Source organism: Gudongella sp. QWL-04 (genome assembly GCF_058683975.1).
Genome location: NZ_CM178754.1, coordinates 1384118 through 1441788, shown reverse-complemented (window position 1 = coordinate 1441788; position 57671 = coordinate 1384118). Strand labels below are relative to the sequence as shown.

General features: G+C 35.6%; 58 protein-coding genes (2 of these 58 running past the window's edge). 50 read left to right on the top strand and 8 right to left on the bottom strand.

The window, feature by feature from the left end:
• The 16 genes from AC4PHB_RS07265 to galE all read left to right on the top strand — a co-directional run.
• Nucleotides 1-422: the 3' portion of a sugar transferase gene (locus tag AC4PHB_RS07265; RefSeq protein ID WP_492135786.1), read on the top strand. The gene continues 202 nt to the left of window position 1, outside the view; the window shows 422 of its 624 coding nt (coding positions 203-624); the start codon falls outside the window, past its left edge; its stop codon occupies nucleotides 420-422.
• Between the two features lie 10 nt (nucleotides 423-432).
• Nucleotides 433-1326, top strand: coding sequence for an NAD-dependent epimerase/dehydratase family protein (locus AC4PHB_RS07260; protein ID WP_492135785.1), 894 nt, complete (start codon nucleotides 433-435; stop codon nucleotides 1324-1326).
• A gap of 22 nt (nucleotides 1327-1348) precedes the next feature.
• Nucleotides 1349-2554: a glycosyltransferase family 4 protein gene (locus AC4PHB_RS07255; RefSeq protein WP_492135784.1), complete on the top strand. Its 1206-nt coding sequence runs from the start codon at nucleotides 1349-1351 to the stop codon at nucleotides 2552-2554.
• Nucleotides 2555-3574, top strand: coding sequence for a polysaccharide biosynthesis protein (locus AC4PHB_RS07250; protein WP_492135783.1), 1020 nt, complete (start codon nucleotides 2555-2557; stop codon nucleotides 3572-3574).
• Entirely contained in the window at nucleotides 3574-4683 is a 1110-nt protein-coding gene (locus tag AC4PHB_RS07245) for a capsular polysaccharide biosynthesis protein CapF (RefSeq protein ID WP_492135782.1), read from the top strand. Before AC4PHB_RS07250 ends, AC4PHB_RS07245 begins: the two co-directional genes overlap by 1 nt.
• 3 nt (nucleotides 4684-4686) lie before the next feature.
• Complete coding sequence (gene wecB / locus AC4PHB_RS07240) at nucleotides 4687-5811, top strand: non-hydrolyzing UDP-N-acetylglucosamine 2-epimerase (RefSeq protein WP_492135781.1); 1125 nt, start codon at nucleotides 4687-4689, stop codon at nucleotides 5809-5811.
• A 3-nt stretch (nucleotides 5812-5814) separates the two neighbouring features.
• Nucleotides 5815-6954 carry an N-acetyl sugar amidotransferase gene (locus tag AC4PHB_RS07235; RefSeq protein ID WP_492135780.1) on the top strand — a complete coding sequence of 380 codons (1140 nt, stop codon included), beginning with the start codon at nucleotides 5815-5817 and terminating at the stop codon, nucleotides 6952-6954.
• Between the two features lie 14 nt (nucleotides 6955-6968).
• The gene (hisH, locus tag AC4PHB_RS07230; RefSeq protein WP_492135779.1) at nucleotides 6969-7586 is read left to right on the top strand and encodes an imidazole glycerol phosphate synthase subunit HisH; all 618 of its coding nucleotides are present in this window, start codon (nucleotides 6969-6971) and stop codon (nucleotides 7584-7586) included.
• Nucleotide 7587: 1 nt separating this feature from the next.
• Nucleotides 7588-8358, top strand: coding sequence for an AglZ/HisF2 family acetamidino modification protein (locus AC4PHB_RS07225; RefSeq protein WP_492135778.1), 771 nt, complete (start codon nucleotides 7588-7590; stop codon nucleotides 8356-8358).
• Nucleotides 8359-8385: 27 nt separating this feature from the next.
• Complete coding sequence (locus AC4PHB_RS07220) at nucleotides 8386-9591, top strand: glycosyltransferase (protein WP_492135777.1); 1206 nt, start codon at nucleotides 8386-8388, stop codon at nucleotides 9589-9591.
• Nucleotides 9592-9600: 9 nt separating this feature from the next.
• Nucleotides 9601-10764 carry a glycosyltransferase family 4 protein gene (locus AC4PHB_RS07215; RefSeq protein ID WP_492135776.1) on the top strand — a complete coding sequence of 388 codons (1164 nt, stop codon included), beginning with the start codon at nucleotides 9601-9603 and terminating at the stop codon, nucleotides 10762-10764.
• 15 nt (nucleotides 10765-10779) lie between these two features.
• Nucleotides 10780-12099 (top strand): nucleotide sugar dehydrogenase, encoded by a 1320-nt coding sequence (locus AC4PHB_RS07210; RefSeq protein WP_492135775.1) that lies wholly within the window; start codon nucleotides 10780-10782, stop codon nucleotides 12097-12099.
• A gap of 84 nt (nucleotides 12100-12183) precedes the next feature.
• Entirely contained in the window at nucleotides 12184-13401 is a 1218-nt protein-coding gene (locus tag AC4PHB_RS07205) for an O-antigen ligase family protein (protein ID WP_492135774.1), read from the top strand.
• Nucleotides 13402-13446: 45 nt separating this feature from the next.
• On the top strand, nucleotides 13447-14346 hold the full coding sequence (locus AC4PHB_RS07200; RefSeq protein ID WP_492135773.1) for an ATP-grasp fold amidoligase family protein: 900 nt from the start codon (nucleotides 13447-13449) through the stop codon (nucleotides 14344-14346).
• 408 nt (nucleotides 14347-14754) lie between these two features.
• A complete protein-coding gene (gene murJ / locus AC4PHB_RS07195) occupies nucleotides 14755-16314 on the top strand; it encodes a murein biosynthesis integral membrane protein MurJ (RefSeq protein WP_492135772.1) in 1560 nt (519 codons plus the stop codon).
• An 85-nt stretch (nucleotides 16315-16399) separates the two neighbouring features.
• Nucleotides 16400-17389 (top strand): UDP-glucose 4-epimerase GalE, encoded by a 990-nt coding sequence (gene galE, locus AC4PHB_RS07190; protein WP_492135771.1) that lies wholly within the window; start codon nucleotides 16400-16402, stop codon nucleotides 17387-17389.
• A gap of 133 nt (nucleotides 17390-17522) precedes the next feature.
• On the opposite strand, the gene AC4PHB_RS07185 is transcribed toward galE, so the two are convergent.
• Entirely contained in the window at nucleotides 17523-18449 is a 927-nt protein-coding gene (locus AC4PHB_RS07185) for an IS3 family transposase (protein WP_492135770.1), read from the bottom strand.
• A gap of 236 nt (nucleotides 18450-18685) precedes the next feature.
• Here AC4PHB_RS07185 and AC4PHB_RS07180 point away from each other — a divergent pair, with 236 nt between their 5' ends.
• The 7 genes from AC4PHB_RS07180 to AC4PHB_RS07150 all read left to right on the top strand — a co-directional run bounded on the left by AC4PHB_RS07180 (nucleotide 18686) and on the right by AC4PHB_RS07150 (nucleotide 22804).
• The gene (locus tag AC4PHB_RS07180) at nucleotides 18686-19372 is read left to right on the top strand and encodes a nuclease-related domain-containing protein (protein ID WP_492135769.1); all 687 of its coding nucleotides are present in this window, start codon (nucleotides 18686-18688) and stop codon (nucleotides 19370-19372) included.
• Nucleotides 19373-19577: 205 nt separating this feature from the next.
• Nucleotides 19578-19787 carry a VanZ family protein gene (locus AC4PHB_RS07175; protein WP_492135768.1) on the top strand — a complete coding sequence of 70 codons (210 nt, stop codon included), beginning with the start codon at nucleotides 19578-19580 and terminating at the stop codon, nucleotides 19785-19787.
• A gap of 35 nt (nucleotides 19788-19822) precedes the next feature.
• The gene (locus AC4PHB_RS07170; RefSeq protein WP_492135767.1) at nucleotides 19823-19996 is read left to right on the top strand and encodes a VanZ family protein; all 174 of its coding nucleotides are present in this window, start codon (nucleotides 19823-19825) and stop codon (nucleotides 19994-19996) included.
• Complete coding sequence (locus tag AC4PHB_RS07165; RefSeq protein WP_492135766.1) at nucleotides 19993-20103, top strand: IS1096 element passenger TnpR family protein; 111 nt, start codon at nucleotides 19993-19995, stop codon at nucleotides 20101-20103. Before AC4PHB_RS07170 ends, AC4PHB_RS07165 begins: the two co-directional genes overlap by 4 nt.
• A 116-nt stretch (nucleotides 20104-20219) precedes the next feature.
• Complete coding sequence (locus AC4PHB_RS07160; protein WP_492135765.1) at nucleotides 20220-20945, top strand: DUF4230 domain-containing protein; 726 nt, start codon at nucleotides 20220-20222, stop codon at nucleotides 20943-20945.
• A 518-nt stretch (nucleotides 20946-21463) separates the two neighbouring features.
• Complete coding sequence (locus tag AC4PHB_RS07155; protein WP_492135764.1) at nucleotides 21464-21973, top strand: nitroreductase family protein; 510 nt, start codon at nucleotides 21464-21466, stop codon at nucleotides 21971-21973.
• A gap of 99 nt (nucleotides 21974-22072) precedes the next feature.
• Nucleotides 22073-22804, top strand: a complete 732-nt coding sequence (locus AC4PHB_RS07150; RefSeq protein WP_492135763.1) for a plasmid pRiA4b ORF-3 family protein — start codon at nucleotides 22073-22075, stop codon at nucleotides 22802-22804.
• Nucleotides 22805-22858: 54 nt separating this feature from the next.
• Here the strand turns inward: AC4PHB_RS07150 and AC4PHB_RS07145 are convergent, their stop codons facing one another.
• Nucleotides 22859-23041 carry a hypothetical protein gene (locus AC4PHB_RS07145; protein WP_492135762.1) on the bottom strand — a complete coding sequence of 61 codons (183 nt, stop codon included), beginning with the start codon at nucleotides 23039-23041 and terminating at the stop codon, nucleotides 22859-22861.
• 196 nt (nucleotides 23042-23237) lie between these two features.
• On the opposite strand from AC4PHB_RS07145, the gene AC4PHB_RS07140 reads away from it, so the two are divergent.
• From AC4PHB_RS07140 to iadA, 5 genes are all read left to right on the top strand, one after another.
• Complete coding sequence (locus tag AC4PHB_RS07140; protein WP_492135761.1) at nucleotides 23238-24095, top strand: creatininase family protein; 858 nt, start codon at nucleotides 23238-23240, stop codon at nucleotides 24093-24095.
• A 32-nt stretch (nucleotides 24096-24127) separates the two neighbouring features.
• On the top strand, nucleotides 24128-25750 hold the full coding sequence (locus AC4PHB_RS07135) for an amidohydrolase (RefSeq protein ID WP_492135760.1): 1623 nt from the start codon (nucleotides 24128-24130) through the stop codon (nucleotides 25748-25750).
• Nucleotides 25751-25777: 27 nt separating this feature from the next.
• On the top strand, nucleotides 25778-27772 hold the full coding sequence (locus AC4PHB_RS07130; RefSeq protein ID WP_492135759.1) for a sigma-54 interaction domain-containing protein: 1995 nt from the start codon (nucleotides 25778-25780) through the stop codon (nucleotides 27770-27772).
• Nucleotides 27773-27913: 141 nt separating this feature from the next.
• Nucleotides 27914-29356, top strand: a complete 1443-nt coding sequence (gene nhaC, locus AC4PHB_RS07125; RefSeq protein ID WP_492135758.1) for a Na+/H+ antiporter NhaC — start codon at nucleotides 27914-27916, stop codon at nucleotides 29354-29356.
• Nucleotides 29356-30498 carry a beta-aspartyl-peptidase gene (gene iadA / locus AC4PHB_RS07120; protein WP_492135757.1) on the top strand — a complete coding sequence of 381 codons (1143 nt, stop codon included), beginning with the start codon at nucleotides 29356-29358 and terminating at the stop codon, nucleotides 30496-30498. Before nhaC ends, iadA begins: the two co-directional genes overlap by 1 nt.
• A gap of 74 nt (nucleotides 30499-30572) precedes the next feature.
• On the opposite strand, the gene AC4PHB_RS07115 is transcribed toward iadA, so the two are convergent.
• A complete protein-coding gene (locus AC4PHB_RS07115; RefSeq protein WP_492135756.1) occupies nucleotides 30573-31328 on the bottom strand; it encodes a response regulator transcription factor in 756 nt (251 codons plus the stop codon).
• On the bottom strand, nucleotides 31316-33016 hold the full coding sequence (locus tag AC4PHB_RS07110) for a sensor histidine kinase (RefSeq protein ID WP_492135755.1): 1701 nt from the start codon (nucleotides 33014-33016) through the stop codon (nucleotides 31316-31318). Before AC4PHB_RS07110 ends, AC4PHB_RS07115 begins: the two co-directional genes overlap by 13 nt.
• Before the next feature lie 206 nt (nucleotides 33017-33222).
• Here AC4PHB_RS07110 and AC4PHB_RS07105 point away from each other — a divergent pair, with 206 nt between their 5' ends.
• The 3 genes from AC4PHB_RS07105 (at nucleotide 33223) to AC4PHB_RS07095 (ending at nucleotide 37024) form a co-directional block, all read left to right on the top strand.
• Nucleotides 33223-35007 carry a flavocytochrome c gene (locus AC4PHB_RS07105; protein WP_492135754.1) on the top strand — a complete coding sequence of 595 codons (1785 nt, stop codon included), beginning with the start codon at nucleotides 33223-33225 and terminating at the stop codon, nucleotides 35005-35007.
• 209 nt (nucleotides 35008-35216) lie between these two features.
• Complete coding sequence (locus tag AC4PHB_RS07100; RefSeq protein WP_320406019.1) at nucleotides 35217-35486, top strand: NAD(P)H-dependent oxidoreductase subunit E; 270 nt, start codon at nucleotides 35217-35219, stop codon at nucleotides 35484-35486.
• Nucleotides 35487-35512: 26 nt separating this feature from the next.
• Nucleotides 35513-37024, top strand: a complete 1512-nt coding sequence (locus tag AC4PHB_RS07095) for a 4Fe-4S dicluster domain-containing protein (RefSeq protein WP_492135753.1) — start codon at nucleotides 35513-35515, stop codon at nucleotides 37022-37024.
• Between the two features lie 67 nt (nucleotides 37025-37091).
• Here AC4PHB_RS07095 and AC4PHB_RS07090 read toward each other — a convergent pair whose 3' ends face one another.
• Both AC4PHB_RS07090 and AC4PHB_RS07085 read right to left on the bottom strand, forming a co-directional pair.
• Complete coding sequence (locus tag AC4PHB_RS07090; RefSeq protein ID WP_492137753.1) at nucleotides 37092-37904, bottom strand: IS3 family transposase; 813 nt, start codon at nucleotides 37902-37904, stop codon at nucleotides 37092-37094.
• Nucleotides 37905-37930: 26 nt separating this feature from the next.
• A complete protein-coding gene (locus AC4PHB_RS07085) occupies nucleotides 37931-38287 on the bottom strand; it encodes a transposase (protein WP_492135739.1) in 357 nt (118 codons plus the stop codon).
• 103 nt (nucleotides 38288-38390) lie between these two features.
• On the opposite strand from AC4PHB_RS07085, the gene AC4PHB_RS07080 reads away from it, so the two are divergent.
• From AC4PHB_RS07080 to AC4PHB_RS07015, 14 genes are all read left to right on the top strand, one after another.
• Nucleotides 38391-38519, top strand: coding sequence for a hypothetical protein (locus tag AC4PHB_RS07080; RefSeq protein WP_492135752.1), 129 nt, complete (start codon nucleotides 38391-38393; stop codon nucleotides 38517-38519).
• Between the two features lie 3 nt (nucleotides 38520-38522).
• The gene (locus AC4PHB_RS07075; RefSeq protein WP_492137754.1) at nucleotides 38523-38783 is read left to right on the top strand and encodes an arginase family protein; all 261 of its coding nucleotides are present in this window, start codon (nucleotides 38523-38525) and stop codon (nucleotides 38781-38783) included.
• A gap of 178 nt (nucleotides 38784-38961) precedes the next feature.
• The gene (locus AC4PHB_RS07070; protein WP_492135751.1) at nucleotides 38962-40992 is read left to right on the top strand and encodes a sigma 54-interacting transcriptional regulator; all 2031 of its coding nucleotides are present in this window, start codon (nucleotides 38962-38964) and stop codon (nucleotides 40990-40992) included.
• Between the two features lie 190 nt (nucleotides 40993-41182).
• Complete coding sequence (locus AC4PHB_RS07065; protein ID WP_492135750.1) at nucleotides 41183-42079, top strand: L-2-amino-thiazoline-4-carboxylic acid hydrolase; 897 nt, start codon at nucleotides 41183-41185, stop codon at nucleotides 42077-42079.
• A gap of 21 nt (nucleotides 42080-42100) precedes the next feature.
• On the top strand, nucleotides 42101-43021 hold the full coding sequence (locus AC4PHB_RS07060) for an L-2-amino-thiazoline-4-carboxylic acid hydrolase (protein ID WP_492135749.1): 921 nt from the start codon (nucleotides 42101-42103) through the stop codon (nucleotides 43019-43021).
• Complete coding sequence (locus tag AC4PHB_RS07055; RefSeq protein ID WP_492135748.1) at nucleotides 42984-44642, top strand: N-acyl-D-amino-acid deacylase family protein; 1659 nt, start codon at nucleotides 42984-42986, stop codon at nucleotides 44640-44642. The genes AC4PHB_RS07060 and AC4PHB_RS07055 overlap by 38 nt, the downstream gene beginning before the upstream one ends.
• A gap of 22 nt (nucleotides 44643-44664) precedes the next feature.
• Entirely contained in the window at nucleotides 44665-46197 is a 1533-nt protein-coding gene (locus AC4PHB_RS07050; RefSeq protein ID WP_492135747.1) for an ABC transporter substrate-binding protein, read from the top strand.
• 160 nt (nucleotides 46198-46357) lie between these two features.
• Nucleotides 46358-47284 carry an ABC transporter permease gene (locus AC4PHB_RS07045; RefSeq protein ID WP_492135746.1) on the top strand — a complete coding sequence of 309 codons (927 nt, stop codon included), beginning with the start codon at nucleotides 46358-46360 and terminating at the stop codon, nucleotides 47282-47284.
• A gap of 13 nt (nucleotides 47285-47297) precedes the next feature.
• Nucleotides 47298-48200 (top strand): ABC transporter permease, encoded by a 903-nt coding sequence (locus AC4PHB_RS07040; RefSeq protein WP_492135745.1) that lies wholly within the window; start codon nucleotides 47298-47300, stop codon nucleotides 48198-48200.
• Between the two features lie 51 nt (nucleotides 48201-48251).
• Nucleotides 48252-49283, top strand: a complete 1032-nt coding sequence (locus tag AC4PHB_RS07035; protein ID WP_492135744.1) for an ABC transporter ATP-binding protein — start codon at nucleotides 48252-48254, stop codon at nucleotides 49281-49283.
• Nucleotides 49270-50226, top strand: coding sequence for an ABC transporter ATP-binding protein (locus tag AC4PHB_RS07030; protein WP_492135743.1), 957 nt, complete (start codon nucleotides 49270-49272; stop codon nucleotides 50224-50226). The genes AC4PHB_RS07035 and AC4PHB_RS07030 overlap by 14 nt, the downstream gene beginning before the upstream one ends.
• A gap of 47 nt (nucleotides 50227-50273) precedes the next feature.
• Complete coding sequence (cuyA, locus tag AC4PHB_RS07025) at nucleotides 50274-51296, top strand: D-cysteate sulfo-lyase (protein WP_492135742.1); 1023 nt, start codon at nucleotides 50274-50276, stop codon at nucleotides 51294-51296.
• Between the two features lie 17 nt (nucleotides 51297-51313).
• Nucleotides 51314-52066 carry a gamma-glutamyl-gamma-aminobutyrate hydrolase family protein gene (locus AC4PHB_RS07020; protein ID WP_492135741.1) on the top strand — a complete coding sequence of 251 codons (753 nt, stop codon included), beginning with the start codon at nucleotides 51314-51316 and terminating at the stop codon, nucleotides 52064-52066.
• 50 nt (nucleotides 52067-52116) lie between these two features.
• On the top strand, nucleotides 52117-53106 hold the full coding sequence (locus AC4PHB_RS07015; protein WP_492135740.1) for a YeiH family protein: 990 nt from the start codon (nucleotides 52117-52119) through the stop codon (nucleotides 53104-53106).
• Between the two features lie 84 nt (nucleotides 53107-53190).
• Here AC4PHB_RS07015 and AC4PHB_RS07010 read toward each other — a convergent pair whose 3' ends face one another.
• Both AC4PHB_RS07010 and AC4PHB_RS07005 read right to left on the bottom strand, forming a co-directional pair.
• The gene (locus tag AC4PHB_RS07010; protein WP_492137753.1) at nucleotides 53191-54003 is read right to left on the bottom strand and encodes an IS3 family transposase; all 813 of its coding nucleotides are present in this window, start codon (nucleotides 54001-54003) and stop codon (nucleotides 53191-53193) included.
• A gap of 26 nt (nucleotides 54004-54029) precedes the next feature.
• Nucleotides 54030-54386, bottom strand: a complete 357-nt coding sequence (locus AC4PHB_RS07005) for a transposase (protein WP_492135739.1) — start codon at nucleotides 54384-54386, stop codon at nucleotides 54030-54032.
• Between the two features lie 296 nt (nucleotides 54387-54682).
• Between AC4PHB_RS07005 and AC4PHB_RS07000 the strand changes: the two genes are divergently transcribed.
• The 5 genes from AC4PHB_RS07000 to AC4PHB_RS06980 all read left to right on the top strand — a co-directional run.
• Nucleotides 54683-55333 (top strand): DUF2238 domain-containing protein, encoded by a 651-nt coding sequence (locus tag AC4PHB_RS07000; RefSeq protein WP_492135738.1) that lies wholly within the window; start codon nucleotides 54683-54685, stop codon nucleotides 55331-55333.
• A 320-nt stretch (nucleotides 55334-55653) separates the two neighbouring features.
• Nucleotides 55654-56397, top strand: coding sequence for an SDR family NAD(P)-dependent oxidoreductase (locus AC4PHB_RS06995; protein WP_492135737.1), 744 nt, complete (start codon nucleotides 55654-55656; stop codon nucleotides 56395-56397).
• Between the two features lie 158 nt (nucleotides 56398-56555).
• On the top strand, nucleotides 56556-57107 hold the full coding sequence (locus AC4PHB_RS06990; RefSeq protein ID WP_492135736.1) for a hypothetical protein: 552 nt from the start codon (nucleotides 56556-56558) through the stop codon (nucleotides 57105-57107).
• On the top strand, nucleotides 57094-57471 hold the full coding sequence (locus AC4PHB_RS06985; RefSeq protein ID WP_333687023.1) for a hypothetical protein: 378 nt from the start codon (nucleotides 57094-57096) through the stop codon (nucleotides 57469-57471). Before AC4PHB_RS06990 ends, AC4PHB_RS06985 begins: the two co-directional genes overlap by 14 nt.
• Nucleotides 57472-57530: 59 nt before the next feature.
• On the top strand, nucleotides 57531-57671 hold the 5' portion of the coding sequence (locus AC4PHB_RS06980) for a GNAT family N-acetyltransferase (protein WP_492135735.1). It continues 348 nt past the right edge of the window; only the first 141 of its 489 coding nucleotides appear in the window; the start codon lies at nucleotides 57531-57533; the stop codon falls past the right edge of the window.

Sequence of the window (57671 nt, the reverse complement as noted above, 5' to 3'; positions counted from 1 at the left end):
CGAAGGACACGCCAACACATCTTCTTGAAAATCCTGATCAATGGATTACGAAGGTTGGTAAGTTCTTACGTAGAACATCTCTTGATGAACTGCCGCAGATCATTAATATCTTTAAGGGCGAGATGAGCATCATCGGTCCACGGCCTGCTCTGTGGAATCAGTATGATCTGATTGAAGAAAGAGACAAGTATGGTGCAAATGACGTACCTGTTGGTCTTACAGGCTGGGCGCAGATTAATGGTAGAGATGAGCTTGAGATTGATGTAAAGGCGAGACTTGATGGAGAGTACGCCGAGAAGATAGGGTTCTTGATGGATGTCAGATGCTTCTTTGGGACGATATTTAGTGTTCTTAGGAGTGATGGTGTTGTTGAAGGTGGGACTGGGACGAAAAAAGCTGATAAAGAGTCAGTGAAACACTAGGGGTGAGTAGATGTTATTAGTGACAGGGATTACAGGTCATTCTGGAAGATATTTCTTGCAAGAACTTATTAAAAATAAATATGAAGGTCCAATCCGCTGCATCGTTAGGGAATCTTCTGATACTAGATTGCTGGATAACAGCGGGTTAAATATTGAGAAGGTTTATGGAGAATTAACTGACCAAGAATTTCTTGATAGGGCAATGATTGGTGTAGAAGAGGTCGTTCATATTGCTTCGATTTTTTATTCTGCCATTGTGATTAAATCTGCAGTTAAGAACAATGTTAAAAGAGCAATATTTGTCCACACAACCGGTATATATTCAAAATATAAAAGTGCTTCAGAAGAGTATCAAGATATTGAAAGAACTGTAAAGCAAACTATAGAAGTTAATAAGTCCGAGATACAGTTGATATATTTAAGACCTACTATGATTTATGGTTATTTGAATGACAGAAATATGATTATTTTTATCAAAATGGTTGATAAGCTTAGAATTTTTCCGGTTATATCAAAAGGAAAAAACTTTCTACAACCCGTTAATGGAAGAGATCTAGGAAAAGCTTACTATCAGATATTACTGAAAAAAGAAATTATTTCTGGAGATTACATCTTATCTGGTGATAAGCCAATATCAATGCTAGAAATGTTTGAGCTGATAAGTTATTACTTAAATAAAAAAACCTTCTTTGTTAATATTCCATTAGGTATGGGAGTCTTTATGGGGAGAATACTGAAGTTTATTACATTAAATAGAATTGATTATATAGAAAAAATACAAAGAATGGGTGAAGATAGAAATTTTCACCATGATGCTGCAAAAGCAGATTTCAATTATTCCCCAATGTCATTTAGAGATGGATTAAAAATTGAAGTTGAGGAATATTTAAAAAGCAAAAAATGATTAGAATAGGAGTCTGTTCGAAATGAAGATCTTGGTTGTTTGTCAATATTATTATCCTGAACCTTTTAGAATTGCAGATATTTGTGAAAGCTTAGTTAATAGAGGTCATGAGGTAACTGTATTGACTGGACTTCCAAATTACCCAGAAGGAGAGATTCTTAAGGAATATCGTCATGGAAGGAAACGAGAAGAAAAACTTAATGGCGTTAACGTAATTAGGTGTTTTGAAATCGGTAGAGGTAAGAGCAAATTAAAACTATTTTTAAATTATTTTAGTTATGCGACTTCCGCTTCATTTAAATCATTATTCATGAAAGATCAGTATGATGTAATTTTGGTTAATCAGCTTTCCCCAGTAATGATGGGGATTCCAGCAATGGTGTACAAAAAGAGATTTAAAAAGAAAATTTTATTTTATTGCCTAGATTTATGGCCAGATAGTTTAGCAGCGGGTGGAGTTAAGCAGAATTCAGTAGTTTATAAATTGTTTTATAAAATATCCAGATGGATATATAGTTGGGCAGATCTTATATTGGTTACATCTAGTATGTTTGAGGATTACTTTAGACATGTACTAAAAATAAATGAGATAAGTTTAAAACATTTGCCTCAATATGCTGAGGACTTATTCACCATAAATTTGGAACATATCTCTGCTAGTGATGATAAAAATAAAACTTATAATTTTGTTTTCGCAGGAAATATTGGAGATATGCAAAGCGTAGAAACAATCATTAGAGCTGCTAATGAGTTGAAAGACATAAAGCATATTTCATTCCATATAATTGGAGATGGATCTAGGCTAGAAGATTGTAAAAAGCTGTCGGATGAGTTGGAAATTAATAGCATTAGATTTTATGGAAGAAAACCAATCGAAGAAATGCCAAAGTATTACACTATGGCCGATGCGATGCTTATAACGTTAAAAGCTAATAAAACATTATCTTTAACGTTGCCAGGCAAAGTACAATCGTATATGGCTGCAGGTAAACCGATTATTGGAGCCATTGATGGAGAAACGAGACATGTAATTGAGAAAGCTGCCTGTGGTTTTACCTGTGAAGCTGAAAATTACAATGCTTTAGCAAAAATAATAAAAGAATTTTGCATTAGCAATGAGAAAGAACAAATGGGGAAAAATGCTCAGAATTTCTACATAGAGAACTATAGCAAAGAAAAATTCATGACAGTATTAGAAAATGCACTATTTGATTTGGAGGATAAATAGATGTTTAAAAATAAAACATTATTAATTACAGGTGGTACAGGATCTTTTGGGAATGCAGTCATGAAAAGATTCCTTGATACAGATATCAATGAAATCCGAATTTTTTCTCGTGATGAGAAGAAACAAGATGATATGAGAAAACTTTATAAGAATGATAAGTTGAAGTTTTATATAGGAGATGTTAGAGACCTTGCAAGTGTTAAAAATGCTATGCATGGAGTCGACTACATCTTCCATGCGGCTGCTCTTAAACAAGTCCCCTCTTGTGAGTTTTTTCCACTTGAAGCAGTTAAAACGAATGTGCTTGGTACGGATAATGTACTTACAGGTGCAATCGAGATGGGGGTTAAAAAGGTAATATGTCTCTCTACAGATAAAGCTGCTTATCCAATCAATGCTATGGGCATCTCAAAAGCTATGATGGAGAAAGTTTTTGTGGCAAAAGCTAAGACTGTTGATTCTGAAAGAACACTTATCTGTGGGACAAGATATGGGAATGTAATGGCATCTAGAGGTTCAGTAATTCCGTTGTTTATTGATCAGATTAAGAGTGGACAACCACTGACAGTAACTGATCCACATATGACAAGATTCTTAATGAGTCTTGAAGAAGCAGTAGAGCTAGTTGTATTTGCTTTTCAAAACGCTGAAGCCGGCGATATTATGGTTCAGAAATCCCCAGCATCAACTATCGGAGATTTAGCAAAAGCAGTTAAAGAACTCTTTAAAGCAGACAATGAAATCAAAGTAATCGGTACTCGTCATGGAGAGAAACTTTATGAGACGCTTCTAACAAAAGAAGAGCATGTTGTAGCTAAGGACATGGGTGGTTTCTATAGAGTACCTGCTGATAAAAGGGATCTAAACTATGACAAGTACTTTGTTGAAGGAGATCAAAAGCTTTCATCGGAAGATGAGTACAACTCTCATAATACAGAAAGACTTAACATAGAACAGATTAAACAAAAGTTACTTCAGCTTGATTATGTAAGAGAACAATTGGAAAGTTGGGATAGATAATGAAGATTTTAGTCACTGGGGCAAAGGGCTTCATAGGAAAAAACTTAATTACAGAGCTGAGAAATAGAAAGTATGATGATATTTTTGAGTATGATAGAGATACAGATTCTTCTCTACTTGATGAGTATTGTAAAGAGGCTGACTTTGTGTTTCATCTAGCGGGAGTTAACCGTCCAAAAGAACAGTTTGAATTTATGGAGGGTAATTTTGGTTTCACCTCAGATCTATTAGATTCTCTTAAGAAATATAATAACACCTGCCCGGTGATGATTTCGTCTTCCATTCAAGCTGAGTTAGATAATCCTTATGGTGAAAGTAAGAAGGCGGGAGAAGACCTCTTATTTGCTTATGGCAAAGAAACTGGATCTAAAGTGCTTATTTACAGATTTCCTAATGTGTTTGGTAAATGGTGTAGGCCTAATTATAATAGTGCGGTTGCTACATTCTGTCATAATATTGCGCATGATCTACCTATTCAAGTGAATGATCCAAGTGTTGTAATGAACCTTGTATATATAGATGATGTGATTAGCGAACTCATCAATGCACTAGAAGGAAATGAGAATAATTTAGATATGTTTTGTGAAGTTCCTATCGTACATACTATAACACTTGGTGAAATAGTAGATTTGATTTACTCGTTTAAGAGTAGTAGAGAAGATCTATCAGTGCCAAATATGTCTGATGAATTTGTCAAGAAACTCTACAGTGCATACTTAAGCTATTTGCCTGAAGACAAGTTTAGTTATAACTTAAAAATGAATGTGGATCAGAGAGGATCGTTTACAGAGTTCATAAAAACACCTGATCGTGGCCAGGTTTCAGTTAATATCTCAAAACCTGGAATAACAAAAGGTAATCACTGGCACCACACTAAAAACGAAAAATTCCTAGTGGTAAGTGGCAAAGGGATTATTCGATTTAGAAGAATAGATTCAGATGATGTCATAGAGTATTACGTAAGTGGTGACAAAATGGAAGTTGTTGATATACCAACGGGTTATACACATAACATAGAGAACCTTGGTGATACAGATATGGTTACCATAATGTGGGCTAATGAGTCCTTTGATCCTGAAAAACCTGATACTTATTATTTGGAGGTATAACTGATGAAGAAATTAAAAGTCATGACAGTCGTTGGGACTAGACCAGAAATAATCAGACTGTCAGCTGTTATTAATAAATTAGAAGAATCTGAAGCGATTGAACACATTCTAGTTCATACAGGACAGAACTATGATTATGAACTTAATGAAGTGTTTTTTAATGACTTCAATTTGAAGAAACCGGATTATTTTCTCAATGCTGCGACAGGAACAGCAGTAGAAACAATAGGAAATATTCTGGTGAAGATTGATCCTATCCTTGAAGAGGTTAAGCCTGATGCATTTCTAGTGCTTGGAGATACAAATAGCTGTCTATGTGCAATAGCAGCAAAGAGAAGACATATTCCAATCTTTCATATGGAAGCCGGGAATAGATGCTTCGATCAGAGAGTCCCAGAAGAAACAAATAGAAAAATTGTGGATCATACAGCAGATATAAACCTAACTTATAGTGATATTGCTAGAGAATATCTTTTAAGAGAAGGTCTTCCTGCAGACAGAGTCATTAAAACGGGTAGTCCAATGTTTGAAGTTCTTAATTCTAGAAAAGAAGATATTGAAAAGTCAGATGTACTTGAGCGCTTAGGACTTGAAACAGAGAAATACTTTGTTGTTTCTGCTCATCGAGAAGAGAATATCAGCTCAGAGCAAAACTTCAGAGATTTAGTAGATAGTTTAAATACGATAGCCGAAAAGTATCAGATGCCACTTATAGTAAGTACACATCCTAGAACAAGAAAAATGATTGAATCAAGAGGAATTGAGTTTAATCCATTAGTTAAGACCATGAAACCACTTGGATTCAATGATTATGTGAAACTTCAAAAGTATGCAAAGGCTGTTTTAAGTGATAGTGGGACAATAAGTGAAGAGTCATCAATTCTTGGGTTTAGGGCACTTAATATTAGACAAGCTCATGAGAGACCTGAAGCTATGGAAGAAGCATCAGTCATGATGGTAGGACTTAAGAAAGATAGAATTCTTCAGGGGTTAGAAGTGTTAGAAACTCAAAAGAAAGATACATTGAGATTAGTAGCTGATTATAGTATGCCTAATGTGTCGGATAAAGTGTTAAGAATTATTTTATCTTATACAGATTTTGTGAATAGGGTAGTTTGGGGGAGATAAGAAATGAATAATAACAGAGAATATCAAATCTGTACTAACTGCGTAATGGATACAACAGATAGCAAAATAGTTTTTGACGAACATGGCGTATGTGATTATTGCAACAGCTATAAAAATGAAATCTTACCAAATTGGAATCCAAATGAATTAAATGAGATTGAATTAAAAAAGATTGCAGAACAAATTAGGAAAGAAGGTCAAGGAAAAGAATATGATTGTATTCTTGGACTAAGTGGTGGAACGGATAGTTCATATTTAGCATATATCGCTAAAGAAAAGATGGGATTAAGGCCGTTGATTTATACGGTGGATACGGGATGGAATCTAAATGTTGCTGTTGAGAATATTGAAAGACTAGTTAAAGCTTTAGATTTGGACATGTATACTGAAGTTATTAACTGGGATGAGATGAAAGACCTGCAACTAGCTTTCTTTAAAGCACAAGTAGCATACCAGGATTTACCGCAAGACCATGTGATTTTTGCTGGACTATATAATTATGCTGTTAAAAATGGGATCAAATATGTTTTAACAGGTTCAAATATTGCTACTGAATGTGTAAGACCGCCAATAGAGTGGGTTCACCTCAATGATTTAACACTAATCAAAGATATTCATAAACAATTTGGACAGTCTAAGCTAAGAACGATGCCAATGTGCAGCATGTTTAAATATCGATTGTATTATCAATATTTTAAAGGAATGAAGAGGGTAGCTCCTTTAGATATGATTCATTATGATAAAGACGCAGCTGAGAAAGAATTGAAAGAAAAATTCGGCTGGGAAAAATATGAGAACAAGCATTATGAGAATATATTCACGAGATTTTATGAAGGGTACTATTTGCCGAAAAAATTTGGTTATGACAAAAGAAAAAGTTACTTTTCTAATTTGATCCTAACGGGTCAAATGACTAGAGATGAAGCATTAGAAAAGCTCAAGGAATCTCCATATAGCAAAGAGATGATGAAAGAGGACATGGAATATATCGCAAAGAAATTAGGGGTTTCAGTAGTAGAATTTGAGAAAATAATCAATGGTGAAAATAAAACATATAAAGATTACAAGAACTCGCTTAGCTTGATCGAACTAGCGATTAAGATTGCAAAAATAGTTGGTGTAGAGAAAAGAAATTTCCGTTAAATGAGGTGATGTAAGTGATAGCAGTAATAGATTACGGGATTGGAAATGTTAGTTCAATTGTAAATATGTTAAAAAAGATCGGAATAGAGGCCAAGCTTGCAAATTCACCTCAGGACATAGAGCTGTCTGAAAAGATCATTCTTCCAGGGGTAGGATCTTTTGATACCGGAATGAAAAAATTGAAATCGAGTGGATTAGTCGATTCCATATTCCTTCACGCTGTTACTAATAGAAAACCAACACTAGGGATATGCCTTGGCATGCAAATGTTAGGTCGAAGTAGTGAAGAAGGCAATGAAGATGGGTTAGGTCTAATCCCTTTCGATACAGTACGATTTCAGCTCGAAGATAGAAAAGATTTAAAAACACCTCATATGGGATGGGATATCGTATCACTGGAATTGAATGAGGATCCTGTATTACAAGGACTTGAAGGGTTACAGAGATACTATTTTGTACATTCCTATCATGCTAAATGTGATAATGAGGAGAATGTCCTCATGAGATGTGATTATGGATATTCATTTCCTGCTGCTGTGAAGAATGAAAAAATATATGGTTTCCAATTTCATCCTGAAAAAAGCCACAAATTTGGGATGGCATTATTGGAGAATTTCGCTAGGAGAGTTTAATATGTATTATAGACCAAGACTTATACCATGTTTAACAATGATTAATCGTGGATTAGTCAAAACAACGAAATTTAATAACCCGAGATATATTGGAGACCCAATAAACACTGTTAAGATCTTTAACGGAAAAGGTGTAGATGAACTTTGTGTATTAGATATTAGAGCTACAGCTGAGAGTAAATCTCCAGACTTCGATTATCTAAAGGACATTGCAAGTGAAGCTTTTATGCCTTTAAGTTATGGTGGCGGGATAACCACTCTCTCTGAAATTGAAAGACTGTTTTATATAGGATATGAAAAAGTGATTATTAATACTTCTTTTGTTACAAACCCGTCACTTGTCAAAGAGGCGGCTAGTTTTGCTGGTAGTCAGAGTATAGTGGTGTCACTTGATGTGAAAAATGATTTATTTGGAAGAAGAACATGCTTTATAAGCGATGGCAGTTCTAAGATAAAGGGAAGTCCTGTTGAACTGGCTAAGAGGGCTGAAGAACTTGGCGCCGGAGAAATATTATTAGCCTCTATGAGTCAAGATGGAACGATGGATGGTTATGATATTGATTTAGTTAAACTAGTGTCTGAAGCCGTAAGAATACCCGTTATTGCATCAGGTGGTGCAAGAGACATTTATGACTTTAAGAAAGTGCTCAATGAGGGTGGTGCTCATGCAGCGGCTGCTAGTAGTATGTTTATATACTATGGTAAGCAGAAGGCTGTTTTGATAACTGCGCCGAGTGAAGAGAGGTTAGTTGAAATAGGTATATACAGATAGTAAATTCACTAAGTTAGGAGTAAATACATGAAAGTATTATTAATAGATGTAAATTGCAAACATAGTAGTACAGGAAAAATTGTTTATGATTTATATTCTGAATTAAACAACCAAGATCATGAAGTAGCTATTTGCTATGGAAGAGGTCCGGTGGTAGCCGAAAAAAATATATTTAAATTTGGTATTGATATAGAAACATATTTCCATGCATTTATGACCAGAGTTACTGGATTGACAGGTGTGTATTCGCCTATTTCAACGAGAAGATTGATTAATTATATTGAGCTATTCCAACCAGATGTTGTTCATATACACGAATTGCATGCATATTTCGTAAACATTGCACCAGTGATGAACTATCTAAAACTTAAGAATATAAAAACTGTATGGACTTTCCACTGTGAATTCATGTATACGGGGAAATGTGGTCATGCTAATGATTGTAATAATTGGAAAACAGAATGTAATAGTTGTCCTCAATTACATGAATATCCAAAAAGTATTTGGTTTGACTTTACCAAATATATGTTCAACAGAAAGAAAAAATTGTTTTCTGATTTTAAAAAACTAACCATTATTACCCCATCTAATTGGTTAGCTGATCGAGTAAGATTATCTTTTTTAAAGGATAAAGAAATCAAAGTTATCCATAATGGTATCGATACTCAGAATACTTTTTATCCAAGAGAATATAAACATCTCAAATCAAAACATAACTTAGTTGAAGAAAAGATTATTCTGGCAGTTGCTCCAAATTTAATGTCTGATGCAAAGGGCGGGAAATGGGTATTGGAACTTGCTCAACTACTACAATCAGAAAATATAAAGTTTATACTAATTGGGGTAGATGATTTAAGTAAAGATTATGGAGATAATATTATTGCTTTAGGTAGAACAACGGATCAAGTTGAATTAGCTGAATATTACTCAATGGCTGATGTATTTGTTATTTGTAGCAAAAGAGAAAACTTTCCAACAACATGCCTTGAGGCTTTATCATGTGGAACTCCCGTTGTAGGTTTTGATGCAGGTGGAACAAAAGAGACAGCTCCTGAGAATTATGGAGTATTTGTTGAATATGGAAATGTTCATTTATTAAGTGAAACCTTAAAAACTCACTTAGAAGGTGATTTAAATATGAAATCAAGAAATGAGTGTCAAATATATGGAAGTCATAATTATTCTAGATCAAAGATGATTAATGGTTACATAAATATTTATAGAATGAAATGAGGAGTGTCAATGAAAATTTTACATATTTGTTTATGTGGTCCATATAATGATGGTTGGAATTATCAGGAAAATGCATTATCTACGTATCATAAGAAGTTAGGTTATGAAGTTACACTTATAGCTACTCCATTCATTAACGACAAGAAGTCAACTGGATATTTACTCGTTGGAACGGATAATTATATAGATTCTAATGATATTAAAATCATTAGACTTCCTCTGCTTTTTTCAAACCATTCTAGGATTTCAAAAAGATTTAGATTGTATAAAGGATTATTTAAAGCTCTTATGTCAGAAAAGCCTGATATAATTTTTATTCACGGATTACAATTTTTAGACATTAGACAAATCGTTAAATATAAAAAAAATAGACCAGATATAAAAATATATGTCGATGGTCATGAAGACTACCACAATAGCGCTCGGAACTGGTTATCAAAAAATATTTTACACGGTATCATATGGAAGTATTGTGCTCAATTAATAGAACCATATACTGAAAAATTTTGGGGAGTGTTACCAGCAAGAGTTGACTTTTTGATTAATATGTATAATATCCCAAAAGAAAAAGTAGATTTATTGGTAATTGGTGCAGAAGATGAAAAAGTTAATATGTTTGGTAGTGAAAGCTGGATGGAGCACATTAGGAAGATAAATCAAATCAACAAAGAGGATTTTTTAATCATCACCGGTGGTAAAATTGATTCCAACAAACCACAAACATTATCTTTGATGAAAGCAGTTAATTCTTTAGAGCAGGATAAAATAAAAATGTTAGTGTTTGGTTCAATAGCTAATGAATTAGAAGAAGAATTTAATTCATTAATATCAGATAAAATTAGATATGTTGGTTGGCTTAACTCAAATGAGATATACCAGCATTTCAATGCTGCAGATTTAATTGTTTTTCCAGGGTTGCACTCTGTATTATGGGAACAAGCCGTTGGTCAGGGGAAGCCTTGTGTATTTAAGTACATTGAGGGTTTCACTCATATAGATTTAGGTGGGAATTGCAAGTTCTTGTATAGGGATACAATTGAAGAAATTAAGCAAGTCATAGATTCTATAATCAATAATATTGATCAATACAACAAGATGAAAAATATTGCAGAGATGAAGGGTATTGAAGAGTTTTCATATAGCAAGATTGCACTTAAAAGTATAGAAAGATAAAAGGAGATATTTAAAATGAATATTTTTAATAACTTGATGGAGAAAAAAGATAAAATTGCAATAGTTGGACTTGGGTATGTCGGCATGCCGATAGCGGTAGCTTTTGCTAAAAAAGTTGCTGTTATTGGTTTTGATCTTAATAAAAAGAAGATTGATTTATATAAAGCAGGAATAGACCCGACAAATGAAGTTGGTAACGAGGAGATAATGAAAACAACAGTAGAGTTTACTGCGGACGAAACAAAACTTAAAGAAGCAAAATTTCTTATAGTGGCAGTACCAACCCCAATAAATTCAGACAAAACACCAGACCTTTCACCTGTAGAAGGTGCTAGTAGAATTGTAGGGCGTAATTTAACTAAAGGCTCTATTGTGGTATATGAATCTACTGTATACCCAGGTGTAACTGAAGATGTTTGTGTGCCTATATTAGAAAAAGAATCAGGTTTAAAGTGTGGAGTTGACTTTAAGATAGGATATTCACCAGAAAGAATTAACCCTGGTGATAAGATAAATACTTTGGAAAGAATAATCAAAATTGTTTCTGGAATGGATGAGGAAAGTCTTGAAGAGATTTCTAAAGTTTATGAACTTGTTATTGATGCGGGGGTTCATAAAGCTAGTTCGATAAAAGTTGCGGAAGCAGCTAAAGTTGTTGAAAACAGTCAGCGTGATATCAATATAGCTTTTATGAATGAACTTGCAATGGTGTTCGATAGAATGGGAATTGACACAAAAGAAGTTGTTGAGGCTATGAATACAAAATGGAATGCGCTCGGTTTTACTCCAGGTCTTGTTGGAGGACATTGTATAGGTGTAGACCCTTACTATTTTGTATACGAAGCTGAAAAATTAGGCTACCATAGTCAAATTATTTTATCAGGAAGAAAAATAAATGATGGTATGGGTAAATTTGTAGCTGATTCAATCATTAAGAAGCTTATCTTAGCAAATAAAGTAGTAAGACAAGCTAAAGTTGTTATTCTAGGTTTAACTTTTAAAGAGAATACACCAGACACAAGAAATTCAAAAGTTGTAGATATTATTGATAGTCTTGGAGGTTATGGAATAGAACCAATCATCGTAGATCCAGAAGCTGATGCAGGGGAAGCAAAGTATCAGTATGGTATTGACTTAGTTGATATTAAAGACGTGAAAGATGCTGATTGTATAGTATTAGCAGTAGCTCATGATATCTTTAAACAATTGAGTTTGGATGAAATTGACTCTTTATACGGAGATTTTGAGAATAAGGACAAGATCTTAATTGATGTTAAGAGTATCTTAGATAGAAAAGAAATTGAAGAACAAGGCTATAGTTATTGGAGATTATAATTATACAATTTAGGACATTAGATACTGGATAGATTACTCAAGTCTAAGATATCAAAATCACGAAGTAAATAAGGATGATTGATTATGAAATCTGTTTATTCAATAAATAACCAAGATAGATACACTAGTAAAAATCAATCAAGAATAAAAGTTTTGTTTATTCTTGTCACATTAACATTATTGCAACAAATGCCAGTTATTAGAGATTTATATTATAATCAAATAAGATTGTTATTATATGTGTTTTTTGGTGTATATAGTATAGTTTCCTTTCTTAATATTACTAAGTTCCTAAAATTACGAATGGTTAAGTATTTTATCTATACCTTAATATACAGCTTATTTTTATTTATTGTCAAAAAGATGACGGGTAGTGAGACCGCTGATTTATTTGAATTGATAATTCCTTTTGGAATATTATTATGTTCTTTGAATACTGAATTAAATAAGAAGCAGATAAGTAGGCTAATAATATGGTATTTGATTTTATCTACATTATTGGGTGTTAGTTCGATATTCTATTATGGTACAGGATTTACTATTTCTGACACTTATTTTTTAGAAAGTAAAAATCAAATTGGACCTATACTTGGCATTTCAGCAATTATAACATTAATTTGGATTCTAAATAATAATCAAATTGATACGAAATCTAAACACTTAATATTCAAAATAGTGGCAATTACTTTGATTATATCTTCAATAGTTATAATAAGGAACAGAGCAAGTCTAGTAGGAATCTTGTTAACATTCCTATTAATCATCTCCAAAGAATATAGAATCAAAAGTACTATTGAAAATTTGCTTGTTGCTCAGCTTATTGTATTTGTATTGATGGCTTTATTTATTTTTGGGGCATTTAACAATTTGATAGATTCAATATCCAAATCTTTATTTCTTAATTATGATATTTATGACTTAAACTCTTTAAGTGCAGGTAGACTAGATGTATATAAATTATCCCTAATATTTGCCCTAAGATATCCAATACTAGGTGAGTTAGGAATTGGTGAATTTGCGTATTCTATTCCTCACAATTATATATTGAACAAATGGGTCTCTTTTGGTGTAATAGGGTCATTACCTATAGTGCTATTCTACTTATATCTCTGGTTTTATAGCTTGAGAGAAATCTATATTGTAAGAAGAAACAAAAATTATTCATTTCCATTATGGGTATTGCTATTTTCATTAATTGTTAGCCTATTTGAATATACTTATCCCTATGGACCTGGAGTAAGTCAAGTGATGGTATGGGTTTTGATTGGTCAATATTTGCTTAACATAAATAAAAAATTATAATATTGTATACTACACTACAATATTTTTTAGGAAGAAGGTTGTATTATGAATTCATTAAAGAAAATTATTAGAAAAAGTAGTGTTTTGACTAATTGTTATGGTTATTTAATTGGTGTTATTTGTTTATTCTCACCGGTTTTAGCTAGTAAAGTAATGTATAGAATATCCATGGGTGAAAAGTTAGATTTAAAGAATCCAGTTCGTTTTAATGAAAAACTTATGTGGCTTAAACTTTATGATAGGGATACACTTAAAACGAAATGTTCAGATAAGCTTTTAGTTAGAGAATATGTTGCATCTAAGGGTTGTAGTGAAATATTAAATGAATTAATTGGGTGTTTTGAAAGAGTAGATGATATAGATTGGGATATGCTGCCAAATAAGTTTGTTTTGAAATCAACTTATATGGCAGGGTCTAATGTTATATGTAATGATAAACCAACGCTTTGTGTTAACACTGCTAAATCAATTCTACGAAAAGGATTAAGGTCCAGAATTTTAAACACTACTGCTGAGATCCATTATTCTTCAGATACAAAAAAGATTATTTGTGAAAAATATATTGAAACTGAACAAGGGGTTTTACCAAATGACTTTAAGATTTATTGTTTTAATGGTGAACCAAAAGCAATACTAGCGATGAAAGATAGAGATAGTGAAATTTCAGAAATGTTTTATGATTTGGATTGGAACCCATTAAAAGAATATAGTAACAATGATACCTGTAAAGGGACCATAGATAGACCTAATAATCTTGATTATCTTATTTCTTACGCCAGGAAATTAAGTAAAGATTTTCATTTCGTAAGAGTAGACTTGTATGATACAGGAGAAAAAGTAATTTTTGGAGAGTTAACTTTTACACCCTCAGCGTGTTTATCAAAAGCACATAATCAAGAGGGGGATAAATATTTCGGGGAATTATTGAAATTACCAGTTTTATAAACTTACTAAACTTTTAGCATGTTAATAAATAATGCTTTACTGTTAAAAAGTGCGATATTAGAGTATATATTATTTTAATATTATGGAAGGTTTATGGAGTTTGATTTTATAATTTGTTAGTTTATGAGACTAATTTTTAAGCGTAGATGTTTTTCAAATTAAATCGTAAATTAAATAATTAATTAATTAATTTAAAAAGGTATATATAAGTAGTAGAAAATGATTTGCAATAGGATCTATTTTGAGGATGCCCTCAACGGATTATTTAATTATTAAAATGGACCTATAAGTGATTTGATACCAATTTAAATGAGAGATGTTTTTATACTGATATAATAAAGATATGGAAAATATTTTCAAATTAGTGTAGTAATTTAAACTAATCTAGATTCGTGTAGGGAGATATCTATGAGTAAATCGAATAAACTAGCTAAATCTGCATTTATTATTATTATATTTAACTTAGGTAGTAAATTATTAGGTTTTGTTAGAGAAATTCTAATTGCCTATAAATTTGGATCAGGCACAGATACTGATACCTTTTTTATCGCACTTACAGCAACAGGATTATTAGCTGGTTTCTTTAGTATTGCTATTAGCACAACTTTCATTCCGATACTTTCAGAGATAGAATCTAAGGAAGGAAAAGAAAGTAAGCTTTGGAACGTTAATAATATGATTAATGTGATATCAATAATTTCACTAATATTAGTAATTGGATGTTATTCAGTCGCTCCTGCTATAGTTAAGATACTTGCTAAAGGATTTGAAGGAGAACAGTTTACATTAGCCGTTCAATTGACTAAAATAGGATTACCAATGGTTTTATTCAGCGGGATTATAGGTGGATTAACTGCTTATTTACAATCTGAACAAAAATTTATTTCCGCCGCATCAGTTGGAATTCCGTTTAATCTTGTGTACATATTTTTCCTCTTATTTCTATCCACAACATATGGGATAAAAGGATTGATGATTACTGCTGTAGTGGCTGTAGTATCTCAACTTTTAGTACTAATACCTGAAATTAACTACTCCGGATACAAATATAAATTTGAGGTTGATTTAAAGAATAAATATATAAAAAAAGTAATGTATCTTAGTTTACCAGTACTTGTTGGTGTGACCATAAATGATTTAAATTCAATTATAGATAAAACGCTAGCATCAGATTTAAAATCGGGAAGTATATCAGCTTTAAATTATGCTAATATGCTGAATGGATTTTTATTAAGTGTATTTGTAGCATCTATTGCCACTGTTATATTTCCCTTGCTATCTAATGAATCTAATAGTGACAATATACTTGGTATGAAGAAGATAATGAGTTACGGAATTAATGTAGTATTAATCATTACTGTTCCAGCTACTGTGGGATTAATTATTTTCGCTACTCCTATAGTTGAGGTAGCTTTCCAAAGAGGATTATTTGATGCTAGTGCAACTATTATGACATCACAGGCATTGACATTTTATTCCATAGGCCTTGTATCTATGTCACTAAAATTATTGCTAACAAGAGTATATTATTCGCTACAAGATACTAAGACTCCAATGTTAAATGCTGCTATTTCTGTATGTGTCAATATAGTTTTGAATTTAATCTTAGTTAAAATCATGGGACATTCAGGTCTTGCACTAGCCACTAGTATAGCAAGTACTGTTACGACGCTTTTACTATTATGGGGTTTAAAAAAGAAAATAGGACAATTAGGTACTAGAAGTTATATTATTAATTTATTCAAATGCAGTCTAGCTTCTGGAATTATGGGACTTATTTCGTACATTATTTACTTTGAACTAATTAAGCTACTTCAAGCATTTAAATTTAGTAATACAATCTCACTAATAGTATCAGTCGGAGTGGGAGTAGTAATATATTCAGTGTTATGTTATTTGTTCAAGGTTAGGGAAATCAAGGATATTTTTGATGAAATTAAAGCTAAGTTAAAAAAAAATAATAAGTAGCATTAGATTTATATATAGACTAAATATTGTAATTGTTGGATTATTACAATAAAACAACATCTTAAAATCGAGGTGACCACAACCAATGAACATATTAGTAACCGGAGGCCTAGGCTTTATCGGCAGCCATACGACAATAGAACTAATTAAAAATAACCATGAAGTAACTATCGTCGATAATCTTATCAACTCTAAGGTTGAAGTGCTGGACAAGCTATCTACCATAACTGGCATTAAACCAACGTTCTATCAAATCGATGTGACTGATGAAGCAAGGGTAGAGGAAATCTTCAGTAACCATAAAATCGATGGTGTGATTCACTTCGCTGGTCTTAAGGCTGTAGGTGAGTCCGTTTCTAAGCCACTTGAGTATTATTATAATAATTTGGTAAGTACAATAGTGCTTAGTAAGATGTGTGTAAAGCATGGAGTGGGTAAGTTTGTATTCAGCTCATCGGCAACAGTGTATGGTGATCTACCATCTCCACTGAGAGAAGATATGGAACTGAAGAAAACGACCAATCCATATGGTGAAACCAAAGCTATGAGTGAGAGGATCCTAACAGACACATCAATTGCAAACCCTAATTTCGCTGTTAGTCTCTTAAGGTACTTCAACCCAGTAGGTGCTCACGAGAGTGGACTCATTGGTGAAGATCCTAATGGTATTCCAAATAATCTAATGCCTTTTGTGACGAAGGTCGCTAAAGGACAATTAGATAAGTTAAGTGTATTTGGGAATGACTATGATACAATAGATGGGACAGGGGTTCGTGACTATATCCACGTGGTTGATCTTGCGAAAGGCCACGTAAAGGCCATCGAGAATCTTTCAGATGGTGTTAATATATATAACCTGGGAACTGGACGAGGCACTTCTGTTTTAGAACTTGTGGAGGCCTTTAGAAAGGTTAATCGTATTGATGTTCCTTATGAAATTGCTGGAAGACGTCCGGGCGATATTGCGACCTGTTATGCGGATGCAAGTAAAGCTGAGAAGGAGCTAGGTTGGAAGGCTGAACTCGGAATTGATGAAATGGTTAGGGATGCCTGGAAGGGGTCTGGCACCATTTAACCAGACAACTTAGTTTTCGAGGAGGTACCTTAAATGGAAGTAGCTATCGTGCATTGAGAGAGCCTTTATCATGAGGCATGCCTAATTTATATTAGCATAAGTGTCCGGTTTATTGGGGCTTAATTCTCTTGGGCTATAGATAAGAGAATCTCTTTTCATATGGTGCACACCCATTGTAGCTATGTGGTCTCAATCGGTTATACCAATAAATATAATCAATTACAGCTATTGCTAGACTTTCATTGGTATCAAAGACATCTATGTAAAGCTTCTCCTTCTTGAGATTTGAGAAGAAGGATTCAATTACTGAGTTTTCACAGGGAGAAGCTTTTTCCCCCATAGATTGCACAATAGGCGTATCTTTTAGAAAACTATTGAGATATTTACCAGATTTAAATACTCTCCCTTGATCACTGTGGAGAATCAATTTAGGACAATTGGACAAGTCCTCATTCCTTAGGGCACTTTCTATGGTATTTTTAACTAATCTGACAGTTTGATTCTTGTGGATTTTGTAGCCAACGATAGCTCGGTCAAAGAGATCAATAATAGCACAGAGGTATTGCCTTCCTTCATTTGAGTCAATCTTTGTGATATCTATACACCATGTAGAGTTCTTATTGCTTACATTGAAATTTTTACTAACTAAGTTAGAGTAAGGTTTAATACTTCTGTATAGAACACTCATTTTCTTTGAGTGCATTGAGGCTGAAAGTAGTCCATACTTCTTCATGATTCTATATACTTTCTTATGATTTACCTTAATATCAAAGAGATCGTAAAGGTTTTTAGTTACCATTCTATAACCCATTGTGTCTTTATGCTTTATTGTTCGGACTTGCAAGATCAAATTGCGGACATATTCATCAGGATCCGGTTTGCCCATATTATTCTTCCATTCATAGTAGCTGCTTCTGCCTATACGGAAGATGCTGCATAGAAATGTTATTGGGTATACCTCCGAGAATCTTAAAATATATCTGTAATATACTTCATTTGTTGGATTTATGTTGTTTGACTTAATGTAATCAACAATTTTTTCCAGTATTAAACTATACATAGTCTCACTCTCCTTTTGGAAAAGTTTAACACTTGGATCATTCAGCTTCAATATTGTTAGGAGTACATTTCAATTACGCAAAATGGCGAAAACTGAGTAAGTTTAAGACTTGAATTGTGAATGTCGTGAAATGCTACATCTTTAGAATTGAATCTATAGATCTGGAGCCAAAGGTATGGGGAAGGGAAGCGAAAGATTTATTTGAGAATAAGGTCTGATATATGGGAGGTAGAAACTTGGAAACTTTAATACTTTATGGGTTAATTGCATTTGCATTGCTTTTACTACCTAAATATATTAGATTTAGAGGTTCAAATTACCAGGCAGCTAGTGGAAATAATTTTATTAAGACAGTTTTTGACAAAGGAAATTTTGGCGAGTTTTTAACTTATTCTTATCTAGAAAAACTCGGTGAAAATCATAAACTCATGACAAATCTCTATATTCCTAAGGATGATGGTATGACAACCGAAATTGACCTAATAATGATTTCACATACTGGTATTTATGTATTTGAGTCAAAGAACTATAGTGGTTGGATCTTTGGGGATGAGAATAATAAGAATTGGACCCAAACTCTTAAGAACAAGCAAAAAAATAAATTTTTCAATCCAGTATGGCAGAATAAAGGTCATATTGATGCATTAAAATCAGTATTAGGCCTAGAGGGGAAATTTTTTAAGTCCTACATTATTTTTAGTGAACGTAGTGTCTTGAAAAAGATTGGTTTAACGTCGCTGGATGTGAAAGTTATAAAAAGAAATGCTTTGCTTAGAACGATTAAAATTGATCTTGGCAATTCACTTCGACAACTGACAGATCAACAAATTAATGATATTTATTTTACTCTATCAAAGTACACACTTGCCGATTTTCAAACAAGAAAAGATCATATTGAAGCTATAAAGTTGAGGAAATATTGATTATTACAATCCTGTTATTCTGAAATCATAGCTTGCAATCAACCGGAGGTGTGGCTCAATTTATTCCGGAATACTCATTTATATTGCAGCAGCTGATTACATCTATTTAATAGCATAAATAAAATCACCAATATTCGATTAAATTTCTAAGAGGGACCAAATGAAAAAAGGAATAATAATTTAATGGGCTGTAGTTCTCTTGTGGATGGCTGTTATTTTTACACTGTCATCTCAGCCAGCTGTAGACTCAAATAAACTCAGCAAAGGTATCACAGAGGTGGTATTGGAAGCTATGGATAACATAATCCCTGAAAAAGAGTTTGACGTAGATGATTTTAATAACATCATAAGAAAGTATGCTTACTTCTTTACATATTTGTTGCTTGGTGGCCTTGTGGTAAATGCGCAAGAGTAAGCTTGAATTTATCATCGGGATATAGAACTTTTATTGTGATCGCTATTTGCGGTCTGTATGCAGTGAGCGGTGAGATCCACCAGATGTTTGTTCCTGGAAGGAGTGCACAACTAAGGGATGTTCTTATAGATACCAGTGGTGCTTTAGTTGGAATTGTTATTAGTTATGCTTTGTTCCTTAAGCTAAGTAAAAAGATAGGGTCTATATGAAAGGATACATACTGAGAATTGAATTTGTTGACCTTGCACCAAAGGTATGGAGAAGGGTGGTTATACCTAATGGATGTGCATTTAGAAGGCTTCATGAGACCATCTAATTCGTTACTAATTTTCAGAGCACTTTAGGTACTGATATACACCTTTATGAATTCAATCTGGTTAGGGATAATATTAGAGTTTCAAATGATGAGTTTTCATAATAGGAGGAGATACTATGGATAATGAGCAAAAAAATGAAATAATTGTATTGAAAAAGTACAAAAGAAAACTGGTTAAGGTTGGAGTTATCGCAGTTCTGATAGTTGTTGTATTGTCGACAATTTTCTTCAAAGGATATTTAAATGCTAAGGGGAACTATGAGATTATCATCAAGGAACAGCAAGACAAAATAGATTATCTTTCAGACCCAACTGTACAGTACACATTAGCAACTAAAAAAGTTACTATTGATTTGATAAAATCAGAAATCCAAGAAATTGGGGAAATTGCTACAATCGAATATTTATATACCGATGCTGGAAAATTTGAAAATCCAAAGCAGTTGTTTGGAGTTGACGTTCCTTTTACAAAGAAATCATTTATTGCAAAATGGGATGGAATTATAAAGGCTGGTGTACAGGTAGACAAAATCATTGTAGAAATCAACGATTCAAACAAAGAAATTATAGTACATATGCCAAATTCTATAATACTATCACATGAGATTGATAAAGATAGCATTGAAACACTTGATGAAAAAAATGGTTTATTCAATCCAATAAGAGTTGAGGATGTTAGAGAGTTTGATAAAGTTAGCAAAGATGCAATGGAAGAACGTGCAATTGAAAATGGTATTTTAGACAAAGCATCTGAAAATGCTAAAGAGATTATAGAAAAGCTTGTTAATAATGATGTTGTTCAAGAACAAGGATACAAAATAAGATTTAAAATAATTGAATAATAATCGGATCCTGTGGGGCTAGCACCTTTTGATCGGGCACATAAATCCAATTCAATAAACATCAGTGATGGTTGTTAACTATAGCTTGGTGAATTTGTACTATTTATACCCACGCTAAATTGCACGGAATTATCCGTAGTTAATAAGCTAAATTCAAGTAATCGAGTATCTTTTTCATATAATGCACTAACATTGAAGCAGTGAGTGCGGATAAAATTTAAAAATAAAATATAATCTATTTTTAATTCAGCCATGTGTTCTTTGGTTTCAAGGATGTATGTATTGAAGTCTTTTTTATAGTTGAAACAGAAGGATTCTATAACCGAATTCTCAAAAGTCTAAACTTTTTTATTGATGAATTTAATAATGGAACCATCTTTCAAGAAGTTTCGAATAATTCTAGATTTTAAATACCCTACTTAATCACGATGCAAGACAAGATTTGGGTAATCCGATAATATTCATCTTTAACAGAATGCTAATTCTCTATCTTAAGTATAATTGGAAGGAGAATAAAAATGTTTGAGACTAGGAGAAGCATAAGAAAGTACAAAAATGTACCTATAGAAAAAGAAAAGCTCGATACAATTATCAAAAACACACTTTATTCACCAACTTCCAGGGGAAAGAGAACTTGGGAATTTATAGTAGTTCAGGATAAGCAAAAGATTGAAGAGATCTCGAAGGTTAGGGATCATAGCAGTGAGTTCTTGAAAGGTGCAGCATGCGTGATCATTGTATTAGGCGACAGTAGTGTTTCAGATGTATGGGTTGAAGATACTTCAATTGCAGCTTTTGCGATTCAGCTTGCTGCTCATGAGCAGGGAATCGGAACCTGCTGGGTACAGCTTAGACGTAGAGAGCATGATGAGAATCTATCTGCACCGGACTACATTAAGGAGAGGTTTAGTATCCCAGAACATCTAGAGCTTGAATGTGCTATCGGACTTGGGTACCCTGGTGAAGAGAAACCCCCGCATGTATTAACTGATGAGTTGCTAGCAAAGGTACACTACGAGACTTATTAGCATGATGCTCATTTAGAATAATATTTAAATAAGCCATGCAGCAGGAATTGCCATTAACTATGTTTAGTTCCTTAAGCTTAGTAAAAAGAGAGGGTCTATATGAAGGGGTACATACTAAGAATTGAATTTGTGGATCTCGAACCAAAGGTATGGAGAAGAGTCATTGTTCCTGATAGCTGTACCTTCAGGCGGCTGCACGAGACTATCCAATTTGTTACCAATTTTCAAAGCATCTTAGGTACTGATATGCATCTTTATGAATTTAACCTTATTACTGATAACATCCGTGTTACAAATGATGAGTTCTCATATGATCAGCACAAGGACTTTGTTCGGAACAAGAAGAAGTATATAAAGCAGCTGATGAAGTCAAAGCTGGAATATGCCGAGTTTGAGAAGAGAAGGATGGAGAGGCTTGGAATTGAGGTTAGAAATCCTTCGAGAATAAAGATCGATACTTATATCGAGAAGTATGGTTCATTAGAGTATACCTATGATTTTGGTGACAGCTGGAACTTCCTTATTGTACTTGAAGAGATAGTATATGATTATTATTTCGGTTATCCTACTTTGCTTTCTGGTTCAGGTGAAGCACCACCTGAAGATGTTGGAGGAACAGAAGGCTTTTATGATTTTTTAAAGGTGTACAACGATTCCTCTGATGAATATTATACTGAGGTAAGGGAATGGGCCAAGGAGCAGTACTACCGCGAGTTTGACATTGAGTGGATCAATCACATGCTTAAGGCTGTCAAATGGAAGAAAACTGAGTGGGATAGGATAAACCATTTGAATTATGAGATAGTAGAGGATAAGTATAGGAAGAAATAATGAAAGGCCCTTCGATATGTTGAAGGACCTTTCAATCTATAAGGGGATAATTAACTATTCACAGTCAGTCATTTGTAAGCACTGTGATACTCCTCGTTCCATTTCCTGGGCACATTGAGCAACATGCTGCCCGCCTTTTTCTACCGCCATTCTTGATACATAATTTGCTGCAAATGAAGTAGATGAGGATGCAAAGATTAGTAGGCTTAGTACTGTCAGAGATAAATATTTTTTCATTTTAGTCCTCCTTGTTATTTGGGTTCTATATGATCACATTGACCATATACTATTTATAACAGAGGACTATGACTCAATTATGACTGTAGGCATATATTTAAGGGGCCGTAAAAATGATATACTATCTATAATGTGTGTTTGTGATGTCGATAAAATAGGGTAGAAGTATCCAAATGACTTGGAAGGGATGATCAAAATGATTGAGTCAAAACATATTTACCTTAAGGATATGGCATGGCCTGAGATTAAGGAAAGACTTAAAGAAACAGACATAGCTTTGCTTCCCGTAGGTCAAACTGAGCAGCATGGGCAACATTTGCCGATCAATGTTGACAACATTATCTGCACAGGAATCGCGGAAAGAGTTGCAGAGGCTACATATGATACGGCAAAGCCAGTCATTTCACCTACTATCCCATTTGGATATTCCGATATACCTGTTTTTAGAAGCTTCCCTGGAACATTTACACTGGAGCCTGAGACTCTTGTAAATGTATATAAGGATGTGTCTAGATCACTGATAAAGATGGGGTTCAAGAAGATAATCTTTATTAATGGGCATTATCCAAACCCGCCATTCATTGAGGAAGCAATGAGACAGGTTACAAAGGAGACAGGAGCCTTTTTTGCTCTGTGTAATTTCTTTGTAATTCCTGAAGCAGAGGTTCAAAAGATACTAAGTGAAATGAATAAGCCACCAGCTTGGGGGCATGCCTGTCTGATCGAGACCTCAGTATCTGAAGTGTTTGGTGCTGAGGTAAGAGAAGATAAGGTAGTGGGAAGGATCCCGGGTGGCTTTCCAAAGGAGCTTAGCAACTTTATGCCTGTAGCACCTGCTGGAATAACCTTCACTTCATTTGAAATTCCGAAGATCGCAGAGGCATATTGGGGCGAGGAAGGAAGTCCAGGGCCGTTGGGGGATCCTGTAGGACATTCCAAGGAGATCGGTGAGAGGGTAATAGCAGCTACTATTGAGCCTATAGTTAAGCTGGTAAATGATATAAAGGACATGAAGGTTGATACAAGCGAGTACCTTAGTAAGCTTAAAAGATAAATGACTGGAGATTATTTCAAGGGGAGGATTAAATGAAGACTGTACTATATAATGGGAAGGTATATGTTGAGAGAGAGCATTTTGCTCAGGCTGTGATGGTAGAAGATGGTATTATCACCATGGTTGGAAGCAATGAAGAAGCTTTAGCGAAGGCAGGAGATGATTGTACGAAAATCAACTGTCAGGGGAAAACTGTAATACCAGGCCTTAATGACTCACATATGCATTTAGTTATGTTTGGGGATACCTTGGCACAGGTCAGCATAGAAAGCTGTACTTCAATCGATGATTTGATTATGAGGTGCAGGAAGTTTATGGAGGATAATCCTGAGAGTATTAAAGATGGACTTCATGCAATTGGGTGGAATCAAGATCTATTTATCGATGAGAAAAGAACTCCCACCAGATTCGATCTGGATAAGATCTCCACTGACATACCCATAATATTGGAGCGGGTATGCGGTCATATACTTTCCACCAATACTAAAACTATTGGGATGCTGGGTATTGACGGTAACTCTCCTCAGTGGGAGGGTGGAACTTTTGAAATAGGCGAGGATGGATATCCCAATGGAATATTTACGGAGAATGCATGTAATTACGTAAAGAGGATTATCCCGGATTTTACTGTAGAACAAAGAGAAAAGATGCTTATCAGCAGTATGGAATATGCAGTTGCCCACGGACTTACAAGTGTACAAAGTAACGATATTGGAACCTCGGTACTTGATATAGATCCATATTTTGAAATGTTTCATAGAGTATATGACGAAGGGAAGGCATTGCTTAGATACAGACATCAGGTCTGCTTTAACAGCTTGGATGATTTTAAGCATTATTTGGAAAAAGGTGAATTTGCTAAGGGAAAGTATCCGGAGGATTCTTGGCTTACTCTTGGTCCACTTAAGCTTTTTAAGGATGGAAGCCTGGGTGCAAGGACTGCTCTTATGAAAAACGGTTATGCAGATGATAAGAGTAATTATGGGATCGAATGGACTTCAAATGATGAAATGGAGAAATACTGTGAGCTTGCACGTAATGCAGGGATGCAGGTAATAACCCATGTTATTGGAGATGCTGCAATCGAGCAAACTATAGATTGTTATGAAAAGGTATTCGTCGATGGGGAGAATAAATTAAGACATGCACTTGTGCATTGTCAGATCACAGATATGCCTCTTCTTGAAAGAATAGCAAAGCTAGGTATATTAGCCATGTATCAGCCAATTTTTCTTGATTATGACATGCATGTTGTTGAGGATAGATGCGGCAAGGAAATGGCGTCTACATCCTATGCCTTCAACACTCTTAAGGAGCTTGGAGGACATATTTCCTATGGGACTGACAGCCCGGTTGAATCTCCGAATCCATTCCCCAATATTTACAGTGCGGTGACACGAAAGGATTCAAAGGGAAAGCCTGAGGATGGTTTTTATCCGGATGAATGTGTAGATATATATGATGCCATAGATGCTTATACCTATGGAAGTGCATATGCGGAGTTTATGGAGGATAAGAAAGGCAGGATAAAGGAAGGCTACTATGCCGATATGGTTGTCTTGGACAGAGATATCTTCACCGTTGATCCCATGGAAATAAGGGATATACTTCCGGTATTGACTATGGTGGGCGGCAAGGTAGTTTACAGAGTTTAGTTAATTAAATCAGTTAGAGGTGCAGTTATGAAAAAAATCATGGTTATAAGTGACGGAAGAAACACAGGACAGGCATTGATCCAGCAGCTTAAGGGCTTGTTCGGAAATGAGGTCAGTGCTGAAAATCTTCTCCTGAAGGAGCTCCCGGGAAAAAGCTTTGATAGCGATCTAGTTATATATACAAGCGGATACGTTAAAATAAAAGGCACTGTACACGTCGATCCTAAAATAAGGAATATCGTTGCCAACAGGGTTATAAATCACAGGAATATCCAGGAGCTTATAAGCCTTCAAACAGGTCTTGACGTGCTTTTTGTAAACGATGGATACGAGTCTACAAATGAAGCTGTAGGACAGCTTGAGGAGCTTGGACTTGACCATGTAAAATACCATAAGTATTATCCAGGAGTTGACGAATATCCGAAGCTGGGCGTTATAGTTACGCCAGGAGAGATTCAGCTTGCACCATATATTCCGCATAAAATGATAAACTTGGGTACCAGGATACTTGGATTATCTACTATATTTGAAATTATAAGCATCCTTGGCATCGACGACGGTAAAACCCACTTGCTGGTCAGTGAATACTTAAAGGATATTGTTGAGATCTCAAAATCCATAGATGAAAAAAGAAAAGAGAGTCAGGCAAATAAGGAGATATTAGAATCGATAATCAATAGTCTGGATTCAGGTATAGGGTTTATCGACAATCTAGGTAAGCTTAGGATACACAATAAGAAGTTCAAGCAGATGCTGGACTTGAAAAGGCACGATATTGCAGGTATGGATGTATCTGAAATTGAGTTATTCAACAGCATCGGTCAGCTGAAAGAGGGCTCATCTATACTTAATATTGGAAATCGGACTATGAAGATGGATCTGATAGAGGTCGATTTTTCGCAGAAAAAAGGCTATCTTTCAACCTTGAAGTATACAAACCAGGAGTTGAAGAACACAGCAAGCGGAGAGGTTTTTAAAAGCAAGCAGAATATGCATAACTTTGATGATTATTATACAGTTGAGCCAAGTGTCAGGGCAGTTTTAAACAGGGCTAAAAAGTATGCCAGAACTGAGGGGACTATACTTATTTACGGTGAGAATGGCACAGGGAAAGAAATTCTTGCTCAAGGCATCCATCAGAATTCAAGCAGAAGAGACAAGGTTTTTATACCTATAAATATTGCCGCTATATCGCCAAGCCTTGTTGAAAGTGAACTCTTTGGATACGAAGAGGGAACATTCACTGGAGCCTTGAAGGGAGGAAGGATCGGTCTTTTTCAAATGGCTGATGGCGGTACTCTTTTTATAGATGAGATAGGGGATACTCCGCTGGAGGTCCAAGCTAAGCTGTTAAGGGTCCTTGAGGAGAAAAAGATAAGGAAAGTGGGAGGCTCTGATGAGATCAAGGTCGACGTAAGAATAATCGCCGCTACCAACAAAAATTTACTGCAGCTTGTAGATCAGGGCAAGTTCAGACTGGATCTGTTTTTTAGGTTGAACACTTTACCTCTCAATACGATCCCTCTTAGGGAAAGACCTAAAGACATAGACTTTTTGCTTAGGATGTTCATTAATCTGAATCTGAAGACAGGGGCTATTGCAAATCTTGAGGATTTCTTTACTCCTGAGTCATTGAGGATACTCAGAGATTATTCCTGGATCGGGAACGTGCGGGAGCTGCGAAATCTTGCAGAATACCTATGCCTTATCCATAGCGGCTCATTGATACAGCCAAGTGATCTGCACTCCCACATATTGAGCGAATCAAAGACAAGTGGTGCGGCCCCGGACTCAAAAGGATGGATATTAAGTACAATTGCGAGGATGGGGGAAGCTCCTATTGGAAGGATAAGATTGGCTCGGATCGCAGAAGAAGAAGCCGCAGAGATAGGCGAAGGCAAGCTTAGGAGGCTGATCCAGGAGCTTAAGGAAGAGGGCTTGGTCGAGGTGGAGAATAAAATAGGTATTAAGCTTACTGAAAAAGGGAAAACAAAAATTATGAATGGATATATCCAACCATGATATGGATATATCCATATTTCTTGTTTGATAATATCGCCAAGAAATATGGAATAACGTTGAAATACGGCATATTTACATGAATAGATACCCTTGGCATGTAAATTGCATTACTACATAGCAAAATGACGAGGGAGTGATAATATGGAAAAAAAGGGAACAATTAAGAAGAGACCTACATTATTACAAGGTATGATTCCTATTTTATTCATGGTAATTTCATTAAGCTTTGGCGTAGGAGTTTTAAAATTAAGAACAGAGCCAATTATTATTTTGTCGGCTTTCGTGGCTGGAGTTATTGCATGGAAGCTTGGTTATACATGGGATGAGATGCAAGCTGGGGTAATCGAAAAGATTTCAAGAGCATTGCCTGCAACTCTTATTCTTTGGAGTGTTGGTCTACTTATCGGATCATGGATGTATGCGGGAACAGTTCCAATGATAATCTATTACGGAGTTGATATAGTAAATCCTAAGTTTCTATTGGTAACAGCATTCCTTATTACTGCTGTACTATCCACCGTAACAGGTACATCTTGGGGTTCTGCCGGTACTATCGGTGTTGCGATAATGGGTATTGCTGCAGGACTTGGAGTATCATTGCCGGCAACTGCAGGTGCTGTAGTAGCAGGTTCATACTTCGGAGATAAGCTTTCACCGTTGTCTGACACTACAAACCTAGCGCCGATCGCAGCCGGATCAGAATTGTATGAGCACATAAGGCATATGCTTTATACCACGATTCCGGCTTCTATTGTAGCTTTAGTAGTTTATTTTATCGTAGGTATGAACTCGGCGGGTTCAGCAACTACTCCTGAGACGGTTTTGACGCTCCAGGCGCAATTAAGTGAGATGTTCAACTGGAATATAATTTTATTATTGCCAGTCGTTTTGATCATAGCAGGATCACTATTGAAATGGCCTACGATCCCGACAATGCTTGGAACAAGTCTTTTTTCAGTATTGATAGGTATGTTCGTACAGGGCTTCACTCTTAAAAGCGGCTTTATTTCTTTGATCCAAGGCTTTAATGTAAGCATGACCGGATTTACCGGAGAAGTTGCACCCACAGTAGCTACGCTGATTAATCGAGGCGGAGTTGTATCAGTAACTGTTACTACTGTACTTATCTTCTGCGCAATGGGATTTGCAGGGATAATGAGTGTTACCGGTATGCTTGATGTTGTGTTGGAAGCGATGCTGAAGAAGGTCAAAACTACTGGTGGAGTTATTCTTTCAACAATTGCATCATGCTTCACAGTTGCGTTTGTTACAGGAAGCTCATATCTGTCCATTCTTATACCAGGAGAGCTGTTCAGAGATGCTTACGTTAAGAGAAATCTTCATCCTAAGAACTTGTCAAGAACCCTTGAAGATTCAGGTACCGTACTTGTTCCGCTTATTCCATGGTCTGCAGCTGGGGCATACATGTCTACGACTCTCGGAGTATCTACAATAGAGTATCTGCCTTGGGCGATCATGAACTACATGGGTATAGTATTCGCGATAATTTTGGCATTTACAGGGATAGGGATCGCTAAATTGAAACCTGAAAAAGAATCTAAAACAGCAGTTGAGGTGAACTAATGATTTTAATAAAGGGAGCACATATTTTTTCACCTGAGAATCTGGGTGTTAAAGATATAATGATAATACATGATCGAGTTGTCATGATAGGTGATGATCTGTCACCTATTAGTGATGCAATGGTCATCATAGATGGCAAAGACAAAATATTGATGCCAGGACTTATAGATGGACATGTCCACATTACAGGGGGGGGAGGAGAAGGAAGCTTTAAGACAAGAGTTCCTGAAATAACGCTTTCAAAGCTTATCAGCGGCGGAATTACTACCACTATGGGCTTGTTGGGAACAGATTCAACAACAAGAAGTGTCGAAAACCTTGTTGCAAAGGCTAAGGCCCTAAAGGAAGAGGGTATAAGTTGTCTTGCTGTGACTGGTTCCTACGGCTATCCTTCAGTTACTATAACAGGGTCTGTCAAGAAGGATATTGTGTTCATCGATGAGGTGATTGGAGTAAAAATCGCCATATCCGACCACAGGGCTCCAAGCGTTTCAGATGAAGAACTGGCAAGACTTGCATCGGATGCCAGAGTAGCCGGGATGCTTTCAGGGAAGGCTGGGATAGTAGTTACTCATATGGGCAATAGCGACAAAGGCCTTCAGCCAATAAACAACGTTCTCAATAAGTATGATGTTCCAATAAGGACATTTAGGCCGACGCATGTCAACAGAAAAAAAGAGCTTCTTCTTGAATCCTTTGAGTTTGCTAAAAAAGGCGGAGTTATTGATCTTACCTGCGGGATATACGATGAAATGTCGCCTGCTTGGGTTGTTGCTCTGGCAAAAGAGAATGAGGTACCTTCGGAGAACATAACCATAAGCTCTGACGGATATGGAAGCTGGTCAAGATATGATGAGAAAGGAAATCTCATTAAGATAGGAGTATCGTCCGTAAGCAGCCTGTTCGAAGAATTGAAGAAGATGGTAGTGGATAATAAAATGAGTATCGATGAAGCACTGCCTTACTTCACATCAAATGTATCAAAAGCTTTGGGAATTTTCCCGGCTAAGGGAACTGTATGTGAGGGCAGCGATGCTGACCTTGTTTTAGTCGATAAAGACTTCAATCTGGAATATGTAATAGCCAGAGGTCAAATCATGATGCAGAATAAGGAAATCATAGTAAAAGGAACATACGAGTAAGAAACAATGCGCTGGATGAAGATCTTATAGATCATCATCCAGTTTTTTTGAAGAAAGATTTTTAAATTTAGTTATTAAGTAAGAGCATTTCTAAAGCTATTAGGTGAACATCCGGTGTAATTTTTGAAAGCCCTGCTGAAATAATGTTGACTGTTGTATCCTACCATTACTGAAATCTGGCTTATGGTGTATTTGTCTCCTTTGCTCTTAAGGAGAGATTTTGCCATATTGATTCTCAAGCTATTGATATAATTGGTAAAGCTTAGGCCGGTTTTTTGCTTTATTATCCTGGTCAGGTAGGAGCTGCTGATGTGAAATTGCTCTGAAACATATATCAATGAAAGCTCGTTGTCCATAAAATTTTCTTTCAGATACTTAAGTACGTGGTTCCCAATATCTGAGCATTGATCCAGGTATTCGGTATTATCTTTTATTTTGCTTATTTCCAGCATCCTTTCACAGTAAGCATCAATGGCTTTTTTGACTATGTCCTTTAGGCCCCTATACTGTATAGGCTTTAATTGATAACTAAAAACTCCCAACTCCAGAGCTCTTTGTGCATATTCAAACTGATCATAGCCTGAAATGATAATGATTTTGGATTCCGGAACGATCTCCCTTACTTTTTCTATAGCATCTAGTCCATTGACAAAGGGCATGTTTATATCCATAAGTATTATTTCAGGGTGAAGTTTTTCTATGATTTCAATCGCTTCTCGGCCATCTTCTGCTGTGTATATGGCAGCCAGGCCGAGCTCGTACGATTCAATAAGGTTCTTTAGTCCATTTCGTATAGTTTCTTCATCATCAGCTATCATTAATCTAAACAATATGAGTCCTCCTTCACCTTTGGAATGTTGATTGTCACTTTTGTGAATTCTTGCCATTTACTTTCTATGTGAATAGAGTATTTGTCATCAAAAGTAAGCTTTAGTCTTTCATTAACGTTAAACAAGCCATAGTGGTCAGATTTCAACGATTTATCCAAGTTTTCCCTTAAAGTTGAAAGAGTTAAGACTGTCATTCCAATTCCGTTATCCTCCACAGAAAGGGTGACGGAATTATTTTCGATATAAGCTTTAATTGCAATTTCGCCTGTATTTTTCTTCAATTTCAGACCATGGTAGATCGAGTTTTCAACCAAAGGCTGCAGGGTCATTTTTGGTATTAGGCACTGCGATGCTTCTTCATCAGCTTGTATTACAAATTTTACTGTTTCTTTGTATCTGACGCTTTGAATTTCCAGATAGCTTTTTACATGATCCAGTTCATCTGCTATTGTAATAAGCTCTTTCCCGTCATTGAGAGAAAGCCTGAAGAATGTGGATAGCGAATGGATCATGTCGGCAAGGTCAAAAGCTTTATACTCCAAGGCTTTCCACTGAATAGTGTCCAGAGTATTGTACAGAAAGTGCGGATTTATTTGAGACTGTAATGCTCTAAGTTCAAAGGTCCTCTTTTGTTTTTCTGCATCATAAACTTTGCTGATAAGAACCTTTATATCTCTAAGCATCTGGTTGAATACTTTTCCAAGCACTGAAATCTCATCATTATTTTTTGATTCGAAAACGGAGTCCAGGTTTCCCTTTGAGACTTCCATCATATGAGACTTCAACCTGTAGATGGGCCTTACTATGGTGGAGGATAAGGTGACTGCAAGCAAGACTGCCAGTGCTAATAATAGGAGCCCAGCCTTTGTAAGCATGCTTATCAAAGAGTTTGTACCGGCATGTATATTGTTGTTCTCAATAAGGGTGCATAAAAGCCAGTCCTGAGTATAGGGTACTGAGGCGTAGAATAAAGTTGAAGGCTTACCTGCTGCGTTTTTTACATAAACTGTCCCGGAGTTTTTGATAGTAGAGTGATCGATTACGTCCTGGAGTATTGTGTCTGAAACAAAATTTGCCACAAGACTCTCTTTTGAAATTGTGTAAATATCCATATTTTTATTCATGATCCAGGAAAATCCATCATACACGTTTATGCTCCTGGTTATTTCAGATAATTTGTCGAGGCTTACTGCTCCGTTTATAAAACCTACTTTTTCATTCTCATCATTTACCAATGGGTAGCATATGACAAATATCGGCTTATTGTCAGATTTAGAAATAATTGGATTGCTGATTATGTATTCCATATCAGATGACATTACCTTGTTGAAATAATCTCTGCCAAATATGTTGATGGTAATATCATTATTCACCCAACCACGACCATCAACTGAACCTATGGCAAAAGTCTCATTTAAATTTCCATACTGAGAACTCACAGATTTATTTAGATTGCTTAAGTAAGGTTTGATATTCCTTGGCTGAAAATCCTCTTTAACTGCGAATTCCTCTATTATTCTGATCTCACTTATCCTTTGTAGAAGCCAGGAGCCTATCTCGTTTGATTTTGAGTCCACAAGCAGGAGGGTTTGATGCTCCACTTGATCCATGTTGATAGACTTCGCCTTTGTCTCCAGGAAATATAGCAAAGGGGTAAATGTAATGATTATGCATAATATGAAAGCCATTGTAATTTTTGTTCGTATCGACAATTTTCTTCACCTTTTTAGCAAATTTAGTCTTTATTATACATTAAATATGATAAAAAATAAACAAAGTATTTGAAAGTACAAAAATAGGTCAATACAGTCTAAATACAGATGAAAAATAGAATGTTAATATATAAACGAATATAAGCAGTGGATATGCTGCGTAGAATATAAGGGAGGAAGAAATGAAAAAACTACTTTTAATAATGTTAGCGGTAGTAATGATATTTGGTCTAGCTGCATGTACAAATGAAAAGCCTGCAGATAACCAAAAATCAGAGAATGCTATTGTAAATGGCGTTTATGAGGGTGTTGGAAGCGGGAAAGGCGGAGAAATCAAGGTCAATGTTACTATTGAGAATGATGCGATCACAGCAATCGAGGTTGTCGAGCACAACGAGACGCCTGGCTATGATGCAGCAATGGAGACGCTAACCGAGAATATTTTAGCGTCAAACAGCCTAGAGGTTGATCTTGTTTCAGGTTGTACTTATACGTCAAATGGCTTTATTGAGGCTGTAAATGCAGCCTTAACTTCAGCTGGAGCAACTGCAGATATGCTGAAGGCTGTAAGCGGAGAAGCTTTGGTCAAGGAAAAGAGCAATATTGAGGAAACTCATGACATAGTAATTATCGGAGCAGGAGGAGCGGGACTAACGGCTGCAATTGAAGCAAAAGCTGCAGGTGCGGACGTTATAGTTCTTGAGAAGATGCCGCTTGCTGGTGGGAATACTTTGATATCTGGTGCAGAGTATGCCGCTCCAGCTAACTGGATCCAGGAGAAAGAAGGTATCGATGACAATATTGAACTGTTCATAGCTGACACCTTGAAGGGCGGCGACTACAAGAACAATGAAGAGTTAGTCAGAGTTTTGGCTGAGAATGCGCTGGCAGGAGCAGAGTGGTTGAGGGATGAAGTTGGAGTAGTATGGGAAGATGAGCTGATGTTTTTTGGGGGGCACTCTGTTAAGAGAAGTCTAATACCATTGGGTGCAAGCGGAAGGGAGATAATCAGCAAGCAGCTTGCTAAGGCAGATGAAATGGGTATCCCAATTTTGCTTAACACTAAGGCTACATCATTGATTACAGATGAGAATGGCAAGGTAATCGGGGTAAATGCAGAAGGCGAAGAAGCAAACTATGCTTTCTATACAAACAAGGCAGTTATAATAGCTTCAGGTGGATTTGGATCCAATATCGAGATGAGAGTCAAATACAACCCAGAGATCGATGAAAGCATACTGTCAACAAATACTCCAGGAAGTACAGGAGATGGAATAGTCATGGCTGAGGAAATTGGAGCGGATCTTGTAGGTATGGAGTATATACAGACATATCCTATTTGTGACCCTCTAACTGGAACGCTGCTCTACTTTGACGATGCGAGACTTTACGGCCATACTGTTATAGTGAACCTTGAGGGTAAAAGATTCGTTGAAGAGCTTGGAAGACGTGATGTTATGTCTATGGCAATCAAGGCTCAGACAGGTCATGTATGCTATGAAATAGTTGATCACAACGGTTTTGTAAATAGTAAGCTGGCAGAAAACCATGGGCCTGAGATAGAATATCTTTATGAAAACAATTTGCTTGTAAAGGCAGATACGTTGAAGGAAGCAGCAGACTTCTTTGGAATAGATGCGGTTGAATTGCAAGCTACTTTAGACAGGTACAACAGTTATGTAGCCGATGGAAAGGATCCTGAGTTCAATAAGAGAAGCCTTCCTTCAACGATCGAGCAGGGGCCATTCTATATCCTTAAGGCAACTCCGGCAGTTCACCACACAATGGGAGGTATAAGGATAAACACACAAGCACAAGTATTGGATACAGAAGGAAAAGTCATAGAAGGTCTTTATGCAGCGGGTGAGGTTACTGGAGGAATACAGGGAGCCAATAGACTTGGAAGTAATGCACTGGCTGATATTACAGTATTTGGAAGAATAGCAGGACAAAACGCAGCAAGATAATGATAAACCACTCTTGTTCCATGGTGAATGAGAGTGGTTTTTATTATGTTCAAGGTTTGACATTAGTTACGATCTAAGTGGACTTTAGAATACTATCAAAGCTTGTTTAATTTTATACTATTCTATTATGGTAAACTGAGTGTCAATAATATATAATTCTAGTGAAGAAGTAGAGTGTATTAGAAGTCTAAAAATATTAGGAGGAGCATATGAAGATAAAAGTCTGCGTCGGTTCAAATTGTACACTGCTTGGTTCAATGAGTATCCTAGACCAAATCGAAGACCTTAAGGACATTATCAAGGATGATCCTGACAACTACAGCGATGAGGAGCTTGATGTCGAGGCAATAAAGTGCCTTGATATATGTAAAAACACAGACAAGAATGTTGCCCCTATCGTAGTTATTGACGATGAGGTAATACTAAATGCCACAGGGCAGATCGTAATGGAGAAGATAATCAACAAAATTAGAAAATGACAGTAAGAGTTTGGAGGAAGAACTAAATGAAAGAAAGCTATGTCGATCTTATAAATATTAGGAGGCAGGTATTTGCCAAGGTCGCTAAGATGGCATATGAAGGAGATGACCTTGCTGAGCTTGAAAAGGCGTCCTTTGAAATATTGCCTGGTGAAGTAGCTACATATAGAGACAGTATATTCCGTGAAAGAGCAATAGTTGATGAGAGATTAAGGCTCACTCTTGGGCTGAATGCAAGAAAGCCTACAGAATACAATAGGATAACTGATGGTATATCACTGGTCGATGTGAATGAAACAAGGTTCATTGAGCCGCTTATAAATGTAATAACCTTCGCATGTGAAGCGTGTCCTACAAAGGCCTTCATTGTAACTGATAACTGCAGAAAGTGTCTTGCTCATCCCTGCATAAATGTTTGTCCGGTAAATGCGGTGTCCATTGGCAAGAACAGAGCTATAATCGATCAGGATAAGTGTATCAAGTGCGGAAGATGCAGAGATACCTGTCCATATAGTGCGATCGTTCAGTACGACAGACCTTGTGCTGCAGCCTGTGGAGTTAATGCAATAGACAGCGATTACCTGGGAAGAGCTCAAATCAATATGGATAAGTGCGTATCCTGTGGGAATTGTATCGTTCAATGCCCTTATGGAGCGATCTCTGATAAGTCACAGATATATCAGCTTATTAAGGCTCTTAAGGGAAATGACCAGATATATGCAATAATTGCTCCATCTTTCTTAGGGCAGTTTGGACCTTTGGCTTCACCGGTCCAGATATTTGAAGGCATCAAACAGCTTGGCTTTGAGGATGTTGCAGAGGTAAGCCTTGGAGCTGACATTACTACCATGCGAGAGGCTCATGAGTTTCTTGAGAAGGTTCCAAATGAGATCCCATACATGGGGACCAGCTGCTGTAATTCATGGACCATTATGGTTGAGAAGATGTTTCCTGATCAATATGAATATATTTCAGACTCTGCTTCTCCAATGGTCGAGACGGCTAAATACATAAAAAAGAAAAATCCAAATGCTAAGATCGCATTTATCGGACCATGTATATCTAAGAAGCTGGAGGCACTTAGAGACGATGTAAAGGATTATGTCCATTTCGTCATTACCTTTGAGGAACTGATGGGAATGTTCGTAGCAAAGGGAATAGAGCTTTCAGAGATCGAAGTTTCCAAGGAGATTAAGGATGCTTCATCTCTAGGCAGAGGATATGCCATTGCTGGAGGAGTAGCAGAGGCTGTTAAGAGAACAGCCTTGAAGATCGACCCTTCAAGAGAGATCAACGTAGAGGGAGTATCCACACTGCATGAATGCGTAAAGTTAATGAGGACTGCTAAGGCAGGTAAGAAAAATGGTATGCTGTTAGAGGGCATGGCATGCTCAGGAGGCTGCATTGCAGGGCCTGGAACCCTGGCTTCGCTAAACAGGGTAAGAAAGGCAGTTGTAAGCTTCCAGGGACAGGCAGAATGTGAATCACCTCTGGATAATGAAACTATAGATGAGGATATCAGGAATAAATATAAATAGACAAGAGGGACGGTCTGGCATGCTACCTTAAAGGTTTACTATTTGGGTACGGTTAATTTTTTAGTTTTTATGCAGATAATTGTTTTTCTTTGAATATGCCAGGAGGATATCCACCAAGTTTCTTCTGAGGTCTGTCGTATATATAGTATCTCATATAGTCTTCAACTATCTCAATGACTTCGTTGATATCCTTGATCCTTCTACTCATTAGATGAATAGTTTCGCTTTTAAAGTGACCGAAAAAGCTTTCTGCTTTAGCATTATCCCAGCAATTGCCCTTTCGTGACATGCTCTGTTTAACATTCAACTCTTTTAGAAGATTGACATACATCAAGCTAGTGTAATGGACACCTTGATCGCTATGAATGATACTGCCAGATAGGTCGAACTTCTCGGAAAGTGCCTTTATTGCATTTAAGCTAAGATATTTATCCTGAGTATCGCTTATATTCCAGGATACAGGTTCATTATTGTACAGATCGATTACTGTGCAAAGATAAATCATCTTTCTTCTTGTTGGTATATATGTTATATCAGTTACAAGCTTTTTGCCAGGTACGGCTGATGAGAAATCACGTTGGAGTAAATCTTCTTTGATAATGCTTTGCTCTCTGGTCCTTTTGGACTTCTTTGTGAGTATTGATGAAATCTTTTTCTCTCGCATTATTCGTAGTATCTTTTTATGGTTCACATTGAGATGATATATGTTTCTTAAGTCATCCTTGATGGGCCTGTAGCCTTTTCTACGACCTGATTTCTTGTGGATAAGGAGAATCAGTTCTTCTATCACTTTATTTGAATCTGAGGGCTTAGAAGGATTCCTCTTGTAGTTGTAGTACGATGCTTTGCTTACTCCGGCTATTTCACAAAGAAGCCATATGGGGTATTTGTACTCAAGACTGAGTATTACTTCGTATTTTGCTTCACGGGTTCTTTTTTTTTAAGAAATGGTTTCAAGGATTCAAGACCCTCAAGGTACTCTATACGAGCCTTAAGGATCTCTATCTCATCTTCATAATGTCTTTCAAGAGGAGTCCTAGTGTCATTTCTAACGATTGACTCCTTTGATCTGGCAACTGACTTCTCCTGCTTTGTAGAGTTTGGAGGAAGAAGTCCTTTGTCAATGAGTTGTTGTTCCCAATTATTGATGTAGTTTTTTGAAGGAAGATTGTACTTCATTGCAATAGCTCTGACACCAAGAGAGCTGCTGTAGTAGTCAAGGACAACGGATAATTTGAATTCATCAGAGTATATTTTATTCAAAAGGAACACCTCCTAAGTTTAGTATATCTTACCGTCCCTAAATGGTAAACTTAAGAGGGTCCTTGCCAGTCCTTTTTGTCCCACATTGGGCAGGAGGTAAGACATGAATAATTTCAGCTTGAATAAACCGGTAAATATGGCACCTACAGGTATTGCAACCTTTGCTAAATCAAGAATCTGCATGGATCTAAATGAATTGGATGCGGATATTGCTATTATTGGAGCTCCATGAGATATTGCTATTCAAGGGAAATCAGGAGCAAGGCTAGGACCAAGAGGGATTCGATTAGGCTCCACCAGATTCAGCTTTAAGCCCGGTGGGTCCTATGATCCTGAAAGAGATACTTATTACATGGATGCAAATAGATGGAAGATCATGGTTTGTGGCGATATAGATTATATCCCCGGTGATTTAAACACTAAATCTAATTCATTGAGGATGGCACTTTACCTTTTTGATCACTATGATTCCCAAAAACTGAAAAAATTAAATTGAACATAGAAAAAAGCTTAATTAGATAAAGAGCTAAGGATAAGGTTTTTGTGCTAATTTTAGAAAACAAATTAAACGATAATTTAAATCGGTATACATTGAATAGATTACAGAGATGTGATAAGCTTTCTACTAATTATTATAATTATTATTACTCAATAAAAGTAGAAGAGGATATCTAATGAAAAAATACAGGGTCTCAATTATTTGTATAAGCAGTAAGAATTCTCAATTAATTAAGGGACAGCTAGACAAGGTTCTGGGAGAATATATTGATTTCGATTGCCTTGATTGCGAAGCTAATTACGTGTCCACTGTAGGAAGTGATTTAGTATTAGCATCTGGTAATAGATCAGCAAAGTCAATTACCAATAATTTAATGGATAAGACTGAAATCCTTATAATGAGGAGAACTCTTACAAAGAGGAATTTCGATAAACTAGATAATGTTCCTGAGGACATAAAAATACTAGTAGTTAATGATGACCAAGAAATGGCTGATGCTACCGTCTCTTTACTTTATGAACTTGGATTCAAAAATAATGAATTGGTTGCTTATTATCCTGGCTGTAATTATCAAAAAGGCTCATTCGAATTAGCGATTACCCCAAATGAGACTAGACACGTCCCTTATGATGTCAAAGAGATTATTAATATTGGGACTAGAGTCATTGATCCGTCGACTATATTTGATATTCTTTACAGACTTGACCTTCTTAATACAGACACAATAAGAATTGTCAAGGATTATTCAAGAGATATTAAATTGCTAAGTCCAAGTCTCGGATACCTGTTAAATAATCTTGATGAAAAATATGTTGATTATGAACAAGTACTAAATAATGTGGATACTGGGTTAATAATATATGATAAGAATAGAAATATCGTCTTTTACAACAAGCAGATTAAGAGACTTTTAAAAGTAAATAATGCTCAGATGAGAATACATTCACTATATGACGTAAAATCTCTTTTCAACGATATTTTAAAGTATGAAAATACTCATTTTGTAACACATAAAATAAATGGGATGTTACAAAGCATCTCTAACTATACTAATTATGGAAATGACACAGAATGCAGTGGTGGAATAATAACCATAACTGACTACAGAAAAATCGAAAAAATGTTTGGAGCGGTTAATAGCAAATCTTATTCAAGGGTATATAATGCAAAACATAATTTTGACGACATTATTGGCAACAGCAGTTCAATCATACGAACTAAAACTCTAGCTAATAATTTTGCTAAGTTCGATTCGCCTATTATGATTCAGGGTGAAAGTGGAACAGGTAAGGAGTTATTTGCTCAAAGTATCCACAATACATCTACTAAAAAACTAGGTCCTTTTGTAGCATTTAACTGTGGGGCTTTATCTGAATCACTAATCGAAAGTGAATTGTTTGGCTATGATATTGGAGCCTTCACTGGCGCTAAAAAAGAAGGGAAAGCAGGATTATTTGAATTAGCAAATGGAGGAACCATATTTCTTGATGAAATTGGTGATTTACCATATGCTCTGCAAGGAAAGTTGCTCAGAGTACTTCAGGAAAGTGAACTTATGAGGGTAGGAGGAACAGAAATAATCCCTATTGATGTTAGGGTAATATCAGCAACAAACAAGGACTTGTTAGGACTTGTTACGAACAAACAATTTAGAGCAGATCTATACTATAGGCTAAACGTGCTACCACTTTATATACCTTCCTTCAATAATAGGAAGGAAGATATTAAAAGTCTAATAGAATATTTTTTTAGTAAATATGATCTTAAAAAAGATATTTCTAAATCAGCAATGGATATTTTCTTGGAATATGATTGGCCAGGTAACGGAAGAGAAATAAAAAATTGCGTTGAGTATATTAGTACAATTGATAAAAAAGTTATTGAACCCGAGGATATACCCCTTTATATTTATAAAAATATATCTATTGGCTGCATGGATTCTAGTTTTTATGTTGAAGATAAGTATGAAGAATGGGTTTATGTACTCAAAATTCTATATAATGCTTTTACTTCAGGGGTAAAATTAGGCAGGAGAAGTATTGCAAGAGAACTTATTAAATATTCAGTTTTTCTTACTGAAGCAGAAACAAGAAATTTACTAGAGTCGATGCAATCTCAAGAATTGATTACCCTTACTCAGGGTCGAGGTGGTACTCGTATTACAGAAAAAGGGATCAAAGTTCTAAAGGAAAGTACTAACGAATAGCAGCAATAAATGAACAGGTTCAACGGGGGCAAATACACCAATTAATCCCATTGAACCTGTTCATTTATATTTTAGTGAAATTATCTACACATTTTACGACATATTAAGTTGGTATGGAACTTGCATAATATAAATATATCAATTTAATATACTAAAATGTCTAATTTTATTATTGAAGGGAGATGCTCTAATGAACAAAATAAATGAATTGGAGATGCAGAATCAACTAAATATTTTTTCTCTTTTATTTATCACAACATCTACAGAACTAAAAGAATCGTTCGGCAATGAGTCCGAAGATATCGTGAGGGAGGCTGTTCGTAGATTTGGTAGAGATTTTGGAACTGAGGTAAGAACTCATTTTCTTGATAAAGGAATTAATATAAATATAAACACAGTAATTGGAATGATTGATAACAATTTTCATGATCCAAGATTTAGGGAAGTTATTAAGAAACTAGATGAGGAAGTCTACATTGCCGATATTATTAGTTGTCCCCTAGCCAATTTTTGGGAGTCACAAGAGAAACTGATACTTGGCAAACCGTTTTGCGAAGAATTCTATCATTCATTTTTTAAAACATGTTTTTTTGAAAAATCACAAACGAATATTTCAAAGATGAAAACAAACACAAATGATGATCATTGCCAGTTTGCTGTTTACTTTAGAGCATCGAATATTGAAACTAGCCAAAGAGAGGTTTGCTTTAATGAAAATAGAAGACATATACCATATGATTTTTCGATGTTCAGATCCAGTAAAGAGAAATATGGTTTTTTATCTTTGAAGTTGTATTATTATTTACTAGATGCAGCTGTGGAATCTCACTTTGAAAAAGGTGAAGCTGCTATTGCAAGATCGCTTAAAAAAACAGCATATGGTTCAATTGAATTTTTGGAAAAGAGAGCTTTTATGACGAACAATGTTTTTTCTAGCGAATTCTTTTGGAATAATTGCCCATTAGATATTTTGGAGATTGGAGATATTCAATGGCTAAATTCAAGTGAAAATAATGCAGAGAAACTACTTGAGATAAATTTCACAGCAGTCATTAAGGAAGCATTTATAAGTACATCGAACGAATAAAATTAGAAGGGTGTGAATAAAATGAGTAATAATTATTATTCGGATTTAAATAATTTCAACATTAACAATCTGCAAGACAGCTATACCTTACTTTATGCATACCTAGTAAGAGCATTAATAGACGATCATGGGATAGAAGGAGAGAAAGCTGCAAGGGAAGGCACTAGAAGGTTTGGTATTGACAGAGGTACTAAGAGAAGACAGCAGCACCTTGATGCAGGGTACAAGGTTAATATGAAAAGTTTATTTTCGGTAGGTGGAGATTTACCAGGTGATTCAAGATTTAAAAGAGATCTCCAGCGAATAAACTCAGAGGAGAGAGTATCACATACATTAGTATGTCCAATGTCAGATCTTTGGAAAAAAATTGGTGAAAAAGAAATTGGGCGTATGTATTGTGAGGAGTTTCATTTTGCCTGCTACAATTCTTATGCTTTTGGGTTTACCCAGGTTAACTTAGCACGTACTTTGACCCAAGATGACGATTACTGCAGCTTCAATGTAGTTCTAAGGCCAGAATTCCTTCCAGAAGAGATGCGCAAGAAATGTTTTGAGGAATATGATCCACTATATGAAATTCCTAAAGAAAAAATGGAGGTTGCAAATGCCAAGGATGGATTTAATTCACTTTGCGTAAGGATTTACTACCACATTTTGTCTGCATCAATCGAGTTAATTGGAGAGAGTGCAATACACTCAATTAATAAAGCGCTTAATAGATATGCTGAATATTCTACCGAGAACTTACATAGAATTGCTACAGAAAATGGGGTTGATTATTCTAGAAAATTTATTGATTACAATATCCCACTGGCAATTGATCCTGATACCGAAATTATGTGGGATGAATACTCTGGTAATAATGCAAAGCAAATAATGAAGGATGGTTTTTATAAAACATTTTATGAAAAGCAGAGGATTCAGAATGAAAAATTTGAATAAATTCAGTATTATTATTGAAAATGGCTTGGTCGTAGATGGCTCAGGTGAGAAATTAGCGAGTTATGATATTGGAATAAACTCTGACAGAATTGTGAAAATGGGAAATCTAAAAGGATATTATTGTGAAACAAGAATTGATGCAGCCGGATTGATAGTATGTCCGGGGTTTATTGATGTTCATACTCATACAGACAAGCATTCAGCCTTTTTTCCTTTTGCTGAAGGTAAAGTTATGCAGGGTGTTACAACCGATGTATGTGGTTTATGTGGCACAAGTTTTGCTCCAATTAGTGAAAATGGTTTGGATGAGTACATTAAACGTAACATGGATAAGCTTATGATAGGTATAGATGAACCACTCAAAGCTACTACCTTTAAGCAATTCCGTGAAGAAACTAATTTGCGAGGGAATGCAACTAATATTGCAATGTTTGTTGGAAATTCAAATCTAAGGATCAAATACACAGGGTATCAGAGTAATGGACTCTCTTTAGCTGATTTATCAGGCATGAAGGAGATGCTCCAAGCATCGATGGAGGAAGGAGCATTTGGGTTGTCTACTGGTCTTACATACGTGCCAAGTATGTTTTCTACAACCGAAGAGTTGATTGAACTATGTAAAGTGATAGCACCTTTCGATGGAATATATAATTCTCATATGAGAAATGAGGGGAATGAAGTAATAGAATCCATTAAAGAGCTTATTGAAATTTCAAGAAAAAGTGGGTGCAGAGGGCATATTTCACATTTAAAAGTGCTTGGTTTAAAAAATCATGGTAAAGCGAAGGACTGCCTAAAATTGATTGATGAAGCAAATATGGTGGGTCAAAAAATCACTTTTGATGTCTATCCATATACTGCTGGCTCAACTTCCTTAAGTACACTGCTGCCAGGTTGGGTACTATCAGAAGGATTCAGCAACGATTTTAAGATATTCGATGAGAAAAGGGAACTTATTGAGAACGATATAAAGCTTGAAAACTGGGATAATTTAATATTAAGTTGTGGTTATGACAACATTGTAATTGGAAATGCTGAAGGAAATACCCAATATGAGGGGAAAAGCCTTTCTGAAATTGCTACAGAAAGAAATATTGACGAGTTGGATGCCTTATTTACAGTTTTGAGAGATAGTAAGGGAATGGCAACAATGATATATCATGCAATATCAAATGAAGATTTAGAAATGTTTATGAAACATCCAAAATGTATGATAGGTACAGATGCATTCAGCAGGCATTACAGCGGTCCGACAGCAGAAGGTAAACCCCATCCTAGAAATTATGGAGCATTTCCAAGATATATTAACAAATATATTATTGAGAAAGGTCTTTTCTCAATAGAAGAGGGGATATATAAAATTACAGGACTTCCTGCTGAGACTTTTGGATTAAAAGACCGGGGATTGATAAAGGAAGGCTATATAGCTGATATTACGATATTTAATCCAAATACAATAAGAGAAACAGGTAGCTATGCCAATCCGAATAGTAAACCTGATGGCATCGAATGGGTTATAGTAAATGGCGAGACAGCTGTTGTGAAGGGAGGGGCAAAACGAATAGCAGCTGGTAAAATGTTAAGATTTAAGATTGACAATGTAATTGACTCAGTAAATTAATAAATTAAGAGGAGTGAACTAAATGGTTAAAACAAAAAAAGTTATAAGTATATTCCTGGCTCTAGTAATGGTAATGGGGTTTGTTACTGGCTGCAGTCCTGCAAAACAACCTGCGGAAGAAGTTGGAGAAACTCCAAAAAGAGATTCTCTTGTCATTGCTACTCAAAATGAACCTCCCTCATTAGGAACTAATGATCATGACTCAATTGCGAGTGTTTTTATGAATTTATTAGTTTTCAATGGCTTAACAAAGATTACTTCTGATACTTTGGAAGTAGTGCCAGATTTGGCAGCAAGCATAGAGAATCAAGATGAAACTACCTGGATTTTTAAATTGAATGATGGCGTTTTGTTCCATGATGGTAGCAAACTTGATGCAAAGGACGTTGTAGCATCAATTGAATGGGCTAAAACCTTCCCTGCATCGGCTAACTATACGAAAAGAATTCTTAAAATTGAGGCCGTTGATGACCTTACAGTAAAAATAACAACAGATGGACCTTACGCAGGACTGTTATATGACCTGGGATACCATTTTAACTTCATAGTACCTTCTGAATTAATAGAAGCAAAACATGATTTTAATTCAAATCCAATAGGTACTGGTCCATACAAATTTAGCAAATGGACAAGAGGCGATTCTATTGAGTTCATAAAATTTGATGATTATTTCAATAAAAATGAGGTTGCAAAGATAACTAACCTTGAGTGGAGATTTATTCCTGAAGGGACTTCAAGAACCATAGCTTTAGAGGCTGACGAAGTAGATTTCATCTATGAGGTTGAGACAAATGATATTGAAAGACTGAAATCAGCTGAAGGAGTAGAAGTTGCTGAAGTAACTAGTGTTGTAAACTGGTTTTTAATGATCAATAAAGATACAGCACCATTTGACGATGTGGACTTTAGAAAAGCTATTAGTAGTGCAATTGATAGAGAGGCAATAGTAGATGCTGCTATCAGTGGGTACGGATTACCAAATATTTCATCAGTTCCGATGGGATTTGTTGGTGCTACTGAAGAAAAAGCTGTTGGATACGATGTTGCAAAAGCAAAAGAATACTTATCTGCTTGGGGAGGAGACCCAGCGACTGTAAAGCTTCCGATTATTTGTTCTAATGAAACAAAAGTAAAAGTAGCAACTGTAATTCAATCAAATCTTGCTGAATTAGGCATTGCGGTCGAAATCGTAACAATGGATCTTAGTACTTATCTAGACAAAACAAGTAGTGGTGATTATGTTAGCGCAATAGTTTCGTGGTCGCCTTCAAATCTATTGACATATGTACAAAGATTCCATTCTAGAAGACGAGCATCTAACCCAGGTGCACTTAACAACCCAGAAATGGATGCACTTGTAGAAAAGGCTGAAACAACAATAGACAAAGATGAGAGAATGAAAATAATCGGAGAAATAGTTGTACTTTCAAATGATCTATGTCATCAACCATCACTGTATTTAGATTTAATTTATAGGGCTTATAATGCTGACCTAGGAGGAGTAGTGCCTAGTGCCACAGGTTACATTTACTTCAACAATGTATATTGGGAATAAAAATATATAATAGAGCATTAAAAATAAAATTAATTAATTTTGTTATCTGGCAGGAAGAATGGTTTCAATCTTCCTGCCAGATATAAGCTGACCATAAACTATAAGTTTAGTAATAGTCCAAATTACAATCAATATAAATACATACATGTGGAGGATAGAAATGAAAAAGTATATTATTAAGAGATTTCTATACCTTATACCAGTAATATTAGGAGTTACGTTGATAGTTTTTTTTATACTTAACTTAGCTCCTGGTGATCCGGTGAGGATGATTTTGGGAGATCAGGCGACTCCAGAGCAGGTAGCAGCTCTAGAAAAAGAAATGGGGTTAGACCAACCTCTAGTTGTTCAGTATTTTAGATATATGTTAAACCTTTTGAGAGGAGATTTGGGGAATTCCTATCGAACCAACCAACCTGTTGCAACCGAGGTTTTTTCAAGGTTTCCCTATACTATAGTATTAGCTATTGTTGCAACTATATTTTCAGTACTATTAGCTATACCAATAGGTGTAATAGCAGCAACAAAACAAAATACTATCATTGACAATCTAACAATGTTTGTTGCTCTTATTGGAGTTTCGATGCCTATGTTTTGGTTATCATTGCTTATGATTTTATTATTTTCACTAAGATTGGGTTGGTTTCCAGTTTCAGGAGCGAAAACGATAACAAGTATAGTACTGCCTGCTTTCGCTCTTGGATTTATGAACATGGCTTTAGTTGCTAGAACAACGCGATCATCTATGTTAGAAACAATAAGACAAGATTATATGAGGACAGCACTAAGTAAGGGTGTACCTCGTAAGAAAGCTATAAGAAAACACGCATTAAAAAATGCTTTGATTCCAACCATAACTGTAGTTGGCCTACAAATAGGTAATTTACTAGGAGGCGCTGTATTAGCTGAAACTGTTTTTGCATGGCCAGGAATAGGAAGATTGATGGTTCAATCGATTACTAGTAGAGATGTGCCAATGGTTTTAGGTTGCATTGTAGTTTTCACAATATCAATCTCAATTGTTAACTTAATTGTTGACATATTGTACGGGTTTGTAGATCCAAGAATTAGAAGCATGTACAGCTAGAGGAGGTACTACAATGGGAACTATTGATACACAAATAAATTTAAAAAGCAACCATAGTCAACCCGATAAAAAAAGAAGTCAATTTGCAGAGATTGGTCGCAGACTTGCTAAGGACAAGGCTGCAATGGTAGGACTTGTAATATTACTTATACTGATATTGGTAACAGTATTATCTGGAATATTTATAGATTATAAAACCGATGTAATTTCACACAATATATCAGAAAGATTACAGCCACCATCGAAGGAACATATACTTGGCACGGATGAGTTCGGCAGAGATATGTTTGCCAGGATAGTATACGGTGCTAAGTACTCTCTAGGAATAAGCTTTCTAGCAGTATTCCTGGGATTGGGAATTGGTGGTGTGATTGGTATAATAGCTGGTTTTTACGGAAATAAAATTGACAATATTCTAATGAGAATAATGGACATATTACTAGCTATGCCAATGATGTTGTTTGCTATGGTTATTGTTGCTGCATTAGGACCGAATACAAGCAATCTAGTAATTGCATTATCCATTTCATTGATACCAACTTTTGCAAGGGTGGTTAGAGGAGCTGTATTAACTGTAAAAGACAATGAGTTTATTGAAGCGTCAAGAGCTATTGGTGCCACAGATTTATCAATAATCAAAGAACATATTCTACCTAATTGTATGGCACCAATAATTGTTCAGACAACTCTAAGGATTGCCACCACAATAACTAATACCGCTGCTATTAGTTTTCTGGGATTAGGCGTTCAGCAACCAATACCTGAATGGGGTGGATTGCTATCTGCTGGTAGAAGTTTTATTAGGGATTACAGCTATTTAACACTTTATCCTGGGATGGCAATAATGATAACAGTTCTATCTCTTAATCTTTTAGGGGATGGGCTTAGAGATGTATTGGACCCAAGGCTGAAATAAAGGTCAAATAACAGTATAGTATCAATCACCATCAGGGGAGGTAACTTATTTATGACTAAGAAAATAATATCAGATGATAATGCACCGTTAATTAGTATAAGGAATCTGACTGTAGAGTATAGAACAGACTTTGAAACCGTAAATGCTCTTAATGGTATCAATCTTGAAATACATAAAGGTAAAACACTTGGTTTAGTTGGTGAAACAGGAGCTGGAAAAACAACTGCAGGTCTATCTATATTAAAGCTTGTACCTAATCCGCCAGGGAAGATACTATCAGGTGAAATATATTTTGATGGTAAAAATATTATCAATTGCACTGAGAAAGAAATGGAAAGTATCCGAGGTCACGATATAGCGATGATTTTTCAGGACCCGATGACTTCATTAAATCCGGTAATGACCGTCGAGGAACAAATTGCAGAAGGAATTATGATTCATGAAAAATTAAATGAGAAGAAAGCTATCCTGAAAGCACGAGAGATGCTTGAGTTAGTTGGAATTCCAGCTGAAAGGGGTTCTGATTATCCACATCAGTTTTCTGGTGGAATGAAACAAAGAGTAGTTATCGCTATTGCTTTATCATGTAATCCAAGATTATTGATAGCTGACGAGCCTACAACAGCTCTTGATGTTACAATACAAGCACAGATATTAGAGATGATGCGTAACCTTAGAGATAAGTATGGAACATCGATGTTGATGATAACTCATGATTTAGGCATAGTTGCAGAAATATGTGATGAAGTATCCGTGGTATACGCTGGAGAAATACTTGAGCACGGATCTTTAGATGATATATTCAATAATTATTTGCATCCTTATACCGAAGGTCTTTTTAATTCGATACCTAATATTGAAAATCGGACTATGAAGCTTAAACCGATAAAGGGATTAATGCCAGATCCGACTAACTTGCCTAAAGGGTGTCCATTTAGCCCAAGATGCGACTATGTAATGGATATTTGTAATGAGTTAAAATCAATCGAAATTAATCGTAATGAGGAACACTACGTCAAATGTCATTTGTATAGTGATGGGAAAATCAACAAAAGGAGGCTAGCCCAGGTTGAAAGAAAATAATAAATTAGTAGAAGCATTAAATATTAAGAAATATTTTAATGTTAAACAGGGTATTCTTCATGCTGTTGATGATGTGTCATTTAGTATTGAAAAAGGTAAGACCCTGGGTCTTGTTGGTGAATCTGGATGTGGGAAGTCGACAATTGGGAGATTAATTATTAGGCTTCTTGAGTTGACTGATGGAGATGTCTTGTTCAATGGAAGCAGCATACAGAGATTGTCAAAGGACGAAATGAGGAGAAAAAGAAAAGACATGCAGATGATCTTCCAAGATCCATTTTCTTCGCTAGACCCAAGAAAAACAATAAGTGAAGCGATAGAAGAACCTCTGAGAATAGGGGGATTAGAACCAAACAGGAAGATTAGAGAAGAAAAAGTATTAGGTATTATGGAGACTGTGGGGTTATCAAAGCGACTTGTGAATACTTATCCGCATGAGCTGGATGGTGGTAGAAGGCAAAGAGTTGGGATTGCAAGAGCGTTATCAGTAGATCCACAATTTATAGTTTGTGATGAGCCTGTATCAGCATTGGACGTCTCAATTCAAGCTCAAATCCTTAACTTGATGCAGGAATTGCAGAGTGAGCGTAACCTTACATATTTGTTTATAACCCATGATCTTTCGATAGTAAATCATTTTTCAGATGACATTGCTGTTATGTATTTAGGAAAACTAGTTGAGAAGGCTACTGCAGAGGAATTGTTTAAGAATCCTTTACATCCATATACTAAAGCATTGTTATCTGCAATTCCTTTACCAAGACTCGGAGATAGAAAAGAGAGAATCATTCTTAAAGGAGAAATTACCTCCCCAATTAATCCAAATAAAACGTGTAGATTTTCAAATAGGTGTATATATTCAATGGGAATATGCCAGAGTTCAGAACCTGATCTACTTGAGGTAGAAACAAACCATTTTGTAGCATGTTTTTTAGAAAATTAGTAACATTTTTTAACGTCAAATTTATTGAGAGGAAGGGTAGATAATAGATGAACTTATCTAGGTTTGACAGAATTAGATATATTAAAAATGAATCAAATATTGAGTTTTTAGAAAATCTAACTAAGTATTTAGGAGGTCCAAATATTTATATAAAACGAGACGACAAATTGGACCTTTCAGTTGGTGGAAATAAAGTTAGAAAACTTGAATATTTAATGGCAGATGCAATAAAGAATAATGCAGATACAATAATTACCTGTGGTGCGGTTCAATCGAATCATTGTTGTTTAACTTTAGCCGCAGCAAATAAGGAAAATATGAAATGTTTTCTAATTTTGGAGGAAAGAGTGCCTAAAAGTTACAACAAAAACGCCAATGGCAATAATTTTCTTTATAGGTTATTAGGTGTCGAAGGTGTTAGGGTTGTTAATGGTGGCACTGATATGATGAACGAGATGGAGAAACTTGCATCTGAGCTAAAAGCCGAAGGCAAAACTCCATACATAATACCTGGTGGTGGATCGAATTCAATTGGTGCACTTGGTTACCTTTCCTGTGCTCAAGAAATTTTGAAGCAAACTTATGACATAGGATTAAAAATAGACAAAATTGTTGTTGCAAGTGGCAGTGGTGGTACACATTCTGGTTTGTTAACAGGGATTAAAATGATGAATGCGAGTATCCCAGTTATAGGTATTGGTGTTAATAGGAAAAAGGCTGATCAGACCAGCCTCATTTATAACAAGACAAAAGAGATTTGTAGCATGATGGGTGTCAATCAGTTAGTATCTTTAGAAGATATAATTGTATATGATGATTATATTGGCGATGGCTATTCATTACCTACCGATTCAATGATTGAAGCCGTCCAAATCTTAGCGAAGCAAGAGTCCATATTAATTGATCCAGTGTATACTGGCAAAGCAATGGCTGGGTTAATTGACTTAGCTAGAAAAGGAGTACTTGCTAAAGATGAGAATATTTTGTTCATCCATACTGGAGGTTCAACAGCGATGTTTGCTTACCAAGATGTTTTGTTAAGTCATCTGAACTCAAATATTGAGATTTGAATTGAGGGAGTGAAAATATGAAAAAACCAATTATAGGTTTATTGAGTAACAGTAAGCTATACTATGATCCCTCAAACTTGGCTTCTCTACCTAGAAATGAGGCTTTTGTTCAAGAAAGCTATCTTCAAGCTATTGAAAAGAATGGTGGGATACCATTAATAATCCATTCTACAGAAGATGAAGATGTGATGCTTCATTTGATGAATATTTGCGATGGTTTTTTATTCCAAGGAGGATACGATATTGATCCTAAGCTATATGGTGAAAATCCACATAAAAGATTAGGAGTGGTGAATCCAAAAACTGACAGGGCATGGTATCAATGTGCAAAGTATGTTATAGAGCAAAACAAGCCTACATTAGGAATTTGTAGAGGAATGCAAATGCTTAATATTGCTGCTGGTGGTACATTATTTCAAGACATAGATGACCAAGTAGAAAATAGTATACAGCATGTTCAGAAATTATCAAGAAATAATCTGATTCATAGAATCCATATCGAAAAAGGTAGCAGACTAAGTATTATCTTAGGAGTAGATTCAATATTCACAAACTCTTTCCATCATCAATCAGTTAAAAACATAGGTTATGGATTCATTCCTACTGCCTATACTGAAGATGGTGTATTAGAGGCTATGGAAACTAATGATGGCATGATAATTGGGGTACAGTGGCATCCTGAAGACTTAATTGAGAATGAAGAACGAATGAATTACCTATTTGAAAATCTATGCCTCATCAGTATAGGCACTAAGAAAGATGATTATTAGTTTATAAAGAGATAGTGGAATACTATGCATAAAACTATGGAGGCATAGATGTGAGTTACATAAAAAGATTATCACCTGGAATGCTTGTTGCTTTTATTATCGCTGTTATTTCATGGTACTGCGGAAAAGCTGTGCCTTTAGTGGGTGGTCCTGTGGTAGCGATAATACTTGGGATCATAATAGCTTTTTTTTTCAAATTGCCAGTTGTTCTAAATGAAGGGATCAAATTTACATCTAAAAAAATGCTTCAACTATCTATAATCCTTTTAGGATTTCAGATGGATTTATTTAAGGTTCTTAAAATAGGTGGACAATCTTTGATTTTAACAATTGTAACAATATCAGCATCCTTTGCAGTAGCGTACTTTGTATCGAGAAAATTGAATGTTGAAGAGAAAACTTCAATATTGATAAGTGTGGGAACCGCTATTTGTGGAGGCTCGGCAATTGCTGCTACTGCACCGGTGATCAACGCTAATGAAGAGGAAGTATCATCAGCTATTTCGACTATCTTCATGTTTAATATAATTGCTGTTTTGATATTTCCTCCTATAGGCAGATTACTAAATATGACTGATATTAGTTTTGGGATGTGGGCTGGAACTGCAATTAATGATACTTCTTCTGTAGTTGCCGCAGGGCAAGTTTGGAGTGACAGTGCTTTACAGCTAGCTACTATAGTGAAGCTGGCCAGAACTCTTATGATATTGCCTATAACTATGATTCTCAGTATCTACTGGGCAAAAAAAGAGAAGGACATTAATAAGTATAGTATTTCTAGTATTTTTCCATGGTTCATACTTGGTTTTCTTTTAGCATCTATAGTCACAACAATCAATTTTGTCCCTGACCCGACTTCAGCATTTTTAGCTAAAACCGGGAAGTTCTTAATAGTTGCTGCAATGTCTGCTATCGGGCTCAATACCAATCTGAAAAAATTAGTAACAAATGGCTACAAATCAATTATTCTGGGATTAAGTTGCTGGTTTGCAGTCGCTGCTACCTCAATAGTAGTCCAAAAAATACTGGGTATTTGGTAAGATTCAAACTTTTGAAACTTTTGGGGACGGTTTGGCATGCTACCTTAAAGGTTTACTATTTGGGTACGGTTAATTTTTTAGTTTTTATGCAGATAATTGTTTTTCTTTGAATATGCCAGGAGGATATCCACCAAGTTTCTTCTGAGGTCTGTCGTATATATAGTATCTCATATAGTCTTCAACTATCTCAATGACTTCGTTGATATCCTTGATCCTTCTACTCATTAGATGAATAGTTTCGCTTTTAAAGTGACCGAAAAAGCTTTCTGCTTTAGCATTATCCCAGCAATTGCCCTTTCGTGACATGCTCTGTTTAACATTCAACTCTTTTAGAAGATTGACATACATCAAGCTAGTGTAATGGACACCTTGATCGCTATGAATGATACTGCCAGATAGGTCGAACTTCTCGGAAAGTGCCTTTATTGCATTTAAGCTAAGATATTTATCCTGAGTATCGCTTATATTCCAGGATACAGGTTCATTATTGTACAGATCGATTACTGTGCAAAGATAAATCATCTTTCTTCTTGTTGGTATATATGTTATATCAGTTACAAGCTTTTTGCCAGGTACGGCTGATGAGAAATCACGTTGGAGTAAATCTTCTTTGATAATGCTTTGCTCTCTGGTCCTTTTGGACTTCTTTGTGAGTATTGATGAAATCTTTTTCTCTCGCATTATTCGTAGTATCTTTTTATGGTTCACATTGAGATGATATATGTTTCTTAAGTCATCCTTGATGGGCCTGTAGCCTTTTCTACGACCTGATTTCTTGTGGATAAGGAGAATCAGTTCTTCTATCACTTTATTTGAATCTGAGGGCTTAGAAGGATTCCTCTTGTAGTTGTAGTACGATGCTTTGCTTACTCCGGCTATTTCACAAAGAAGCCATATGGGGTATTTGTACTCAAGACTGAGTATTACTTCGTATTTTGCTTCACGGGTTCTTTTTTTTTAAGAAATGGTTTCAAGGATTCAAGACCCTCAAGGTACTCTATACGAGCCTTAAGGATCTCTATCTCATCTTCATAATGTCTTTCAAGAGGAGTCCTAGTGTCATTTCTAACGATTGACTCCTTTGATCTGGCAACTGACTTCTCCTGCTTTGTAGAGTTTGGAGGAAGAAGTCCTTTGTCAATGAGTTGTTGTTCCCAATTATTGATGTAGTTTTTTGAAGGAAGATTGTACTTCATTGCAATAGCTCTGACACCAAGAGAGCTGCTGTAGTAGTCAAGGACAACGGATAATTTGAATTCATCAGAGTATATTTTATTCAAAAGGAACACCTCCTAAGTTTAGTATATCTTACCGTCCCTAAATGGTAAACTTAAGAGGGTCCTTGCCAGTTATTTTTGCTTTTTGACTGAAATTGTACTAAATATCATAAAAAATACTCATTGGTACTTTATCTTAATGATAATAACCAGTGGGTATTTTTATTGTGATTGCTTAAGAAATTCCTCTGTTGTCTGATTTATATTAAAAATATCTGTTTTGCATAAACTGGAAGGAAGTGGATATAAGAAGAATAAGTAAACATTTATTAACAGTTTATATCCAATAGGTGATGAAAATGACAACGTCTACATTTAAAAAAGATCGCAAGGAAGTATGTTTGTTGGCTATAGCCATAATATTATTGATATGGTCCTCTATAAATGCAAAGGACTATTTAGCGTGGATAATGCTTACGATTCCTTCATTGATCTATATCGTGGTTTTGACGGCGACATATAATAAATTTAAGTTTACATATTTATCGTATGTGCTGGTATTCATCCATATAATCATACTGCTCGTTGGTGCAAAGTACACATATACGACTAATCCGTTATTTGAATATTTAAAGGAAGCTCTAAATCTTTCAAGAAATCATTACGATCGTCTGGGGCATGTTGCCCAAGGCTTTATACCTGCAATAATCACCAGGGAATTTCTGCTGAGGAAAGGTTATTTTAAAAAGAGTAAGTTCTTCTATGTTACAGTTTTTGCATTTGTTCTTGCTATAAGTGCATCATGGGAGCTGTTAGAATTCTTTGTAATAATTGTTTCAAAGAAGCCGGCTCGATATGTACTTTCCTTCCAGGGAGATATTTTGGATACGCAGAAGGACATGTTACTTGCCTTTATTGGTGCAGCTTGTTCATTATTATTTTTGGGTAAGGCACATGATAGGAGGATCAAGGAAATTTCTGATACCGAAGCCAAGAATTCAAAACATTAGAGGATGGACTCTTGACCTAACATAAATCTCTGATTACGTCGTAAAATAGCTTAGCTTTACAAGAAGACCAGCCCTTCAGGTAGTATATTTCTTCATATTTAATTATAAAGAAATGGAAGGGATCAATAATCTCACGAAGGGGAAATATTATGTTTTGATACCAGATGGGAAGCTAGGATTGCATGGATTTCTTACGATCTCCAAGTGTGTTATCTGATGATTGGTTTATGAAATATTCAAATATTTAGAATCAATAGTTTGAAAAATAACTAACATAGGTATAACTATTACTGAGATTTGAAAATCAAGGAGGAGTTAAAATGGATAGATTAAAGGATAAGGTAGCAATTATAACAGGATCGACCTCAGGCATGGGAAGAGACACTGCATACCTATTCGCTGAGGAAGGCGCAAAGGTAATGGTTGTTGGAAGAAATGAAGACAGGGCAAAGGAAGTTGTAGAGAAGATAAGAGCAAAAGGCGGAGTTGCAGAATGTGTAATAGTTGACATGTCTGACAGAGCATCACTTGACAAGATCGTGGATGAGACCATTGAGAAATTTGGCACTGTCGATATACTTATCAACAATGCCGGACTCCTCAGCATCAAAACTTCTATGGACGTTTCCTTGGAAGAGTGGGACAAGGTTATGCAAGTTAATGTTACTTCTTCTTTAATGCTTGCTAAAAGGGTTGCTCCGATTATGAAGGAGAAGGGCAAGGGCTACATCATTAATATCGGATCAGTTGCGGGAACCTCTGCAAGATGGGGACTATCTGCATACGCTACAACTAAGCATGCAGTAAACGGCCTAACTAGAGCGCTTGCAAGAGAGCTTGGACCAGAGATAAGAGTAAATGCTATTCTTCCAGGTGCTATAAAAACCGCTATGCTTGACAGCGTTGGAGGAGAGGCTGCTGTTGAACCAATGAAGCAAATGTCGCCACTTAAGAGGGCTGGAGAAGGCAGAGAGATAGGTACTGCATGCCTGTTCTTTGCAACTGAGGATTCATCATTCGTAACTGGACAGCTGCTCAGAGTAGATGGAGGAGTAGACTGCTAATATAGTTGTTTAACAAAGTCACTTATGGGAAGCCGTAGGTGACTTTGTTTTTTTCTGAATTCAGCAAAAATAATTAGATAACCTCATTATATCTGCATAATACAATACATTGAGGCAGCCTGATTATTACGGTATAATGTTAATAGGAGGTGTTTGATTTGAACGAATTATTCAATAAGGATAAATTGCTAAGTATTTTTGAGTACTTAAACGAAAGATTAAAGGAGAATCAGTTGCAGTTAGAGATTACAGTGTATGGTGGTTCGATAATGACGATGGTTTACGATAATAGACCTGCAACCAAGGATATTGACTGCGTACTAAGCTATGTAAACTATTCATTGCTTGAAAACATACTTCAAGAAGTCAAATTCACCTTCGGTTTAAACGACAATTGGCTAAATGAGGATATCAAGGAACCTCTAAAATCCCTTATAAAGGAAGATAAAGAAGTTTACAGAGTTCATTCAAACTTTAAGATTCTAAAACCAAGAGCGGAGCAATTATTAGCTATGAAAATATTGGCAGCAAGGCCTGAACCAGCTAAGGATTTTGTTGATGCTTATATATTGTGTAGAGAACTTGGAATTAAAGATAAAGCTGTGCTTTTTGATATTATATCGAGATATGTACCATTAAAATTAATTGGTGAAAGACAGATCAAGTTTATAAAATATCTAGGAGAGGATTTAGGATATGATTGGGAATAGGTTTTTATATGATCTTTATTTAATAAATGACTTGGATACAAGTTTGAACCAGCTTATGGAACTATTAAAATCAAAGGATGAAAAATTCATTGATAGTTTAAATTCTCCTGTTGATTTAGAAGTATGTGACGAGAATGAAATCATATATTTGACTAAAGTGTCCGCCATAATTGACTACTATCTTCAGGTACTTGGAATCGAGGTCCCCGAATGGCTTAGAAGTGAGAAACTTGAATTTGAAAGTCCATATTTTTACTCTAAACGAATCAGTGATTTTGAGAAAATCAAGTTACAGTATAATTGTCCCGCACCATTTAAGACTAGGAATGTGTATTTTGAAATGTCAGGCTTAATAAGGGTTTAGATTATAAACGGTACTCTATTTTTTGATAATATACTAGTTTTCAGGAGGTCTAATAAATCATGGAATTAATAATCAGAAAAGTAAAGCCAGAGGATCTAGATGCAGTTGTAAATGTTGAAGATGAGTGCTTCCCGGAAGCGGAAGCAGCCACGAGGTCATCTCTAAAGAACAGGATAAATACATTCCCGGACAGCTTCTAT

What these genes read in the sequence shown, in the direction of transcription:
- AC4PHB_RS07260 (WP_492135785.1), top strand. Translation starts at nt 433, where the DNA reads ATGTTATTAGTGACAGGGATTACAGGTCATTCTGGAAGATATTTCTTG.
- AC4PHB_RS07255 (WP_492135784.1), top strand. Translation starts at nt 1,349, where the DNA reads ATGAAGATCTTGGTTGTTTGTCAATATTATTATCCTGAACCTTTTAGA.
- AC4PHB_RS07250 (WP_492135783.1), top strand. Translation starts at nt 2,555, where the DNA reads ATGTTTAAAAATAAAACATTATTAATTACAGGTGGTACAGGATCTTTT.
- AC4PHB_RS07245 (WP_492135782.1), top strand. Translation starts at nt 3,574, where the DNA reads ATGAAGATTTTAGTCACTGGGGCAAAGGGCTTCATAGGAAAAAACTTA.
- wecB (WP_492135781.1), top strand. Translation starts at nt 4,687, where the DNA reads ATGAAGAAATTAAAAGTCATGACAGTCGTTGGGACTAGACCAGAAATA.
- AC4PHB_RS07235 (WP_492135780.1), top strand. Translation starts at nt 5,815, where the DNA reads ATGAATAATAACAGAGAATATCAAATCTGTACTAACTGCGTAATGGAT.
- AC4PHB_RS07225 (WP_492135778.1), top strand. Translation starts at nt 7,588, where the DNA reads ATGTATTATAGACCAAGACTTATACCATGTTTAACAATGATTAATCGT.
- AC4PHB_RS07220 (WP_492135777.1), top strand. Translation starts at nt 8,386, where the DNA reads ATGAAAGTATTATTAATAGATGTAAATTGCAAACATAGTAGTACAGGA.
- AC4PHB_RS07215 (WP_492135776.1), top strand. Translation starts at nt 9,601, where the DNA reads ATGAAAATTTTACATATTTGTTTATGTGGTCCATATAATGATGGTTGG.
- AC4PHB_RS07210 (WP_492135775.1), top strand. Translation starts at nt 10,780, where the DNA reads ATGAATATTTTTAATAACTTGATGGAGAAAAAAGATAAAATTGCAATA.
- AC4PHB_RS07205 (WP_492135774.1), top strand. Translation starts at nt 12,184, where the DNA reads ATGAAATCTGTTTATTCAATAAATAACCAAGATAGATACACTAGTAAA.
- AC4PHB_RS07200 (WP_492135773.1), top strand. Translation starts at nt 13,447, where the DNA reads ATGAATTCATTAAAGAAAATTATTAGAAAAAGTAGTGTTTTGACTAAT.
- murJ (WP_492135772.1), top strand. Translation starts at nt 14,755, where the DNA reads ATGAGTAAATCGAATAAACTAGCTAAATCTGCATTTATTATTATTATA.
- galE (WP_492135771.1), top strand. Translation starts at nt 16,400, where the DNA reads ATGAACATATTAGTAACCGGAGGCCTAGGCTTTATCGGCAGCCATACG.
- AC4PHB_RS07185 (WP_492135770.1), bottom strand. Translation starts at nt 18,449, where the DNA reads ATGTATAGTTTAATACTGGAAAAAATTGTTGATTACATTAAGTCAAAC.
- AC4PHB_RS07175 (WP_492135768.1), top strand. Translation starts at nt 19,578, where the DNA reads ATGGCTGTTATTTTTACACTGTCATCTCAGCCAGCTGTAGACTCAAAT.
- AC4PHB_RS07165 (WP_492135766.1), top strand. Translation starts at nt 19,993, where the DNA reads ATGAAAGGATACATACTGAGAATTGAATTTGTTGACCTTGCACCAAAG.
- AC4PHB_RS07160 (WP_492135765.1), top strand. Translation starts at nt 20,220, where the DNA reads ATGGATAATGAGCAAAAAAATGAAATAATTGTATTGAAAAAGTACAAA.
- AC4PHB_RS07155 (WP_492135764.1), top strand. Translation starts at nt 21,464, where the DNA reads ATGTTTGAGACTAGGAGAAGCATAAGAAAGTACAAAAATGTACCTATA.
- AC4PHB_RS07150 (WP_492135763.1), top strand. Translation starts at nt 22,073, where the DNA reads ATGAAGGGGTACATACTAAGAATTGAATTTGTGGATCTCGAACCAAAG.
- AC4PHB_RS07145 (WP_492135762.1), bottom strand. Translation starts at nt 23,041, where the DNA reads ATGAAAAAATATTTATCTCTGACAGTACTAAGCCTACTAATCTTTGCA.
- AC4PHB_RS07140 (WP_492135761.1), top strand. Translation starts at nt 23,238, where the DNA reads ATGATTGAGTCAAAACATATTTACCTTAAGGATATGGCATGGCCTGAG.
- AC4PHB_RS07135 (WP_492135760.1), top strand. Translation starts at nt 24,128, where the DNA reads ATGAAGACTGTACTATATAATGGGAAGGTATATGTTGAGAGAGAGCAT.
- AC4PHB_RS07130 (WP_492135759.1), top strand. Translation starts at nt 25,778, where the DNA reads ATGAAAAAAATCATGGTTATAAGTGACGGAAGAAACACAGGACAGGCA.
- nhaC (WP_492135758.1), top strand. Translation starts at nt 27,914, where the DNA reads ATGGAAAAAAAGGGAACAATTAAGAAGAGACCTACATTATTACAAGGT.
- iadA (WP_492135757.1), top strand. Translation starts at nt 29,356, where the DNA reads ATGATTTTAATAAAGGGAGCACATATTTTTTCACCTGAGAATCTGGGT.
- AC4PHB_RS07110 (WP_492135755.1), bottom strand. Translation starts at nt 33,016, where the DNA reads ATGGCTTTCATATTATGCATAATCATTACATTTACCCCTTTGCTATAT.
- AC4PHB_RS07105 (WP_492135754.1), top strand. Translation starts at nt 33,223, where the DNA reads ATGAAAAAACTACTTTTAATAATGTTAGCGGTAGTAATGATATTTGGT.
- AC4PHB_RS07100 (WP_320406019.1), top strand. Translation starts at nt 35,217, where the DNA reads ATGAAGATAAAAGTCTGCGTCGGTTCAAATTGTACACTGCTTGGTTCA.
- AC4PHB_RS07095 (WP_492135753.1), top strand. Translation starts at nt 35,513, where the DNA reads ATGAAAGAAAGCTATGTCGATCTTATAAATATTAGGAGGCAGGTATTT.
- AC4PHB_RS07080 (WP_492135752.1), top strand. Translation starts at nt 38,391, where the DNA reads ATGAATAATTTCAGCTTGAATAAACCGGTAAATATGGCACCTACAGGT.
- AC4PHB_RS07070 (WP_492135751.1), top strand. Translation starts at nt 38,962, where the DNA reads ATGAAAAAATACAGGGTCTCAATTATTTGTATAAGCAGTAAGAATTCT.
- AC4PHB_RS07065 (WP_492135750.1), top strand. Translation starts at nt 41,183, where the DNA reads ATGAACAAAATAAATGAATTGGAGATGCAGAATCAACTAAATATTTTT.
- AC4PHB_RS07060 (WP_492135749.1), top strand. Translation starts at nt 42,101, where the DNA reads ATGAGTAATAATTATTATTCGGATTTAAATAATTTCAACATTAACAAT.
- AC4PHB_RS07055 (WP_492135748.1), top strand. Translation starts at nt 42,984, where the DNA reads ATGAAAAGCAGAGGATTCAGAATGAAAAATTTGAATAAATTCAGTATT.
- AC4PHB_RS07050 (WP_492135747.1), top strand. Translation starts at nt 44,665, where the DNA reads ATGGTTAAAACAAAAAAAGTTATAAGTATATTCCTGGCTCTAGTAATG.
- AC4PHB_RS07045 (WP_492135746.1), top strand. Translation starts at nt 46,358, where the DNA reads ATGAAAAAGTATATTATTAAGAGATTTCTATACCTTATACCAGTAATA.
- AC4PHB_RS07040 (WP_492135745.1), top strand. Translation starts at nt 47,298, where the DNA reads ATGGGAACTATTGATACACAAATAAATTTAAAAAGCAACCATAGTCAA.
- AC4PHB_RS07035 (WP_492135744.1), top strand. Translation starts at nt 48,252, where the DNA reads ATGACTAAGAAAATAATATCAGATGATAATGCACCGTTAATTAGTATA.
- cuyA (WP_492135742.1), top strand. Translation starts at nt 50,274, where the DNA reads ATGAACTTATCTAGGTTTGACAGAATTAGATATATTAAAAATGAATCA.
- AC4PHB_RS07020 (WP_492135741.1), top strand. Translation starts at nt 51,314, where the DNA reads ATGAAAAAACCAATTATAGGTTTATTGAGTAACAGTAAGCTATACTAT.
- AC4PHB_RS07000 (WP_492135738.1), top strand. Translation starts at nt 54,683, where the DNA reads ATGACAACGTCTACATTTAAAAAAGATCGCAAGGAAGTATGTTTGTTG.
- AC4PHB_RS06995 (WP_492135737.1), top strand. Translation starts at nt 55,654, where the DNA reads ATGGATAGATTAAAGGATAAGGTAGCAATTATAACAGGATCGACCTCA.
- AC4PHB_RS06985 (WP_333687023.1), top strand. Translation starts at nt 57,094, where the DNA reads ATGATTGGGAATAGGTTTTTATATGATCTTTATTTAATAAATGACTTG.